Annotated in this window: 40 protein-coding genes (1 of these 40 running past the window's edge); 7 read left to right on the top strand and 33 right to left on the bottom strand. The window is 60.1% G+C overall.

All coding sequences use genetic code 11. The features are described 5' to 3' along the window. Together EAH74_RS28245 and EAH74_RS28250 are read left to right on the top strand one after the other, a co-directional pair. Positions 1-4,299: NEL-type E3 ubiquitin ligase domain-containing protein (locus EAH74_RS28245; RefSeq protein WP_140683069.1), on the top strand; the 4,299-nt coding region annotated here is incomplete at its 5' end. A gap of 87 nt (positions 4,300-4,386) precedes the next feature. Further along, entirely contained in the window at positions 4,387-10,443 is a 6,057-nt protein-coding gene (locus tag EAH74_RS28250) for an NEL-type E3 ubiquitin ligase domain-containing protein (RefSeq protein WP_140683072.1), read from the top strand. A 74-nt stretch (positions 10,444-10,517) separates the two neighbouring features. Here the strand turns inward: EAH74_RS28250 and ureC are convergent, their stop codons facing one another. From ureC to cbiE, 22 genes are all read right to left on the bottom strand, one after another. After that, entirely contained in the window at positions 10,518-12,218 is a 1,701-nt protein-coding gene (gene ureC / locus EAH74_RS28255; protein WP_140683074.1) for an urease subunit alpha, read from the bottom strand. Between the two features lie 154 nt (positions 12,219-12,372). After that, the gene (locus tag EAH74_RS28260) at positions 12,373-12,681 is read right to left on the bottom strand and encodes an urease subunit beta (RefSeq protein WP_140683077.1); all 309 of its coding nucleotides are present in this window, start codon (positions 12,679-12,681) and stop codon (positions 12,373-12,375) included. After that, positions 12,681-13,214 carry a GNAT family N-acetyltransferase gene (locus EAH74_RS28265; protein ID WP_123367602.1) on the bottom strand — a complete coding sequence of 178 codons (534 nt, stop codon included), beginning with the start codon at positions 13,212-13,214 and terminating at the stop codon, positions 12,681-12,683. Before EAH74_RS28265 ends, EAH74_RS28260 begins: the two co-directional genes overlap by 1 nt. A gap of 6 nt (positions 13,215-13,220) precedes the next feature. Next, the gene (locus EAH74_RS28270) at positions 13,221-13,754 is read right to left on the bottom strand and encodes a GNAT family N-acetyltransferase (protein ID WP_140683080.1); all 534 of its coding nucleotides are present in this window, start codon (positions 13,752-13,754) and stop codon (positions 13,221-13,223) included. A 9-nt stretch (positions 13,755-13,763) separates the two neighbouring features. Continuing rightward, positions 13,764-14,066, bottom strand: a complete 303-nt coding sequence (gene ureA, locus EAH74_RS28275; protein ID WP_123367600.1) for an urease subunit gamma — start codon at positions 14,064-14,066, stop codon at positions 13,764-13,766. 246 nt (positions 14,067-14,312) lie between these two features. Next, positions 14,313-15,152: an urease accessory protein UreD gene (locus EAH74_RS28280; RefSeq protein ID WP_140683083.1), complete on the bottom strand. Its 840-nt coding sequence runs from the start codon at positions 15,150-15,152 to the stop codon at positions 14,313-14,315. 30 nt (positions 15,153-15,182) lie between these two features. Beyond that, the gene (urtE, locus tag EAH74_RS28285) at positions 15,183-15,881 is read right to left on the bottom strand and encodes an urea ABC transporter ATP-binding subunit UrtE (RefSeq protein WP_140683085.1); all 699 of its coding nucleotides are present in this window, start codon (positions 15,879-15,881) and stop codon (positions 15,183-15,185) included. A gap of 153 nt (positions 15,882-16,034) precedes the next feature. Next, positions 16,035-16,907, bottom strand: a complete 873-nt coding sequence (gene urtD / locus EAH74_RS28290) for an urea ABC transporter ATP-binding protein UrtD (RefSeq protein ID WP_033055610.1) — start codon at positions 16,905-16,907, stop codon at positions 16,035-16,037. After that, positions 16,904-17,983 (bottom strand): urea ABC transporter permease subunit UrtC, encoded by a 1,080-nt coding sequence (gene urtC / locus EAH74_RS28295; RefSeq protein ID WP_140683088.1) that lies wholly within the window; start codon positions 17,981-17,983, stop codon positions 16,904-16,906. Before urtC ends, urtD begins: the two co-directional genes overlap by 4 nt. Then, a complete protein-coding gene (gene urtB / locus EAH74_RS28300; RefSeq protein WP_140683091.1) occupies positions 17,983-19,485 on the bottom strand; it encodes an urea ABC transporter permease subunit UrtB in 1,503 nt (500 codons plus the stop codon). The genes urtC and urtB overlap by 1 nt, the downstream gene beginning before the upstream one ends. Before the next feature lie 235 nt (positions 19,486-19,720). Next, the gene (gene urtA, locus EAH74_RS28305) at positions 19,721-20,986 is read right to left on the bottom strand and encodes an urea ABC transporter substrate-binding protein (protein WP_033055613.1); all 1,266 of its coding nucleotides are present in this window, start codon (positions 20,984-20,986) and stop codon (positions 19,721-19,723) included. 330 nt (positions 20,987-21,316) lie between these two features. After that, entirely contained in the window at positions 21,317-22,327 is a 1,011-nt protein-coding gene (locus tag EAH74_RS28310) for a FecCD family ABC transporter permease (protein ID WP_140683094.1), read from the bottom strand. Continuing rightward, positions 22,324-23,271, bottom strand: a complete 948-nt coding sequence (locus EAH74_RS28315) for an ABC transporter substrate-binding protein (RefSeq protein ID WP_140683096.1) — start codon at positions 23,269-23,271, stop codon at positions 22,324-22,326. The genes EAH74_RS28310 and EAH74_RS28315 overlap by 4 nt, the downstream gene beginning before the upstream one ends. Further along, positions 23,268-24,056, bottom strand: a complete 789-nt coding sequence (locus EAH74_RS28320) for an ABC transporter ATP-binding protein (protein ID WP_140683289.1) — start codon at positions 24,054-24,056, stop codon at positions 23,268-23,270. The genes EAH74_RS28315 and EAH74_RS28320 overlap by 4 nt, the downstream gene beginning before the upstream one ends. 78 nt (positions 24,057-24,134) lie before the next feature. Continuing rightward, a complete protein-coding gene (locus EAH74_RS28325) occupies positions 24,135-25,514 on the bottom strand; it encodes a PepSY-associated TM helix domain-containing protein (RefSeq protein ID WP_140683099.1) in 1,380 nt (459 codons plus the stop codon). A gap of 129 nt (positions 25,515-25,643) precedes the next feature. Continuing rightward, positions 25,644-27,761 (bottom strand): TonB-dependent copper receptor, encoded by a 2,118-nt coding sequence (locus EAH74_RS28330; RefSeq protein ID WP_140683102.1) that lies wholly within the window; start codon positions 27,759-27,761, stop codon positions 25,644-25,646. An 84-nt stretch (positions 27,762-27,845) separates the two neighbouring features. After that, a complete protein-coding gene (locus EAH74_RS28335; protein ID WP_140683105.1) occupies positions 27,846-28,295 on the bottom strand; it encodes a DUF2946 domain-containing protein in 450 nt (149 codons plus the stop codon). Between the two features lie 20 nt (positions 28,296-28,315). Then, positions 28,316-28,795 carry a copper chaperone PCu(A)C gene (locus EAH74_RS28340; RefSeq protein WP_140683108.1) on the bottom strand — a complete coding sequence of 160 codons (480 nt, stop codon included), beginning with the start codon at positions 28,793-28,795 and terminating at the stop codon, positions 28,316-28,318. 48 nt (positions 28,796-28,843) lie between these two features. Then, positions 28,844-29,242 (bottom strand): DUF2946 domain-containing protein, encoded by a 399-nt coding sequence (locus EAH74_RS28345; RefSeq protein ID WP_140683111.1) that lies wholly within the window; start codon positions 29,240-29,242, stop codon positions 28,844-28,846. Between the two features lie 298 nt (positions 29,243-29,540). Next, complete coding sequence (locus tag EAH74_RS28350) at positions 29,541-30,263, bottom strand: cobalt-precorrin-6A reductase (protein ID WP_140683114.1); 723 nt, start codon at positions 30,261-30,263, stop codon at positions 29,541-29,543. Next, positions 30,260-31,357, bottom strand: coding sequence for a cobalt-precorrin-5B (C(1))-methyltransferase (locus tag EAH74_RS28355; RefSeq protein ID WP_140683117.1), 1,098 nt, complete (start codon positions 31,355-31,357; stop codon positions 30,260-30,262). Before EAH74_RS28355 ends, EAH74_RS28350 begins: the two co-directional genes overlap by 4 nt. After that, complete coding sequence (cbiE, locus tag EAH74_RS28360) at positions 31,350-32,561, bottom strand: precorrin-6y C5,15-methyltransferase (decarboxylating) subunit CbiE (RefSeq protein ID WP_140683120.1); 1,212 nt, start codon at positions 32,559-32,561, stop codon at positions 31,350-31,352. Before cbiE ends, EAH74_RS28355 begins: the two co-directional genes overlap by 8 nt. A 144-nt stretch (positions 32,562-32,705) precedes the next feature. Here cbiE and cobG point away from each other — a divergent pair, with 144 nt between their 5' ends. The 5 genes from cobG (at position 32,706) to EAH74_RS28385 (ending at position 44,649) form a co-directional block, all read left to right on the top strand. Beyond that, positions 32,706-34,013 carry a precorrin-3B synthase gene (gene cobG, locus EAH74_RS28365; protein ID WP_277753142.1) on the top strand — a complete coding sequence of 436 codons (1,308 nt, stop codon included), beginning with the start codon at positions 32,706-32,708 and terminating at the stop codon, positions 34,011-34,013. Then, positions 34,006-34,632 carry a precorrin-8X methylmutase gene (locus tag EAH74_RS28370; protein WP_008038718.1) on the top strand — a complete coding sequence of 209 codons (627 nt, stop codon included), beginning with the start codon at positions 34,006-34,008 and terminating at the stop codon, positions 34,630-34,632. The genes cobG and EAH74_RS28370 overlap by 8 nt, the downstream gene beginning before the upstream one ends. After that, positions 34,632-35,363 (top strand): precorrin-2 C(20)-methyltransferase, encoded by a 732-nt coding sequence (locus tag EAH74_RS28375; RefSeq protein ID WP_033053597.1) that lies wholly within the window; start codon positions 34,632-34,634, stop codon positions 35,361-35,363. Before EAH74_RS28370 ends, EAH74_RS28375 begins: the two co-directional genes overlap by 1 nt. Further along, positions 35,363-37,066 (top strand): precorrin-3B C(17)-methyltransferase, encoded by a 1,704-nt coding sequence (cobJ, locus tag EAH74_RS28380; RefSeq protein WP_140683126.1) that lies wholly within the window; start codon positions 35,363-35,365, stop codon positions 37,064-37,066. Before EAH74_RS28375 ends, cobJ begins: the two co-directional genes overlap by 1 nt. Before the next feature lie 680 nt (positions 37,067-37,746). After that, a complete protein-coding gene (locus EAH74_RS28385; RefSeq protein ID WP_240050581.1) occupies positions 37,747-44,649 on the top strand; it encodes a TcdA/TcdB pore-forming domain-containing protein in 6,903 nt (2,300 codons plus the stop codon). A 110-nt stretch (positions 44,650-44,759) separates the two neighbouring features. Here the strand turns inward: EAH74_RS28385 and EAH74_RS28390 are convergent, their stop codons facing one another. From EAH74_RS28390 to aroQ, 11 genes are all read right to left on the bottom strand, one after another. Beyond that, positions 44,760-45,356, bottom strand: coding sequence for a MarC family protein (locus tag EAH74_RS28390; protein ID WP_007937197.1), 597 nt, complete (start codon positions 45,354-45,356; stop codon positions 44,760-44,762). Between the two features lie 64 nt (positions 45,357-45,420). Further along, on the bottom strand, positions 45,421-48,198 hold the full coding sequence (locus EAH74_RS28395; RefSeq protein WP_140683131.1) for a hybrid sensor histidine kinase/response regulator: 2,778 nt from the start codon (positions 48,196-48,198) through the stop codon (positions 45,421-45,423). Positions 48,199-48,297: 99 nt separating this feature from the next. Next, a complete protein-coding gene (purD, locus tag EAH74_RS28400; RefSeq protein WP_140683134.1) occupies positions 48,298-49,593 on the bottom strand; it encodes a phosphoribosylamine--glycine ligase in 1,296 nt (431 codons plus the stop codon). A gap of 155 nt (positions 49,594-49,748) precedes the next feature. Beyond that, a complete protein-coding gene (purH, locus tag EAH74_RS28405) occupies positions 49,749-51,356 on the bottom strand; it encodes a bifunctional phosphoribosylaminoimidazolecarboxamide formyltransferase/IMP cyclohydrolase (protein ID WP_140683137.1) in 1,608 nt (535 codons plus the stop codon). 81 nt (positions 51,357-51,437) lie between these two features. Next, the gene (gene fis / locus EAH74_RS28410; protein WP_007907419.1) at positions 51,438-51,758 is read right to left on the bottom strand and encodes a DNA-binding transcriptional regulator Fis; all 321 of its coding nucleotides are present in this window, start codon (positions 51,756-51,758) and stop codon (positions 51,438-51,440) included. Continuing rightward, positions 51,755-52,765, bottom strand: coding sequence for a tRNA dihydrouridine synthase DusB (dusB, locus tag EAH74_RS28415; protein WP_140683140.1), 1,011 nt, complete (start codon positions 52,763-52,765; stop codon positions 51,755-51,757). Before dusB ends, fis begins: the two co-directional genes overlap by 4 nt. 185 nt (positions 52,766-52,950) lie before the next feature. Then, positions 52,951-54,159: a DUF3426 domain-containing protein gene (locus EAH74_RS28420; RefSeq protein WP_140683143.1), complete on the bottom strand. Its 1,209-nt coding sequence runs from the start codon at positions 54,157-54,159 to the stop codon at positions 52,951-52,953. A gap of 30 nt (positions 54,160-54,189) precedes the next feature. Continuing rightward, a complete protein-coding gene (gene prmA, locus EAH74_RS28425) occupies positions 54,190-55,068 on the bottom strand; it encodes a 50S ribosomal protein L11 methyltransferase (protein ID WP_140683146.1) in 879 nt (292 codons plus the stop codon). Between the two features lie 346 nt (positions 55,069-55,414). Further along, positions 55,415-56,773, bottom strand: coding sequence for an acetyl-CoA carboxylase biotin carboxylase subunit (gene accC / locus EAH74_RS28430; RefSeq protein WP_140683149.1), 1,359 nt, complete (start codon positions 56,771-56,773; stop codon positions 55,415-55,417). Between the two features lie 17 nt (positions 56,774-56,790). Next, positions 56,791-57,252, bottom strand: a complete 462-nt coding sequence (gene accB / locus EAH74_RS28435) for an acetyl-CoA carboxylase biotin carboxyl carrier protein (RefSeq protein WP_008153753.1) — start codon at positions 57,250-57,252, stop codon at positions 56,791-56,793. 46 nt (positions 57,253-57,298) lie between these two features. Continuing rightward, on the bottom strand, positions 57,299-57,671 hold the 3' portion of the coding sequence (aroQ, locus tag EAH74_RS28440; protein ID WP_129438831.1) for a type II 3-dehydroquinate dehydratase. 80 nt of this gene lie beyond the right edge of the window; only the last 373 of its 453 coding nucleotides appear in the window; the start codon falls outside the window, past its right edge — the gene reads right to left on this strand; its stop codon occupies positions 57,299-57,301.

Consider the following 57,671-nt stretch of genomic DNA (forward strand, 5'->3'; position numbering starts at 1 on the left):
CTGCTGCAGGCGTTTTTCGCCAATGGCCCCAGCGGAGCCAGCGAAGAGATGCTGCGCCAGCAGGACATCTACCAGCAAAGCCGCTTGAGCGGCCCGGTGATTGCCTATGTGCCGGACGATCCGCTGCACCCGTTGAAAGAGTACGCCTCGCTGACGGACTTCATGAAAGCGCTGATCAGCCAACTGCGCGAGCCGGACTATCAGGCGTTCTTCAGCCGCTTCGTGGCACAGAAGGACAAGGGCCGGTTCTTTGCCCGGGTCAGGGAGCGTCTGAGCCGGATCACCTGGCAGCAGCGCGAACCGCTGGACATGGGGCCCTGGTGGCGAGAAACCGCGGTCGAGAACCCCAATGCCGAGCCGATCACCAACCGGCTGTCGGGTGAGCTGTGGCCACAGCTCTATCGCCTCAAGCGCGACAAGGCGATCAGCGACGCGCGGGCGATTGCCGTTCCGACCGATGACGAAGACGCCGCCACCCGCTGGAAGCGCCTGACCAGCTATCTGGACATCGGCTGGAACGTGTTCAACTTTGCCGCGATGCTGGTGCCGGGGCTGGGCGAAGCCATGCTGGCGCTGATGGTGGCGCAGATGGCCGCCGAGCTGCTGGAAGGTATCGAAGACTGGAGCAAGGGCGACCGGGACGAAGCGTCGGCGCACATCAACGGGGTCTTGATCAACTTTGCGCAACTGGCCTTGATGGCTGCCGGGCACGTATTGCCCCAGGGCGCCCGGGTGCCGGTAACACCCAGTCCGCTGATCGACAGCCTCAAACCGGTGGAGCTGCCCACTGGCAAGACCCGCCTGTGGAAACCGGACCTGACCCCTTACGAACACCCGGTAACGCTGCCGGCCGAGGCCAAACCCAATGACCTGGGGCTGTATCGACACAACGATCAACAGTGGCTGCGCCTGGAACAAAAGAATTATCAGGTGCGCCAGGACCCGGTGACGGGTGAGCATCGCCTGCAGCATCCGACCCGGCCAAGCGCCTACCAGCCGAGGGTTGAGCACAACGATGCAGGCGCCTGGAAAGCTGAAACCGAGCAACCACTGACCTGGGACGCGACTCGCCTGATGCATCGCCTGGACAGCTCGTTGGAGCATTACTCGGCATCTACCCTGGCAAAAATCCAGCAGGTGAGCGGCGTTGAGGAAGGGCTGTTGCGCCGGCTGCATGTTGAGCATGAAACTCCGCCGGCGCTGTTGCGCGACACGCTCACGCGCTTCAATACCTACGCCGATGCGCAACGCTATGCCGAGCAAATCCTGTCGAACCAGGTGCCGGAGGAGATGGCCGGTTTTCTGCCGGCGACTCTGGTCGAACTGCCGCGCTGGCCGGAGTCCCGGGCCCTGGAGGTGTTTGAAGGCGATGATCGCACCGGGGCGTCCTTCAAACATGGCAACGCCATGGCCGCTGAGCCACAGACCATCAAAATCAGCCGCTCGGAGTTGGTGGCCGGGAAACTGCCTGAGCGGGTGATTGAATCCCTGAATCCGACCGAGCTGCGTGAAATGCTTGGCGCACAGGTCGCCAATGACACGCCTTCACGGATCGACGCGTTGCGCAGCCGATTGGCCATGCAGGCGCGTAAACAACAAAAGCGTCTGTTCGACTCTCTGTATAAAAGCCGCGATGTGTCCGAAAGCGGTCAGGTGCGGATGCTGGTGAATGATTACCCACAGTTGCCAGGCAAGGTTGCGCAAGAGTTGCTGGACAGCGCCGAGCCCGCAGACCTGCAACACCTGGCAGAGAAACAGCGCCTGCCGCTGAGTTTGCGCCAACAGGCACGTCAGGCGCAGGAGCGTGTGCGCTTGAACCGTGCGTACGAGGGGCTTTACCTCGATGAACTGGAAAATGCCGACACCCGCCGGCTCGAACTGGCCACGCTGGCCAGCCTGCCCGGGTGGTCGACGGACGTGCGGATCGAAATTCGTCATTTGGGATTTTCCGGGGATCTGCTCGGCAGCGTGGGGGCGGCGGATGCGCCGATCCGTAAAGTGCTGGTGCTGGACGAGGACGGTCTTTACCAGGCACGTGACGCCGATGACCAGCACCTGCATGGTACCGACGATCTCTACGCCTCGGTGTTGCATGCCTTGCCCGACACGCAGCGCAACGCTCTGGGCTATGAAGTTCACGAAGGTGTACAGCTCAAGGATGCGGTTCGGCGTTCACCGCTCAGCCACGAGCGAATGGAACCGATCCTGCTTGAGCAGCCGATCCGTAAACCGGTGTACGACCCAAAAACCATGCGTTTGCGCGGCGGGATGCTGGGGTATTTTCGTGAACTCGCTGACAGGCGTTGGGGGAAAAGTTCGCAGGCGCGGGTAAGAAGGCTTTATCCCGCTTTCACCGAGGAAGAGTCCGCTGCGTTGCTGGAGCGTTTCAGCCGGGAAGGGATGCCGGTCGACATGCAACTCCAAGAGCTTGAACTTGAATTCGAACGGTTGAATTCAACGTTGACGCGATGGGTGAACTCGCCGACCCGAGATTTCCGGTTGAGCCCGAGCGGCATTGGGGAGTGGAATGCGAGGAATCAGTTCGCCCGAAAGATCAGGCAGTGCTGGCAACGCACGGGTCCAAAACAGATCAACTCAATCGGCAATGTGCTTGGGGAGAAACTGGACCTGAGCAACTTTCCGCTGAACCTGCATTTTTCAAGAATGCCGGTGCTGGAGGGCAATTTCGACCATGTCACGTACCTGAAAATGCGCAACGCCGGTATGTCCGATGCCGAACACTCCTTTCTTCAGCCGTTTCGCAAGGTGCGTGCCCTGGACCTTGCCGACAATAAACTGACAACTTTGCCGCGACACATCGACGGGATGCCGCATCTCAATTTCCTCGACCTCTCGGGCAACCGGATTGTGCTTGCGCCCGCCGATGTTGGAATACTTAGCCGCCGCACGCAGATGCAAACCCTGGGTCTGGCTGGCAATCCGTTGGGTCTGCTGCCGAACATCAGTCGCATGCCCGATCTGCATACGCTGCTCCTGCACCAGACCGGAGCGACTACCTGGCCACCGGGGTTGTTCGACCTTCCGCGCCCCCGGCATATCTATCTGGACCTGCAGCGCAATCCGCTCACACACATACCCGAAGTCACGCCAGGTTCAGCTGATGCGGAGTTGCTGGCGCGTACATTGCTCAGCCGCCAACCGCCCTGGATGTCACCCGAAAACCTGGAGCTGCTCAAAGACTACATCAGGTCAACGGGGTTGGACCCTGACCGCCCTTATCCCCCTAGAGGTGTGCGCGACACCGTGGAATGGAGCCAAGGTGTGACCTTTGACGAGTGGGTGCAGAAGCAAATGCTCTGGGATGAGCTTGAAGATGAGTTCAACTCGATCGGTTTCTTCGATGAGATCAGGCGCCTGACACAATCGGCGGACTTTACCGCGGGTGGCGCCTATCGAACCGATTTGACGGCCAAGGTGTGGCGAATGGTCGAGATGATGGCCAGGGACGCTGAGCTGCGCACGAAGTTTTTTACCGAAGCCGCGATGCGCACCCACTGCGTGGATGCCGCGACCCAGCTATTCAACGTTCTGGGGGTTGAAGTGCTGGTCCAGGAAGCCCTCGAACTGGGCAACGCCAGTTTGATCGAAGCGCAGCTGATCGAGTTGGCCAGGGGTAAGACTCGCCTGGATGAAATCGAGCGAATCGCCCGTCGTCATATCATCGACCGCGAGGCCGCGGGCGAACGCTTTCGACGCATCGACGCCGAAGGCAACGTCACCGGAAGCATTGACGAGGTCGAGGTTCATCTGGCGTTCATGACGGAACTGGCAGAACGGCTCGACCTGCCCTGGCAGGCGCGCGGCATGTTGTTTCGCCGGATTGCAGGCGTGACCAGCGAAATGATCGAGGGTGCCTACCAGCGGGTTTTAGGGTTGGAGGAGGGCGATCTGCTGCGTGATTCGATTGTCGAACAGCCATTCTGGCGGACCTATGTGCAGCGTTCGAATCGAGCACGCTTCAAAGCGATCGATCGTAAAACGGTCGCGACCACCGAGTTTAAAGTGGCCCTGGATGAACGGGCCTCCCGCACCGATCTGGCACCGGACGAGCGAGAGAAATTGAAGGAGGAAATCAGGGTGCTAGCCGCCGAGCTCGGCAAACCTGAAAGTGCCTATGCTCCGGGTCAAGTCATGACTGATGAAGCGTTTGCCACAGAACTTGAACTGATCAGGAATGAGCGTGAAACCTTGCTCAAGGAACTGACGCAGCAAGCCATGAATCGGGCAAAAGTGCCAAGGGCTGAACCTGTTCCCTTTACGGTAACCACGGATAGTTGACCACTCGTTTTTTGCCTCGATGCGAAGGCATGATCCTTCGCATCGAGGTTGCAGAAATCGTTGAAAAAAACATTAAGGAAAAATGAGATGACCACGTTGCAAGGAAGCAACGACGCCCTTCGATCGGGCTCGTTAAATACTGAAGAACACGGCCCTAATACCGAGTTTATAAAAGATGCCATCCCGGACTGGCTGATCGGGGCCACGCCTGCAAGGCGCGAGGCCTTTCGACAAGCCCCCACGCAGATTCCGGACTGGTACAAAAACGCCACGGTCGAGCAGCGCCAAGAGATAAAGCGCTTGACCGAGGCGAGCATCAAGTCGCAGACCGCTCTCGATAAAGTCATGGCCAGGGTGCAGGACATCAAGGCCTTTGCCCAGCCGTTGTTGGCCAAGGCGTTGTACGAGCGATGCAACGTGACACTGGATGTCAATACAACCTTTTTGCGGTTGATGAAGCCTCTGACCGTCGGGTCATTGCATGTAAAAGTCAGCGCCTTCCCGGTCCTGACGCTGTCGCTGCTGGACGCGGCCCTTCACAACTTTGAAGCGTTTGAAAACGACAGAGGGGCATTCGACGACTCGTCAGGATTCGTGACTGAACCGGATGAGCATGGAAACACCGAAACGATCACAACCACGTTGACCACCCAAAATTTTATTGCGGTGTGCCGCACGCTGGATATCGGTCAAAAATATCAGGACTCTCTCAAGTCTTTCCTGCTGTCTGGCGAACCCGTTACCGAAGCCTATCTATCGCTCAAATTTATCGCGTGTCAGAAGGATGCATTGAAAGCCGCCGCTTACCTGGCATTGGTCAAGAACGATATCGAACCGACTGATTACAACATCATTCTTTCGGCAATTGCCGGCGAAACAAAGGTCATGAATGGCAACACGCCGGTCTGGTTCTGGGAGCCGGTGATTCTGCACAAGACACTCACCGGATGTCTGGCGTTCGTAACGGTCGAAGCACACCGCAGGGACATAAAAGAAGTCATCCTGTACATCCCTCATGACCCCGAACACCCGGTGAAAAAATACAGGGGGATGCAAGCCCCTGATGAGTTGACCCGTCAGCTGCTGGCGACAGGTAAACCGACTGGGGAAGCCACAGCCAGCCCCACCGATTACGCAAGTTTTCTGAGTCAGTTCCTTGACTACAAGGATCGTCCGTATTTTTTCAATCGCCTCACGAAGGAAGTCGCCGATGCACCTTCGGACCCATTGGCCCTCTTTCGTTCGCCGATCACCGGTGGATTCATATCGATAACCGGTGGAGCGCTGGGCGCGAGTCTGACGCCGAACGAGCTACCACCGGCAAAGCCGGCGCCACGTGTGCCCGTCACTGAGCTGAATATACGTCTGGCCTACCGCAACAGAGAGGGGTATTGGGCCGAAAACGCTGACCTGTGGGCGCAACTCTATCAACGTTCGCGGGACAAGATTATCTCGGATGCCCGCAGCCACGCGGTTCCGACCTCTGATGCCGATGCCAAGAGCCGCGCCGACAGGATCGCCCATCTGCTGGAAGGCGCGATGGCTGCCCTCAATCTGGTGTCGATGTTTGTACCGGTGCTGGGGGAAGTCATGCTGGTGGTCATGGCGGGTCAACTGATGTACGAAACGCTTGAGGGCTCCATCGAGTGGAGCGAAGGCGATCGGGAAGCCGCTTGGGCGCATTTGAGTGACGTGGCCGAGAACCTCGCGCTGATGGGTGTGATGGCTGTGGGCGGGCGGGTTCTCAAGGGCGTGAAGGCTTCGCCCTTTGTCGACAGTCTGAAACCGGTTCAATTGCCTTCGGGCGAAACCCGCCTGTGGAAACCGGATCCGACACCCTACGAGGCGAGTGTCTATCTGCCGGAAGATTCGCTGCACAACGAGTCGGGTTTGCACCAGGTCGGCGGTCAGGAGGTTCTGCCCCTGGGCAATCAGCTTTATGTGGTGAAAGAGAACCCGGCCACGGGTGAATACCGTATCCAGCATCCGAGACGGCCTGATGCTTATCATCCCCTTGTCGAGCACAACGGTGACGGTGCCTGGGTTCATGAAGGAGAAGAGCCGTTGAGCTGGGAAGGCCCGACGCTGATGCGCAGGCTGGGCTATCGTTCGGACGCGTTTACCGACGCTCAGCTGGAACAGGTTCGGATCGCCAGTGGCATCGAACAGGACCAGTTGCGCCGGGTGCATGTCGAACAGGAGCCACCCTCAGCGCTGTTGACGGACACGCTCACGCGTTTTCGGATCGATCGGGACATTGAAACCTTCAGCCGGCAGATCGGCAGCGATGATCCGAGTGTTTACGCAAGGGCAGATATACGCCTGCAATTTCAGGTCATGGACAGTCAAGAACTGATACCGGGGCGCCCGCCCGTGCGGGTCATGGACAGTCAGGCGAACATTCTCTGGGAGGACCCGCCAGGCAGCGGCTCGTTCGCACGCAAACTCGTCATGGTGTTGAGTGAGCAAGAAATGGCGCGGGGCCAGATGCTCCCGTCACTGCTGGAAATGCTCGAGGCGCAAGGTGTCGATCTTGCACAGGCTCCGGGGGAGCCGGGAACATCACTGGACCTGCGGGCCACGGCACTGCGCAAGGAAATCGCCCGTGGTGCGCAACGTAGAAAAGCCACGCTGTTCGAATCGCTCTACCGAAAGCAGGACGTCAGGGTGGATGCTTACGGGCGGCGGATAAAGGCTTTTTTCCCGAGGTTGCCGGGGGCGGTCGTCAATCAGATTATCGAGGGCGCGACCACGCAAGAGCTGACTGGACTCGACCAACCCGGGCCTTTGCCCCAGCGGATTTATGAGCAAGCTCGCTGGTGCCGGCAAGAGTTGCGCGTGGCACGGGCCTATGAAGGGTTCTATCTCGATGCTTCTTCCAATCTGGATGGCCAGCGACTGGCCCTGCGTAGCCTGGCAAACCTTCCAGGCTGGCCGAAGGATGTGCGCTTCGAGCTGCGTGAGTACTGGGCGAAGGGGCGATTGATTGACGCGGTCGGTGCGCCGGATGCACCGGTGCGCAAGGTACTGGTATCTGGTGAAAACGGTCTGTATGGAGCGGATGCTTCTGAAGGTCTTTATTCGGCGGTGCTGCAGGCCTTGTCGGAAGATCAACGCCTGGCGCTCGGGTTCACCGAACAGGCGGCCGAAAGCCTGAAGCAGGCCGTGCAACGAACGCCATTGTCGCGAGAGGCGCTCAGGGATGTTCTTCTGGAGCATCGTGAACTGCGACCTGCCGTTGATCCGGACAACAAATTGCTCGGCGGCGCCGGCTATTCCTTGCCAAGCGCGCAGGAGGTCGCAAGTTTTTTTAAAACCAGCCGGGCACGGGCCCGCAAGCTGTTCCCCGGTTTCCAGGACGCCGATGTCGAGACGTTTCTCCAGTCGCTGGGGCCTGATCCTCGCCGTTCATTGACCCGGCTGGAAGCCGAATATGCAACCTTGAAACGCGAATTGAAGGCCTGGGTCTTTGAGCATCGTTCGCCAGGCGTGGGGATCAGGGGAACAGCGGAGTCATACGTGGCCAGCGGGATCAAGCGCTGCTGGCGCCGGGAGACGGGGTCCACGCTGAAAATCAATCCTTGGGTAGAGCTGCCGACGTTGAGTGTGAATTTTGATCATGTCGAGGAACTGACATTCATGTCGACGGGCCTCAAGGCACGGACCGACGGGTTCCTCAAGGGCTTCAAGAATCTCAAGCGATTGACCATCAATCGCGCAGCGGACGGTCTCACTCAGCTGCCCGACAGCATCGGCCAGATGAAGAGGCTGACCCATCTGGATCTGAACAGGCAATCGATCGTGCTGACCGAGCAGAGTGCCAACCTGCTCGGAGGGATGAGCAACCTTGAAGTGCTGAAGCTCAGTGGCAACCCGCTTGGCAGGTTGCCGGATTTCAGCGCCATGCCCCGGTTGCAGGAGGTGCGCCTGGAAAGAACGGGAATCGACCAGTGGCCTGTGGGTTTGCGTGATCAAACCGGTCTGCGCACCATCGATCTGCGTAACAACCGATTACGCGAGGCGCCGGCCGCCTTGCTTAATCCGGCCGCGGAGCAGCTTGAAGCAGTCGCGAGGGCCAATCGGGTGACGCTGCTCGAAGGCAATCCGTTTACCCGACAAAACGCGCTGCAACTCTGGGATTATCGTCAACGTCTGATGCAGACGCGTCCTGATTTACTGGAGGGAGGGCTGGAAGGGGCGTTCGAAGTGAATACGCCGTTGCACCAGCGGTATCGCGCTGTTTATCCGGATGCTACCTATGGGCAGGTCGAAGACTACTTCAACGGGTTGGGCACCGAGGAGCGAATCAAAGCGGAGGTGGATCGGCTGGGGGTGGCGCTTCGCAGGCTGAACAGCCAGTTGTCCGAGTGGGCGTACACGGGGGAAGAGCCCCAGCAATATGTGTATGTGAGAAACCGGGCAAACCTGGGTCTCAGGCAAGATCGCTATTTAGCCGCCGAGCGTATTCGCAGCTGCTGGCAGAGGCGCACTGCGCAACTGCTCGCCTATGACGGCACGCCGATCGGCTTTGAACTTGATCTCAGTAGACTGAGGTTGCCGAACTTGCCGGAGCTCGACGCCGATTTCAGCCATGTCGGATCACTCAAACTGAGCAACATGGGGCTGACCGTCACGCCAGAGGCTTTTTTGCGGCGTAACAGTGGTGTGCGCTGGCTCGATCTGTCGGGTAACCAGCTGACAGAGTTACCCCGGGCACTGAATGAAATGAATGGCTTGACCCGGTTGTTCTTGCAGGGCAACCGGATTCGGCTGACGCCGGAGACCGCTCGGATACTGGCAGAACGAACCACACTCAGAGCCTTGAGTCTGTACGGCAATCCGTTGGGTATGGCGCCTGACTTCAGTCGTCTTACGGATATGCGTAGCGTAACGTTGGGGGCCACCGGTATTGATACCTGGCCAGTCGGGTTGGCCGAGCAGCCTGCGCTCGATGGCATTGATTTGAGCGACAACCGGATTGTGACGATTCCGGACAGTGTCATCGCGCCGTCCTCCGAGCACCTGGAGCAGTCGGCACGCATCAATAATGTCACTTACATTCAGGGTAATCCGCTTTCCGAGGCGACTCAGCGGCAGTTGGTCGAATACTGGAGCCGACTTGAACGCGAGCGCCCCGACCTGTACCTGGAACGCAGGCAAGATACGGGCGCCCGGGCGTTCGAATATCGAGCGCCTGCCCCGAGGGGGGCGGTTGTCCCTTTGGCGGCTGAAGCAGAGGCGGCTCTCGGACGTTGGACCCTGGACATGTCTACCGAGCTGGTGGCGACCAGAAGAACTCAATGGCGTACGTTGTCCGCTCAACAGGAATCAGCGGGGTTCTTCTCGGTACTCGCTGATCTCCAAGAGGCCGGTGCCGGTCACGAGGATCTCCAGCAGCGGGTATGGGAGGTTATCGACAGCATCACGCAGCCCAACCCCGAGTCCGAACAGCTGCGCGAGGCGATGTTCGAATGGGCGGGAAGGCCGGCCTGCTGTGATCGTGCTGCCTTGTCGTTCAGTAATCTGGAAATCATGGCCATGGTCTACAAGGCCCGGACGTTGGCCCAGGACGGGCAGCAAGGCGCGGCCCTGCTGAAGTTGTCCAGAGGCTTGTTTCGTCTGGACAAGGTCGAGAAGATCGCACTTTCCGATATCGAGCGACGCACAGCAGCAATCAATGCCACGCCTGGGTGGTCGTCGGCTCAGAAAGCACGGAACATTGAGCTTCTGGAAGAGGTTGAGATAAAGCTGGCCTACCGCTTCGGCCTGAAGGACCGGCTCGGTCTGCCAGGGCAGCCGCAACGTGTGCGGTTTACCAGCCTGGGCCACGTTACGCCGCAGATGCTTGATCGCGCACAAACTCAAGTACTGGCCCTGGACAACTCACCTGAAGAGCTCCAGGCACTGGTTGAACGCGATTTCTGGAAAAGTTATCTGGCGAACAAGTACAAGTCGCAATTCGAAACGCAGCAAACACCCTACCAGACACAACAGGCCAGCCTGTACGAAGCACTGGAGTCGGGAGAACTTTCGCAGGCTTCATATAGAGAGCAATCCGCCGACCTGGATGCCCAGTTGCAAATCGAGGAGGCAGCACTGGTCGAGACGCTGACCCGTCAAGAGCTGGCTGATAACCCGTTCTGACGAATCGGTGATACATCAATAAACCCTGAATGCGTGTTGGCGCACTCAGGGTTTTTTCCCTTGTGGGTTGAACTTCAGAACAGGAAATAGCGCTGCGCCATCGGCAGCACATCCGCCGGCTCACACCACAGCAACACACCGTCGGCCTTGACCTGATAGGTCTGTGGGTCGACATCGATGTTCGGCAAGTAGTCGTTGTGGATCAGGTCGGTTTTCTGCACCTCGCGGCAGCCTTTGACCACGGCGATTTTCTTCTTCAATCCCAGCGCTTCGGGCAATCCGGCGTCTTGTGCCGCCTGGCTGATGAAGGTCAGGCTGGTGGCGTGCAATGAGCCGCCAAAGCTTGCGAACATCGGGCGGTAGTGCACCGGTTGCGGTGTTGGAATCGAAGCGTTGGCATCACCCATCAGGCTGGCCGCAATGGCACCGCCTTTTAGAATCAACGTCGGTTTGACTCCGAAAAACGCCGGACGCCAGAGCACAAGATCCGCCCATTTACCCACTTCCACCGAGCCCACTTCGTGGCTGATACCGTGGGTGATCGCGGGGTTGATGGTGTACTTGGCGATGTAGCGTTTGGCGCGGAAATTGTCGTTGCCTTCGCCGTCACCGGGTAGCGGGCCGCGCTGTTTTTTCATCTTGTCGGCGGTCTGCCAGGTACGGGTGATCACTTCGCCAACGCGGCCCATGGCCTGGCTGTCGGAGCTGATCATCGAGAATGCGCCGAGGTCGTGGAGGATGTCTTCGGCGGCGATGGTTTCACGACGGATGCGGCTTTCGGCGAAGGCCACGTCTTCGGCAATGCTTGGGTCCAGGTGATGGCAGACCATCAGCATGTCGAGGTGTTCGTCGATGGTGTTGCGGGTGAACGGCCGGGTCGGGTTGGTCGAGCTCGGCAGCACGTTGGCAAAGCCGCAGGCCTTGATGATGTCCGGGGCATGACCGCCGCCCGCACCTTCGGTGTGGTAGGTGTGGATAGTGCGGCCCTTGAAGGCGGCGAGGGTGGTTTCGACGAAGCCCGATTCGTTGAGCGTGTCGGTGTGGATCGCCACTTGTACATCGTACTGGTCGGCGACGTTCAGGCAGTTGTCGATGCTCGCCGGGGTAGTGCCCCAGTCTTCGTGCAACTTCAGGCCGATGGCCCCGGCCTTGACCTGCTCGATCAACGGCTCCGGCAGGCTGGCGTTGCCCTTGCCGGTGAAGCCAATGTTCATTGGGAACGCATCGGCGGCCTGGAGCATGCGCGCCAGGTGCCACGGGCCGGACGTGCATGTGGTCGCGTTGGTGCCCGTGGCCGGGCCGGTGCCGCCGCCGATCATGGTGGTGACGCCGCTCATCAATGCTTCTTCGATCTGCTGCGGGCAGATGAAATGGATGTGCGTGTCGATGCCGCCCGCGGTGAGGATCATGCCTTCACCGGCGATGACTTCGGTGCTGGCGCCGACTGCGATGGTGACGTTCGGCTGGATGTCCGGGTTGCCAGCCTTGCCGATGGCGGCGATGCGCCCGTCCTTGAGGCCGACGTCGGCTTTGACGATGCCCCAGTGGTCGATGATCAGCGCGTTGGTGATCAGCGTATCGACGACCTCGGCGGCGAGCAATTGGCTTTGACCCTGGCCGTCGCGGATGACTTTGCCGCCGCCGAATTTCACTTCTTCGCCGTAGGTGGTGAAGTCTTTCTCGACCTCGATCCACAGCTCGGTGTCGGCCAGACGGACCTTGTCACCGACGGTGGGGCCGAACATGTCGGCGTAGGCTTGTCTTGAGATTTTCATGCGCTTGCCTTGAGATTCAATTGGATTTGAGACCGCTCGCATAGCTCGCTATCGCAGCCTCGCTCCGCTCGACAGCTCCTACAGGGGATCGCGTTTTTCCTGTAGGAGCTGTCGAGCGGAGCGAGGCTGCGATCTTTTGGGAGCGCCGCATCTTTCAGTCGAGGTCACCCATGATCCGCCCGGCAAACCCGAACACCCGGCGATTCCCGGCCAGGTCTACCAACTCGACCTCGCGGCTCTGTCCCGGCTCGAAGCGCACGGCGGTCCCGGCGGGGATGTTCAGGCGCATGCCGCGGCTGGCGGCGCGGTCGAACGTCAGCGCATCGTTGGTTTCGAAGAAGTGGTAGTGCGAGCCGACCTGGATTGGGCGGTCGCCGCTGTTGGCCACCTTCAGGCTGAGGGTGCGGCGGCCAACGTTGAGTTCGATGTCACCGGGCTGGATCTGGTATTCGCCAGGAATCATCAATGGGCTCCTTGGAGAATCTTGTAGTAGAGGGCGGTCGGTTTGTACTGGCCGCTCGGGTCGCAGGCGTAGTCGGGAATTTGACCAGCCTTGGTGTAACCCAGGGCTTTGTAGAAGTCTTCGGCGGGGGACCCGGCCTCGGTGTCGAGGTAGAGCATGCCGCGCTTGTGCTGAAGGGCGGCTTGTTCCAAAGCACTCATCAACTGTTGGCCCAGACCGCGGCGACGCGCGTGTTCACGTACCAACAGTTTTTGCACTTCAGCGCGGTTCAGGCCATTAGCTTTCTGGCACAGGGTCAACTGCACGCTGGCCTGTACCTGTTCGTCCTTGACCACCACCCACAGCAGCACGTTGCCCTTGTTCAGGTTGTCCTGAACATCATCGAAATAGGCACGAGCCTGGGTCGCGTCCAGATTGGCCATGAATCCGACGCTGGCGCCATAGCCGACGGCGTCGAGCAGCAGATCAATCAAACCCTGACGATAGTGCGCAAAGCTTTCAACATTGACGCGGCGCAGTTGGGCTGCGTTCATGGCAAATTACTCCTTGTTGGCGGTCGGCGGTTCCGCGCCAGGATTGAGGGTCAGTTGCATGAAGGTCAGGTCCAGCCAGCGACCGAACTTGGTGCCCACCTGGGGCATCTGGCCGGTTGTCACGAAACCGGCTCGTTCATGCAGGCGAATAGAAGAGGCGTTACCGCTCTCGATGGCGGCGACCATCACATGTTTGTCGCAGCCTTTGGCGCGCTCGATCAACGCGGTCATCAATTGCGGGCCGAGACCATTGCCACGCTGGTCGCTGCGCACATAAACCGAGTGCTCGACGGTGTGGCGGAACCCGTCGAACGGCCGCCAGTCACCGAATGAAGCGTAGCCCAGTACCGTGTTGTCGCCGTCGACGATCACCAGAATCGGGTAGCCCTGGGATTGCCGGGCGCTGAACCAGGCCTGGCGGTTACCCAAATCCACGGCCTGTTCGTTCCAGATGGCCGTGGTGTTGAGCACGGCGTCGTTGTAGATGTCGCGGATCGCCGGCAAGTCGGCATGCGCTGCATCGCGGATGTGGTAAGTCATGGCGCGGCCTCAGGCGATCGGTTGGTGGACGGTGACCAGTTTGGTGCCGTCGGGAAAGGTCGCTTCAACCTGGATCTCCGGAATCATTTCCGGGATGCCTTCCATCACTTGTTCGCGGCTGAGCAGGGTGGTGCCGAAGTGCATCAGCTCGGCCACAGTCTGGCCGTCGCGCGCGCCTTCGAGCAGCGCTGCGCAAATGTAGGCCATGGCTTCCGGGTAGTTGAGTTTCACGCCGCGCGCCAAACGCCGCTCGGCCACGAGGCCGGCGGTGAAGATCAGCAGCTTGTCTTTTTCGCGTGGGGTCAGGTCCATCGTTTGGAATCCATCTGGGCAGTTTTGTGAGGTTCTTGCGGTGTGTGGGTGTCAATGAAAACCACCCCTCACCCTAGCCCTCTCCCCAGAGGGGAGAGGGGACTGATCTCGAGTGTTTTTAATGGCCAAGATCAGTCAGCAATATTCTTTGAGCCTGTTCAATTTTTTAAGCACAACTCGGTCAGGCGCCCTCTCCCCTCTGGGGCGGTCCGACGTTTCGGGAGGGCGGCGGGTGAGGGGTGGCTCTCAAGTACTCCAAATCCTCGGCGGCAAAGCCTCGCGCCCCAATAGCGCCGGGCGCAGCAGTTGCCACAAATCAATCAACCAACCCCGCGCCAACAGCGCTTCACTGGCCAGGCAGCGTGCGACTAAAAGCCCCGGCAACTGGGTCAGATCCCCCCGTACGTCATTGGGCAGCGAACGGCATTTCTCCAGTAAGTCGCTATCGATGTCGCCGGTCACCAACAGCGTCGCAAACACCGGTTGCCCATCCAGCCCAATAGGTGAATCAAGCAAACCATCGCCTCCGACAATGCGCTGGCGTTCATGCCAGAGCAACTGGCCGTCGCGACGGATGTCCAGCTGCGCCTGAAAATGCCCGAGGTCGAAACGCTCGCCACTGGCTGGCCGGCCCAGCGCCACCACGTCCCAGTAAAACAACCGGGCATCGCCTTCCAGATCAATCGAAGTGCCGAGCTCCGCCTGGGCGTCGCTGAAGATAATGGTTTCCTGGGGCAGCCATTCCAGTGTCGCGCCGGCGGCTACTTTCAAGTCGAGCTTCTGATAAGCGGGCCCCGCCGCGCGATACCACTTGGCCGCGCCGGGGCTGGTGATTTGCGCCCAGGCATCAGGGCCGACACTGGCCGAGATATCCAGCCGGTCACCACCGGCAATCCCGCCCGGCGGGTGCACGATGATGTGCTGGCAAACCTCCGGCCCTTCGGCATACAGATGCTTCTGCACCCGCAGCGGGCCTTTGTGCCGGCGCTGAACCGGGCGCGTACTGTCGCCGAATCGGGCGTAGCCGAGTTCCAGCTCGGCGTGCCAGCTCGGGGTAAACAGGGCAGTGGGAATAGGTAAGTTCATGGTTTCTAATTATCGTCAGGACGCTGCAGATTAGATCGTAACCAGACCGCGTACACCCTCGGCTTCCATATTTTCTCCGCGACCCTGTTGCACGATTTCGCCCCGGGACATCACCAGATACTGATCGGCCAGTTCGGCGGCGAAATCGTAGAACTGCTCCACCAGCAAAATCGCCATATCACCACGGGCCGCAAGCTTCTTGATCACTGCGCCGATTTCCTTGATCACCGATGGCTGGATGCCTTCGGTGGGCTCGTCGAGAATCAGCAGGCGTGGACGGCTGGCCAACGCTCGGCCGATCGCCAATTGCTGCTGTTGGCCACCGGACAAGTCGCCGCCGCGGCGTTGCTTCATCTGCAGCAGCACCGGAAACAGCTCGTAGATGAACGCCGGGACCTCCTTGGCTTCAGCACCGGGAAATCGCGACAGGCCCATCAACAGGTTTTCTTCCACGGTCAGCCGGCCGAAAATCTCCCGCCCCTGAGGCACGTAAGCGATCCCGGCGTGAACCCGCTGGTGTGGCTTGAACGCGGTGATCGTTTTGCCTTCCCAGTTCACCGCACCTTCTTTGGCCGGCAACAAACCCATCAGGCACTTGAGCAGGGTGGTCTTGCCGACGCCGTTACGGCCGAGCAGGCAGGTGACTTCGCCGACCTTCACGTCAAACGTCAGGCCGCGCAGGATGTGGCTACCGCCGTAATACTGGTGCAGCTTGTCGACTTGCAGCATCTTAAATTCCTTCTGTTTCACACAGGCCCGCTCCTGACTTTCTCTTGTAGGAGCTGTCGAGTGAAACGAGGCTGCGATCTTTTTCGATGCCGCTGAAGAAAGATCAAAAGATCGCAGCCTCGTTTCACTCGACAGCTCCTACAGGGAGGGCGGCTAACGACCGAGGTACACCTCGATCACGCGCTCGTTGTCCTGCACCTGTTCCAGCGACCCTTCGGCCAGCACGCTGCCCTGGTGCAACACGGTGACGTGGTCGGCGATGGAGCCGACGAAGCCCATGTCGTGTTCCACCACCATCAGCGAATGCTTGCCAGCCAGGCTCTTGAACAGTTCGGCGGTGAATTCGGTTTCGGCGTCGGTCATGCCCGCCACCGGCTCGTCGAGCAACAAGAGTTGCGGGTCCTGCATCAGCAACATGCCGATTTCCAGAAACTGCTTCTGACCGTGGGACAACAAACCCGCCGGGCGATTGACCGACGTGGTCAGGCGAATGGTGTCCAGCACTTCGCTGATGCGATCTTTCTGTTCGCCACTCAGGCGAGCCCGCAGGCTGGCCCACACCGACTTGTCGGTTTTCTGCGCCAGCTCCAGGTTTTCAAAAACGCTCAAGGCTTCGAACACTGTCGGCTTCTGGAACTTGCGACCGATGCCGGCCTGGGCGATTTGCACTTCGCTCATCTGCGTCAGGTCGAGGGTTTCACCGAACCAGGCCTTGCCGTGACTGGGCCGGGTCTTGCCGGTGATCACGTCCATCAGCGTGGTCTTGCCCGCGCCATTGGGGCCGATGATGCAGCGCAGTTCGCCGACGCCGATGTACAGGTTCAGATCGTTCAGCGCCTTGAAACCATCGAAGCTGACGCTGATGTCTTCCAGGGTCAGGATCGTGCCGTGGCGGGTGTTCAGGCCTTTTCCGGCGGCTTGGCCGAGGCCGATGGCGTCACGGCTGCTGCCGGCGTCCCTGTTGGGTTCCAGTGGCGGAAAAAACGCCGGTTCGAGCATGAATTCAGCCGTCGCGGTTACTCTCATTGTTCACCCCTTTTTTTCAGCAGACCGATCACGCCTTTGGGCAGGTACAGGGTCACGACGATGAACAGCGCGCCGAGGAAGAACAGCCAGTATTCCGGGAAGGCTACGGTAAACCAGCTCTTCATCCCGTTGACCACACCGGCACCGAGCAGCGGGCCGATCAGCGTGCCGCGACCACCCAGCGCTACCCAGACGGCGGCCTCGATGGAGTTGGTCGGCGACATTTCACTCGGGTTAATGATCCCGACTTGCGGCACATACAGCGCGCCGGCCAGGCCGCACAACACTGCGCTCAACACCCAGACGAACAGCTTGAAACCGCGTGGGTCGTAACCGCAGAACATCAGGCGGTTTTCCGCATCCCGCAGGGCGGTCAACACCCGGCCGAACTTGCTTTGCGCCAGCCGCCAGCCGATGAACAGACTTGCCACCAGCAACACCACGGTGGCGAAAAACAGCACGGCACGAGTCCCCGGTTCGGTGATGCCGAAGCCGAGAATGGTGCGGAAATTGGTGAAGCCGTTGTTGCCGCCAAACCCGGTTTCGTTGCGGAAGAACAGGAGCATCCCGGCGAAGGTCAGGGCCTGGGTCATGATCGAGAAATACACGCCCTTGATCCGCGAGCGGAAGGCGAAGAAGCCGAACACCAGCGCCAGCAACCCTGGCGCCAACACCACCAGACACATCGACCAGAGGAAGCTGCTGGTGCCGGTCCAGTACCACGGTAATTCGGTCCACGACAGGAACGTCATGAATGCCGGCAAACCATCACCGGAAGCCTGGCGCATCAGGTACATGCCCATCGCGTAACCGCCGAGGGCGAAGAACAATCCGTGGCCGAGGGATAACAGACCGGCGTATCCCCAGACCAGATCCAGCGCGAGGGCAACGATGGCGTAGCAAAGAATCTTGCCCACCAGCGTCAGCGTGTAAGCCGAGACGTGAAACGCGCTGTCCGGCGACAACAACGACAGCAGCGGCAACGCCAGCAACAGAACGAGGATCACCGCGCCGACAGCGATCGTGATTTTGGGGCCGGCCTTTTGCGTGGCCGTGAGCATCAGTGGCTGGTTCATCAGTCGATCACCCGTCCTTTCAGTGCGAAGAGGCCTTGCGGACGTTTCTGGATGAACAGAATGATCAGCGCGAGGATCAGGATCTTGCCGAGCACGGCACCGATCTGCGGTTCGAGAATTTTGTTGGCGATGCCGAGGCCGAACGCGGCGAGCACACTACCGGCCAATTGGCCGACGCCACCGAGCACCACCACCAGGAACGAGTCGATGATGTAGCTCTGGCCGAGGTCTGGGCCGACGTTACCGATCTGGCTGAGCGCTACGCCACCAAGGCCAGCGATGCCCGAGCCGAGGCCGAAGGCGAGCATGTCGACACGCCCGGTGGGTACGCCGCAGCAAGCGGCCATGTTGCGGTTCTGGGTGACGGCGCGAACGTTCAAACCCAGGCGCGTCTTGTTCAGCAGCAACCAGGTCAGCACCACCACAAACAATGCAAACGCGATGATCACGATGCGGTTGTACGGCAGCACCAGGTTGGGCAGCACTTGAATCCCGCCCGACAACCACGCCGGATTGGCCACTTCGACGTTCTGCGCGCCGAACACCAACCGAACAAGCTGAATCAGCATCAGGCTGATGCCCCACGTGGCGAGCAGGGTTTCCAATGGACGGCCATAGAGGTGGCGAATCACCGTACGTTCCAGCGCCATGCCGATCGCGGCGGTGACAAAAAACGCCACCGGCAAGGCGATCAGCGGGTAGAACTCGATGGCTTGCGGGGCGAAGCGCTGGAACATCAACTGCACGACATACGTCGAGTAAGCGCCGAGCATCAGCATCTCGCCGTGAGCCATGTTGATCACGCCGAGCAGTCCGAAGGTGATCGCCAGACCGAGGGCCGCGAGCAGCAGGATCGAACCCAGCGACATGCCACTGAAGGCTTGGCCGAGGATCTCGCCAATCAGCAGTTTGCGTTTGACCTGAGCGAGGCTGGTTTCGGCAGCGGTGCGTACGCCGGCGTCGGCTTCGACACCGGGTTGCAGCAGGCTTTCGAGGCGGGTGCGAGCCAGTGGGTCGCCGGTTTCACCGAGCAGGCGAACAGCGGCGAGGCGTACGGCCGGGTCGGTGTCCACCAGTTGCAGATTGGCCAGGGTAAGGCTCAAAGCGGCATGGACACTTTCATCTTTTTCGCCAGCCAGTTGCTGGTCGAGAAATTTCAACTGAGCCGGTTTGGCGCTTTTCTGTAATTGTTGCGCAGCGGCCAGACGGGTGTTGGCGTCGGTGGCGAGCAATTGGTGGCTGGCCAGTGCGGTGTCGATCAGACCCCGCAGGCGGTTGTTCAGACGCAGGGTTTTCGGTTGGCCGTCGATGGTCAACTCGCCTTGCTGCAGGGCGTTGATCAGCTCGATACGGGCCGGATCGGGCTGCGCAGCCCAGGCTTCCAGAAGCTTGGCTTGCTGCACGGGATTGGCCACGACGAAGTCTTCGGCGTCGCTGGCGTGGGAGGCCATCGGCAATAGCAGCGCGAGGGCGAGGATGAAGCGGTAAAGGGCAGTGGGCATATGTGGTGATCCTGTTAAATCGACCCCTCACCCCAGCCCTCCCGAAACGTCGGACCGCCCCAGAGGGGAGAGGGGGAAAGGGAGCTGATCTTCATGCTCTTCAAAACCTGAGTTCGACTTGAGATTGCAGGTCGCAGTATTTCGACCAGACGACTCGGTCAGTCCCCTCGCCCCTCTGGGGAGAGGGTTAGGGTGAGGGGGAGGTTTCAAGCCCGCCCCAAACTCCAGATCCGCCTCAGTTGCTCTTCACCGCATAATCCGGCTTCTTGTCGTTACCCGAGATGAACGGGCTCCACGGCTCGGCACGGATCGGCCCTTCGGTCTGCCACACCACGTTGAACTGACCATCTGCCTGAATCTCGCCGATCATCACCGGTTTGTGCAGGTGGTGGTTGGTCTTGTCCATGGTCAGCGTGTAACCCGACGGCGCGGCAAAGGTCTGGCCGGCGAGGGCTTCGCGGACTTTGTCGACGTCGGTGGATTTGGCTTTCTCAGCCGCTTGCGCCCACATGTGGATGCCCACGTAGGTGGCTTCCATCGGGTCGTTGGTCACCGCTTTGTCGGCGCCCGGCAGGTTGTGTTTCTTGGCGTAGGCTTTCCAGTCGGCGACGAATTTCTTGTTCGCCGGGTTCTCGACCGATTCGAAGTAGTTCCATGCCGCGAGGTTGCCCACCAGCGGCTTGGTGTCGATGCCGCGCAATTCTTCTTCGCCGACCGAGAACGCCACGACCGGAACGTCGGTGGCTTTCAGGCCCTGGTTGGCCAGCTCTTTGTAGAACGGCACGTTGGAGTCGCCGTTGACGGTGGAGATGACCGCAGTCTTGCCACCGGCCGAGAATTTTTTGATGTTGGCCACGATGGTTTGGTAATCGCTATGACCGAACGGGGTGTAGACCTCTTCGATGTCCTTGTCCGCCACACCTTTGGAGTGCAGGAACGAGCGCAGGATTTTGTTGGTGGTGCGCGGGTAGACGTAGTCGGTGCCCAACAGGAAATAACGCTTGGCGCTGCCGCCTTCTTCGCTCATCAGGTATTCCACCGCCGGGATCGCTTGCTGGTTCGGCGCGGCGCCGGTGTAGAACACGTTCGGCGACATCTCTTCACCTTCGTATTGCACCGGGTAGAACAGCAGGCCGTTGAGCTCTTCGAACACTGGCAACACCGATTTACGCGACACCGACGTCCAGCAACCGAACACCACGGCGACCTTGTCCTGAGTCAGCAGTTGACGGCCCTTTTCAGCGAACAGCGGCCAGTTCGACGCCGGGTCGACCACCACCGGCTCCAGCATCTTGCCGTTGACGCCACCCTTGGCGTTGATCTCATCGATGGTCATCAGCGCCATGTCTTTGAGCGACGTTTCGGAGATCGCCATGGTGCCGGACAACGAATGCAGAATACCGACCTTGATGGTCTCGGCGGCCTGGAGGCTCCAGGTCATGCCCATCGCGGCAATGCTTGCCGAAAGTGTGAAAGCCTTGATCAAGCTGCGACGCTTCATTGTGCGATCTCCATGAACTTATGAATTTTCTTGATTGGCAGATGCGGACTACTGAAGGGTCTTTAGCAAGGGCTGTGCCTGGTCGGGTTTTGGCAAGGAAATGTCGTGTTAGAGCGGTCGCGCGGGGATGACGGTGCACCAGGAATGAACGCGGAAGATGCGCTGGTGCGCCGGGTTGCGCCACATTGGGGCGAAGACTGTTGCAGGAACTGTGTAGGAGCTGCCGAGTGAAACGAGGCTGCGATCTTTTGACTTTAGTTTTTTAAGATCAAAAGATCGCAGCCTCGTTTCACTCGGCAGCCCCTACAGGGGAATGGGAAGTTCTGGGGATTAGCGGCGGCGCATGAGTCCGATGAAAAACAAGCCACCGATGGCCGCGGTGGCGACGCCGATGGGCAAGTCTTCGGGGGCGATCAGGGTGCGGGCGGCGACGTCGACCCAGACGAGAAAGAGGCTGCCCAACAACACGCACACCGGCAGCAATCGCCGATGCTCCGCCCCGACCAAACGCCGCGCAATGTGCGGCACCATCAGCCCGACAAACCCGATAGACCCGCTGATCGACACCAGCACCCCGGTCATCAGCGAAGCAATCAAAAACACCCGTAACCGCACGGTGCGAGCATTGAGTCCGAGGGTCACGGCCGTCTGCTCACCTGCCATCAACGCATTCAACGGCCGCGCCATGCCCAGTAACAACACCAACCCGAGCAACACGCTGGCCGCCGGCACCGCCAGCAACTCCCAACGCGCCAACCCGAGCCCGCCGAGCATCCAGAACATCACCGCCGAACTCGCGCGGTGATCGCCAAGAAACAGCAGCAGATTGGCGATCGCCATCATCACGAAGGACACCGCCACGCCGCACAACAGCAGCCGATCACTGTCCAGCCGCCCGTTGCGGTTGGCGATCATCAGCACAATCAGCATGCTCAGCAACGCGCCGATAAACGCCGCGATCGGCAAGGTCAGCAGGCCAACGATTTCACCGACATGCAGCACCACGATCACGGCACCGAGGGTCGCGCCGGAGGTGACCCCGAGCAAATGCGGATCGGCCAGTGGATTGCGCGTCACCGCTTGCAGCACCGCACCGATCAGCGCGAGCCCGGCGCCCACCAACGCACCCAATAGCATGCGCGGCACGCGAATCAGCCAGACGATGTGTTCCTGCCCGGCGGCCCAGTCCGGCACGCCGAAACCGAAAATCTTGTGCAACAGAATCCGCCACACCACGTCCACCGGCACCCGCGCCGGACCGAAGCCCAGCGACACCACGCACGACACCAGCAACAACGCGCCGAGGGCCACCAGCAACAAGGCGTAGCGACGATTGATCATTCGCCGTGGAAACCCTTGGCCAGGGTTTCAACCGCCAGCACGTTGTCGATCCCCGGCGTGGCCTGCACATACGGAATCACGATGAAGCGCTGATGCTTGATCGCGTCCACCGATTGCAGCGCCTGGTTGTTGAGCAGGAATTGTTCTTTCTGCTCGGCGGTGACTTCGCCGTAATCGACGATCACGATCACCTGCGGATTGCGCTCGACCACGTTCTCCCAGTTGACCCGGGTCCAGCTCGCGTCGACGTCGTCGAGAATATTGCGCCCGCCAGCGGCATCGATCAGCGCTTGCGGCATACCGAGGCGACCGGACGTCATGGCGCGGTCTTCACCGCTGTCATAAAGGAACACGCGAGGTTTGTCCGCCGGCAGATCCTTGCGCACTTCGGCGACTTGCGCCTGCATCCGGGCGATCACGGCGTTGGCGCGGTCCTGCGCGTCGAAGATTTTGCCGAGGTTGCGCAGGTCGTTGTAGGTGTCTTCCAGGCTGGCCGGCGGACGCTTCATCACGAACGCGCAGGACTCGGTCAGCTCGTAGACATTGATGCCCAGCGGCTGCAACGTTTGCGGCGTGAGATCACCGCCCACGCGCATGCCGTAATCCCAACCGGCAAAGAAGAAATCGACGTTGGCGTTGAGCAGGGTTTCCACCGACGGGTACTTGGCCGCCAACTCCGGCACGCCATCGAGGATGGTCTGCATCTGGGGCGTGACCGACTTCCAGCCGGTCACACCGCTATACCCGGCCATACTGGGTTTCAGGCCGAGGGCGAGCATCATCTGGGTCATGTTGATGTCATGGCTGACCGCGTGTTTCGGCGCTTGCTTGAAGGTCACTTCGCGGTTGCAGCTCTGCACGGTCAACGGGTAGTGAGTGGCCTCGGCAAATGCTTGGGCATTGCCCAGCAACAGAGCGGCGCAAAGCAGGGAACGCAAAGTCATGGTTGGGTGATCCAGGTGATTCGTGGGTAGCCGTGCAAGGGATGTTCATCGATCAGCGCTTCGACGCCGAACACGTCGCGCAGCAGTGGGGCGGTCAGGACTTCTTTGGGCGTGCCGCTGGCGACGATGCGGCCGTGGTTGATCACGTACAGCCGATCGCAGAAAGCGGCTGCGAGGTTGAGGTCGTGAATGCTCGCCAGGGTGCCGATCTTCAGGTGTTTGACCCGTCGCAACAGTTCGAGCTGATAGCGCGGGTCGAGGTGATTGGTCGGCTCGTCGAGGATCAGCACTTGCGGTTGCTGAGCCAGGGCGCGGGCGAGGATCACGCGCTGTTTTTCACCGCCGGAGAGGGTGGCGAAGGCATGATCCTCGAAGCCTTTGAGGCCGACTGATTCCAGGGCCTGGGTGGCGAGTTTTCTGTCCTCCAGGGTGTCGCCGTCGAACAGACCTTTGTGCGGTGTGCGGCCCATGGCGACGACTTCGTCGACGGTGAGGCCGAAGGCGTCAGGGAACTCCTGCAGGACCACGGCGATGCGTTGCGCGCACCAGCGTGAGGATTGTTTCCAGACGTTGTGGTGGTCGAGCCTGACCTCGCCGCGCTCGGGTTTGCTGAATCGCCAGGCACAGCGCAGCAGGCTGGTTTTGCCGCTGCCGTTGGGGCCGATCAGACCGACGAACTCACCGGGGAGCACGTGCAAGGTTGCATCACGCAGTTGGAACTGGTGATGGCAATGGCCGTGGCCCTGGGGTGTCCAGGCGAGGTTTGTGAGGTTCAGCGAGGTCATTGCGTGCTCGAAGTGCGGGTAGTTGCAGCGGGCCGACATTGTAAGGTCAACCGCACTGCAACAGGCATCTCGCTGTATTCAGGATGAAGATGAGGCGGATTCAGACTGGCCGCTCAAGCGCGACAGCAGCACCCGATCCAGCAGCCAAACCACCACCAGCGAAGCGCCCACCAACGGGAACGCCACCGCCAATGCAAACATGATGACCATCGCGGTTTTCCATTTCGGCAAGTCGTGGCGCAGCGGCGGAACACCGAATTTTCCTTGTGGACGGCGCTTCCACCAGATCACCACACCGCTGACGGCGCTGAGCAGAATCATCAGGCAGATCAGCAGGATGATGATCTGATTGAGCGGGCCGAACATTTTGCCTTCGTGCAACATCACGCCGATTTCCGTCGCGCGGGCGACGGCGCCGTATTGCGCGTAGCGCACGTCGGCGAGGACGTCGCCGGTGTACTGATCCACATGCAGCGTGGCGTCATTGCGCGGGTCGTCGGCGAACACCGCGATGGTGAACACGCCAGTCGCCGTGGTCGGCAAGGTGATGCTGTAGCCCGGTTCGACCTTGCGTTGCACAGCGATGTTCTGCACGTCCTGCAAGCTGATGGTCGGCGCGGCGGGGCCCGCTTGCGCGCTACCGTGGGCCATGTGTTCGGCGTGGTCGCCGGACATTGGCATCGGCGTGTTTTCCATTGCCCAAGGCACGGTCTGGCGGGTGGCGGTGTTAAGGCTACGAGCCTCGACATCGGACTTGGGCACGTCGTCCCACATCGCTGCCGGAAAGACATTCCACACTTGGGCGTATTGCTTGCCCCAGAACCCGGTCCAGGTCATGCCGCTGAGCAGCATCACCAGTAGCAACGACGCGCCCCAGAACCCGGTCACCGCGTGCAGGTCACGCCAGAGCACTCGACCGCGACTGCTCAAACGTGGCCACAAAATGCCGGCCGCCTGACCGCGCGGCCACCACAGAAAGACGCCGGAGACCACCAACACCACGCCCCAACCGGCGGCCAGTTCGATCAGTCGATCACCGACGGTGCCGATCATCAATTCGCCATGAATCGCTCGCGCAACGGCTTGCAGATTCTTTTTCGCGTCTTGCTCGCCGAGGACATCGCCGTGGTAGGGGTCGACGAAAATGTTGAGCTCGTTACCGCCATCGAGCACGACAAATTGCGCGCTGCGTTCGGCGTTGACCGGTGGCAAATACTGCTTGATCGTGGCGTGTGGATAAGCCTCTTTCACCCGCTTGAGCAAGTCATCGGCCGGGACGCTGTGGTGCCCGGCCGGGACGTTCAGCAGGCTGCCGTACATCAGCGGGTCAAGTTGCGGCTTGAACAGGTAAATGATGCCGGTCAGGGCCAGCATCACCATAAAAGGCGCGACGAACAGACCGGCATAGAAATGCCAACGCCAGGCCAGGTTGTAGAAATTCGGTTTGGGCTGTTTCATCACGTGTGCTCCGCTTTGGCATGGATCTTTTAGTTGTTTGTTTGCGGTTGCTGCGCAACCGATCGCGAGCAGGCTCGCTCCCACAGGTTCAACACTGTTCATGTGGGAGCGAGCCTGCTCGCGATGCTTTTAGAAGCTCATGTCCACCTTGGTCCAGAGCGTGCGCCCCGGTTCTTTAATGGCTTGCGGGTCGTTGGCCGGGTAGCCGAAACCGGCGTTGCCGGCCAGGTTCAAGTGCTCGGCGTACGCCTTGCCGAACAGGTTGTCGACGCCGGTGCTGACCTTCCAGTTTTTGTTGATCCGGTACGCGCCATTGAGCGAGAACACGCCAAAGCCCGGGGTCTTGTCGAAGTCCTTGCCGACCACGTTGCCCTTGTTCTGGTCGATGCGGTTTTGCGCCGCGACCACTCGCCACAAGGCCCCGGCGCTCCAGTTGTCTTCGCTGTAGGTCAGGCCGAAACGTGCGTCCAGCGGCGGCATTTGCGGCAGTGCGTTGCCGTCGCTACTGTTTTTGCCCCAGGCGTAGGCCAGGGTCGCATCGGCTTTCCAGTTGCTGGTCAGCTTGTAGGCCGCACCCAATTCGCCGCCCATGATCCGCGCATCGATGTTCTCGGCTTGCGAGGTCATGCCCATCATTGTTGGCGTGTAGTTGAACAGGATGTAGTCGCGCACCTGCCCGATGTAGCCCGAGGCCCAGGCTTCGAGGCCTTCGGTCCTGTATTGCAGGCCGAAGTCGAGCTGGGTGGTTTTTTCAGGCTTGATCGAATCGAAGGCATTCACCGAACCGGCAGGCCCCGAGTTGGGTGAAAAAAGCTCCCAGTAATCCGGGAAACGCTGGGTGTGACCGAGGCCGGCATACAGCGTGGTCGGGCTGTCGGCCAGGTCATGCTCGTAACGGATGAAGCCGCTTGGCAGTGTGTCGGCACGGGTGTCGTCGGCGGTCGGGTTGGGGCGCGCCATCATCCCGGAGCCAGTGGTCTGCCGGAAATCCTTGGCCGAAGCACGGTCCAGGCGCGCGCCGGTAATCAGCCGGTCACGGTCGGCGGCGTACCAGGTCAGTTCGCTGAACACGCCGTAGTTATGGAAGTCGGCATCCTTGTTGCGCGGCAATTCCTTGTAGACGTCGATGCCCATGGCGCTGCGCTGGCGGTGTTCGCTGGTCTGCGCATCGATGCCGCTGATCAACTGCACATCGGCCCAGCGCCAGGTGGCTTTGATCCGTGCGCCGAGGGTTCGACGGTCGACGTTGGAGGCCATGGGACCTGCCATCATCCCGGTGCCGGACGGCGTGCGCAGGGTGTAGTTGTCCATCACGTGGTCGGCGTAGTTGTAGTAGATCTGCGCCTCGACCTTATCCAGCACATCGCCGATGTTCGACTTCTCGAAACGCAGGCCCAGGCTTTCGCGCTTGAACTGCGAACCGTCCATGCCGCGCCCGGCGTAACGCGCTTCGCCATCGCCCTTGCCGGCGGTGAGTTCCAGCAGGGTGTCGGCGTCCGGGGTCCAGCCCACCGCGACGTCGCCATTCCACTTGTCGTAGCGCGACGGCACGGTGTCGTTGTTACCGTCCTGGTAGTCGTCGGCATGCGCGGTGTTGCCGATCACTCGCACGTAACCCAATGGCCCGCCGGCAGCAGCGTCCACCACTTTGTCGAAACGCCCGTTGGAGCCAGCCAGCACGCTGGCGTTCACCCGCGTGCCGAGTTCGCCGAAGCTTTCCGGCTCACGGTCGAAGAGGATGGTCCCGGCCGACGCGCCCGGTCCCCAGAGCACGGTTTGCGGGCCTTTGATGACGGTGAGTTTGTCGTAGGTTTCCGGCGAGATGTACGAGGTCGGTGCGTCCATTCGGCCGGGGCAGGCGCCGAGCAACTGGCCGCCGTTGGTGAGGATGTTCAACCTTGAGCCGAACATGCCACGAAGCACCGGGTCACCGTTGGTGCCGCCATTGCGCACCAGGGCGAAGCCGGGGATGGTTTTCAGGTAGTCGCCACCGTCGCTGGCCGGCACCGGTTGGCGCGGGTCCTTGGGGTTGGTGACGATGGTCAGTGGCGAACTCGGCGCGATGGCGGTGATCACCGTCGGGCTCAGTTCTTCACGGTGACCGGCGTGTTCATCGGCCAGCACCATGGGTGTCAGCATTGCACCGCAAAGGAAGGCGGTGGCGTGCCTGAAACGAATACTGGATTCGTTCGGGGCAAAAGACGCTTGGGCAGCGCTCAAGCGTGTGTCAGCAGAAAACCTGGACATGACAATTTCCATCGAACAGTCGTAAACGACACGGCCGGCAGCCTGTTGCTGTCTTCTAAACCGTGTGAGATCGGAGGTGTGTGTTTACGCGTCGATGGGCGGGGCGCGTGTGCGGGCGCCGGGGAAGAAGGTTTGCCGGGCGTGGCCCAGGCGAGGGGAGGGTGTGGTGAAGGTGGTGGCTTTTGGCGTGTCGAATGCGACGAAGGACTGGCCGCCGGTCAGCGCCGGGCAATTGAACAGCAGGCTGCAATAGCCGCATTTTTCCCAGAGCGCGTGATGTGAGGCTTTTGGCGGGCAGTGTTCGGCGGTGGTTTGCGCGCTGTGGTCGGCGTGCTCCATCGCCGACATGTCCATGCTCATGTCCATCGACATGTTCATGGTCATCGAGGAGGCGCGTTGATCCATCGGCATCGACTGAGAAATCAGTGGGCCGATAAAGATCATCAACATGGCGAACAGGCTGATCCAGCTACCGCGCGTCAGGCTTAACGGCTGACGACGGTGTGCGGATGACCTGGCGCTAAGCGGGCGCATGGGTGTTTTGGGTCAGCCGTTTACTGGGCGTGGGCGTGCGTCTGCATGTCTTCCGGCGGCTTCTTCTGCACTGAGATTTCGACCGTCACGTCGCCGGATTTCTCGAAATGCATTGTCAGCGGGAAGCGTTTGCCGTCGCTCAGCAGGCTGCGGTCTTTCAGGTTTACCAGCATCACGTGATAGGCCATCGGCGCAAAGGTGACGTTGCCGCCGGCAGGAATGTCGACGCTCGGCACCTGCTGCATTTTCATCAGATCGTTTTGCATTACGTGCTCGTGCAACTGGGCTTCGCCTGCAATCGGCGAGTCGACACTGAGCAAGCGGTCAGCGGTTTTGCCACCGTTGTGAATCACGAAATACGCCGCGACCGTTGGCGCGTTGGGCGGCAACTCCTGCGACCACGGATGAGCAATTTCCAGTTCCCCGGCCTTGTACTCGTGGGCATTGGCAAAACAGGCAGGCAGCAGCAACGCAGCCAGAACGATGAGTTTGTTCAACATGGCAGTTCTCCAGAACGATTCAAAACGCAGGTCAATTGCGAGAAGGAATCACACCAGAGGGGAGGCGCGGGGGTTGAGGCTCGGCCATTGCTGGCGCGGTGTCGGTGTATCGAGAGAGGCGTGAGGCAGGCTTCGATTGGCCTCGAACTGCGCGAAGTACAGTTGCGGCACGTGCCCGGGCAACGCCACCAGTGGCGAGGAACCTGAACAGCACCAGCAATGCTGCATGTTGGAATGATCGTCGTTCTGCGGGGCTTTCTGTTCGATATCGCCCAGGGAAATCGCCACCATTTTCGTGCCGCTGGCGGAACAGAAACTGCCCCACAACAACTGCTCGGCGGGTGATTTCGCCGTCTGTGCCATCGCTCCTGACATCGGCATGGCGAGCATGTTGAACAGCACTGCGAAGCAGGCGATCCAGGCAAATGCGAGCCGTTGTCGGGACATGGGACAAATCCGGTTGGGTGGGGGATCAGGCGCGGCTATTTAGCCTGATCAGGGCCGATAAGTAAAAAAGCGGCGTGCGGTGTGGTGTCGCAGTGCCAAGCTCCATAGCCTTCATCATAGTCGTGAATTACGGATTGCCATTGCGGTGCAGATCAGCCTTCACACAATTTTGTAGCAGCTGCCGAAGGCTGCGTTCGGCTGCGTAGCAGTCGTGATCCCATGCGGCACGGTTAACCTGACGGACCGTGGTGTTTGATTTCACGACCGCTACGCAGCCGAACGCAGGCTTCGCCAGCTGCTACAGGTTTTGTGTAAGGGCCGCTAATATCTCATCCACCGACCCAAACTCCCGATCAACCCCTGGCAACACTGGCCGCTGCAAAACAATCACCGGCACCCCACGCTCCCGAGCCACTTCCAGCTTCGGCTCGGTCGCCGTGCTGCCGCTGTTCTTGCTGATCAGCACATCAATCTGCCGCCGTTCAAACAGTGCACGTTCATCTTCAATCAGAAACGGCCCACGCGCGCCGATGACTTCGCAGCGTTCGTTGCCGGGGTAAACGTCCAGTGCGCGCAAGGCCCAGAATTGCTCTTGCGGGATCTCATGCAGATGCTGCAAGGGTTCGCGGCCGAGGGTGAACAGCGGTCGCCGGAACGGTTTCAGCGCTTCGATCAACTCGGCCCAGCCGCTGACTTCGCGCCAGTCATCCCCAGGCTGTGGTTGCCAGGCCGGGCGCCGCAAGGCCCAACAAGCAATGCCACTCAACCGCGCAGCGGCGGCGGCGTTCTGGCTGATTTGTGCGGCGTAGGGATGGGTGGCGTCCAGCAACAGGTCGATCCCTTCATTCCGAATGAACTGCGCTAGCCCTTCGACACCGCCGTAACCGCCCACGCGAATCCGACAGCTCAGATCTGTCGGCACACGCCCGACACCGGCCAGGCTATAGATGTGTTCCGGCCCGAGGGTCCGGGCGATGGCCAAGGCTTCCGTCACGCCACCGAGCAACAACACGCGCTTCATTGAAAAGCTCCCGCATGGCCGACAATCCCGCCTTGGCGATCAATGGCGAACACTTCGACCTGAACCTGCGCCGGCACCACGCTGCGAGCAAAGTCCAATGCGTGCTGACACACCGCATCACCCAGGGCGATCCCGGCAGCGCTGGCCATCGCCAAGGCTTGCTGGCTGGTGTTGGCTTCGCGAATCCGATGCTGCAACGCCTCATCGGCGCCAATCGCCGCCGCCCACTCGGCCAGTTGTGGCAGGTCGATGCTCGAATGTCGACTGTGCAAATCCATGTGCCCGGCCGCCAGTTTGCTGATCTTGCCGAAACCACCGCAGAGGCTGAGTTTATCCACAGGCACTTTGCGCAGATGTTTGAGCACTGCGCCGACGAAGTCGCCCATTTCGATCAGGGCGATTTCCGGCAAGTCGTAGACCCGGCGCATGGTGTCTTCGCTGGCATTGCCGGTGCATGCGGCGATGTGCAGATAACCGTTGGTTTTTGCCACGTCGATGCCCTGATGGATCGAGGCGATGTAGGCCGCACAGGAAAACGGCCGGACGATGCCGCTGGTGCCGAGGATCGACAAACCGCCGAGAATCCCCAGGCGCGGGTTCATGGTTTTCAGCGCCAGGGCTTCGCCGTCCTCGACGTTCACCGTGACCTCGAAGCCGCCCGGGTAATCAAGCTCCTCGGCCAGCAGCGTCAGGTGCTCGCTGATCATTTTGCGCGGCACCGGGTTGATTGCCGGTTCGCCGACGTTCAGCACCAGCCCGGGCCGGGTGACGGTGCCAACGCCACGGCCAGCATTGAACCGAATGCCCGGCTCGCGGCGCAGGCGCACTTGGGAAAAGAGCAGGGCGCCGTGGGTCACGTCCGGATCATCGCCGGCGTCCTTGATTGTTCCGGCTTCGGCGCCGTCGTCCGTCAGTCGACAGAATTCCAGGCGCATTTGCACCTGTTTGCCTTTGGGCAGAATGATTTCAACGGCGTCCGCTTCCACGCCACTGAGCAGCAGGCGCGCCGCCGCAAGGCTGGTGGCGGTGGCGCAACTGCCGGTGGTCAGGCCGCTGCGCAGCGGTGCGGGTTGTTCGGCGGTTTCGTCACGCATCGAAAGGCTTCGTCACTTCCAGCAAGGTAATCGGCAACGCTTGACGCCAGGTATCGAAGTCCCCCAGCGGTTGCGCTTGGGCGATATGGATCCGCGTCAGCTCGCCGCCGTGCTGCTCGCGCCAGGCCATCAAGGTCATTTCACTTTGCAACGTGACGGCGTTGGCGATCAGTCGGCCGCCGGGTTTGAGTGCGGCCCAGCACGTGTCGAGCACGCCGTCGCGGGTGACGCCGCCGCCGATAAAAATCGCGTCCGGGCGTTCGAGTCCGTCCAGGGCTTGCGGTGCACTGCCGCGAATCAGTTGCAGACCGGGCACGCCGAGCGCATCGCGGTTGTGTTCGATTAGTAACTGTCGGCTTTCATCGGCTTCGATGGCTAATGCACGGCAACCAGGGTGGGCGCGCATCCATTCGATGCCGATCGAGCCGCTGCCGGCGCCGACGTCCCACAGTAGTTCGCCGGGGATCGGAGCGAGGCGCGCAAGGGTGATCGCGCGCACATCGCGCTTGGTCAGTTGACCGTCGTGCTTGAAGGCTGAGTCTGGCAGGCCGGCCAATCGGGAGAGGCGCGGCATATTGGGTTCGGCGATGCACTCGATGGCGATCAGGTTCAGATCGGCGATCACAGGATTGTTCCAGTCATTGGCGACACCCTCGATGCGTCGTTCGGCGGCACCGCCCAGATGTTCCAGCACGGTGAGGCGACTCGCACCGAAACCGCGCTCACGCAATAACGTCGCGATGGCGGCCGGGCTCTTGCCGTCGTTGCTCAACACCAGCAAGCGAACACCGCTGAACAACTGCGCATTGAGTGCGGCGATGGGACGAGCAACCACCGAAAGCGTGACCACATCCTGCAACGGCCAGCCCATTCGCGCCGCTGCCAGCGAGCAAGAGGAGGGCGCCGGCAGAATCAGCATTTCATCACCGGACAGCTGCCGGGCCAGGCTGGCGCCCACGCCAAAGAACATCGGGTCGCCGCTGGCCAGCACGCAGACCGGCTCGCCGCGTAGCGCCAAAACCGGATCAAGGGAAAACGGGCTGGGCCACAACTGCCGCTCGCCACGGATGCACACCGGCAACAAATCCAGTTGCCGCTGGCCGCCGAAGATCCGCGAGGCGCCCAGCAGAGCGCGACGGGCGTTTTTGCCCAGGCCCTTGAAGCCGTCTTCGCCGATTCCCACTACTGTCAGCCACGGTGACATCTACAGCCCTCAAATATTGTCCTCAAACGGACTGTTCCGACGGGCAGGCTTTTCATGCCGTCGAACAAAGCAGGCATAATACCGCGCCTTCGCCCGCGAAGCGCCTTTCCCACACAGCCGGTCGCCCCCTTGAACAAACGCCCGATGTCCTTAGCCTTACGCCCCTCGGCCTGCCCGGGGTTGTTGCGTATCGTCCAGGCGCTGGATGGCGGTATCTGCCGGATCAAGTTGAATGGCGGTTCGATCAGTGCGGACCAGGCCGACGCGGTGGCCAGTGCGGCCGAACGCTTTGCCGGAGGCGTAATAGATGCGACCAACCGCGCCAATCTGCAAATTCGCGGGATCGGCAGTGATCATGGCGCCTTGATCGATGGCCTGATGGCTGCCGGGTTGGGGCCAAGCACCGCCGCTGGCGACGATGTGCGCAATTTGATGCTCAGCCCCAGCGCCGGGATTGATCGGCAGAGGCTGTTCGACACGCGACCGCTGGCCGAAAAAATCCTCGCCACGCTGCAAAGCCATGAACACTTTCACGACCTTAGTGCCAAGTTTGCCGTGCAACTGGATGGCGGCGAAGGTCTGGCGATGCTCGAGCATCCTCATGATCTGTGGTTGTCCGCCACTGAGCGAGACGGCGAACTGGTTTTTGCATTCGGTCTGGCGGGTTGCCCTGTGGACCCGCCTGCGGGCGCGGTGTCATTGGCGCAGGGCCATGCGCTGGTGGTCGCGGTGCTGGAGTTGTTTCTTGAACTGGCACGTCCCGACCAGACGCGAATGCGGCATTTGCTCACCGAATGCTCGCTCGACGTTTTTCTCGCTCGTCTGGCCGAACGTGTGCCGTTGATGCCCATCACGGGTTGGCAGCGCAAGGTAAGTCCGGGTGTCTTGCACATCGGCGCTCATCCACAGCGTGAGGCGGAGCGTGTGTATATCGGCGCGGTGCCGCCGCTGGGTCGCCTCAATCCCGCGATGCTCAGAGGCGTCGCACAACTGGCACGTGATCAGGGTGACGGCAGCGTGCGTTTCACACCCTGGCAAAGCCTGTTATTGCCCGGTGTTCATGTCGACACTGCGGCTCAAGTTATCCACAGTCTCGAACAGCTCGGTCTGCGTTGCTCCGTCGACGATGCCTTGGCGCACCTGATCGCCTGCACCGGCTCGACGGGTTGCGGCAAAGGCCTGGCCGACACCAAGGGCGATGCCCGACAACTGGCGGCGCTGCTGCAACGTCACGGCCAGGCACTCAGCGTGCACCTGTCCGGTTGCCAGCGTTCCTGCGCGGCCGCGCACAGTGCGCCGGTCACGTTGCTTGCGGTTTCTCCCGGTCATTACGACCTCTATTTTCGCGATGCAGCGCAGCCGGGTTTCGGCGCGCTGCACGCACGCAACCTTACTATTGAAGCGGTCGCAGCCTTGCTCGACGCCCGCTCACGGAGCCCCCTTGATGCTTGATTACATCCGCGACGGTCAGGAGATCTATCGCAACTCCTTCGCGATCATTCGTGCCGAGGCCAACCTCGAGCGTATTCCGGCCGACCTGGAAAAACTCGCGGTCCGTGTGATCCACGCCTGCGGCATGGTCGACGCTATCGACGGGCTGCAATTTTCCGAAGGCGCGGGCAAGGCTGGCCGTGATGCGCTGGCCGCCGGTGCACCGATCCTGTGCGATGCGCGGATGGTCAGCGAAGGCGTAACCCGCACGCGATTGCCTGCGAACAACGAAGTCATCTGCACCCTGCGCGATGAAAGCGTTCCTGAGCTGGCCCGAGAGTTGGGCAACACCCGTTCCGCCGCTGCGCTGGAGCTGTGGCGCCCGCACCTGGAAGGCAGCGTGGTGGTGATCGGCAACGCGCCGACCGCACTGTTCTATCTGTTGGAAATGCTCGACGCCGGCGCGCCGAAACCGGCACTGATCCTGGGCTTCCCGGTGGGCTTCGTCGGTGCCGCCGAATCCAAGGCAGCGCTCGCGGCAGACAGCCGTGGCGTGCCTTTCGTCATCATGCAAGGCCGGCTGGGCGGTAGCGCCATGGCCGCCGCCGCCGTCAATGCCCTCGCCACGGAGATCGAATGATGCAGCAACCTGGACGTTTGATCGGCCTGGGCGTCGGCCCCGGTGATCCGGAACTGATTACCGTCAAAGCCCTGCGCCTGCTGCGCGAGTCGCCGGTGGTGGCGTACTTCGTTGCCAAGGGCAAAAAGGGCAATGCCTTCGGCATCATCGAGGCGCATTTGCAAGACGCGCAAACGCTGCTGCCGCTGGTGTATCCGGTGACCACCGAAGCATTGCCGGCGCCGCTGTCGTATGAGCAAGTGATCAGCGACTTCTACGATGCGGCCGGCGAAGAACTGGCCGCGCACCTGGACGCTGGCCGTGACGTGGCGGTGATCTGCGAAGGCGATCCGTTCTTCTACGGCTCCTACATGTACCTGCATGATCGTCTGGCTGAGCGTTATGAAGCCGAAGTTGTGCCGGGTGTCTGCTCGATGCTCGGCGGTGCCTCGGTACTGGGTGCGCCGCTGGTGTATCGCAATCAGAGTTTGTCAGTGCTGTCGGGTGTGTTGCCCGCCGACGATCTCAAGCGTCGTCTGGCCGATGCCGATGCCGCCGTGATCATGAAGCTGGGGCGCAACTTTCCCAAGGTCCGTCAGGTGCTCGAAGAACTCGGGCTGGCTGAGCGTGCGCTGTATGTTGAACGCGCGACCATGGCCAACCAGAAAATCGTCCCGCTGGATCAGGTCGAGCCGATGTCCTCGCCGTACTTCTCGCTGATCATTGTGCCCGGTGAAAGGTGGCAAGGCTGATGGCCCGTCCAGTTCCGGCGATTGTCATTCTGGGCAATGGCAGCCTCGCGACTGCGCGCAAGATTGCGCAGCTATACCCTGGCGCATTGATCCATGGTCTAGCCGAACGGGTGGAAGGCGCGGACCGCGTCTATCACGAATTCGGCGCTACCTTGCGTGAGCTCTATCAGCAGGACACGCCGATCATCGCCTTGTGTGCGGCCGGCATTGTGATCCGCACCCTGGCGCCGTTACTGCTGGAAAAAGGCGCCGAGCCGCCAGTGCTGGCCGTGGCTGAAGACGGCAGCGCCGTGGTGCCGCTGCTCGGCGGCCTCGGTGGCGTGAACGTCATGGCGCGAGAGATTGCTGCCGGTCTCGAGGTTGCTGCGGCGATCACCACCAGCGGTGAATTGCGCTTCGGCACCTGCCTGCTCAATCCACCCAGCGGTTACGCCCTCGGCGATCTGGAACTGGGCAAGCGCTTCGTCTCGGATTTGCTCGCCGGCCAAAGCGTACGCGTCGAAGGGGCTGCGCCGTGGCTGGCGCAGGCGCAGTTGCCGCAAGATCCTCAAGCGCATCTGTCGATCCATGTCGGCCATGCCGAGCGTGTGCCTGCGGCCAATGAATTGATGATCTACCCGCGCAATGTGCTGGTGGCGGTGAGCGCAGAGGTCGCGGATCTGCCAGGCGCCGTTCGCTCAGCCCTGCATCAAGCGAAAATCGCCGTGCAATCGGTGGCGTGCCTGTTGGCCAGCGATCTGGACATGGCCAGCACGGCATTGCGCGAAGCGGCACTTGAACTGGGTGTACCTCTGCGGTTTGCGTCGGTCAGCGGCGGCGTTAGCGAGCTGTCCCGCCACACCGTGGCGAACGCTACCGTCGTGTCAGCGGATACCGGCATTGCCATCGCAGTGGCCACTCAGCCGCTGGATGCTGCACAAATCGGCCGTGCACGCGGTCGTTTGGCGGTCATCGGTCTGGGTCCTGGCGCCGCCGAACTGATGGTGCCAGCGGTCAAGGCCGAACTGGCCGGGGCCACCGACGTACTCGGTTACGAAACTTACGTGCGCATGGCCGGGCCGTTCCGCGAAGACCAAGTGCTGCATTGCACTGACAACCGCGAAGAGATGCAGCGTGCCCGCCACGCCTTCGAGCTGGCGGCGCAAGGCCGTTCGGTGATTGTGGTTTCATCCGGTGACCCCGGCGTGTTCGCCATGGCCTCGGCGGTGCTTGAAGCGTTGCATGAGTCGAGTGAGCCGAGCTGGCACAGCGTTGATCTGGAGATTCTTCCGGGTGTCTCCGCTTCGCTGGCGACCGCTGCGCAGGCCGGTGCGCCGTTGGGGCATGACTTCTGCGTGCTGTCGCTGTCGGACAACCTCAAGCCTTGGGCGATCATCGAGAAGCGCCTGGACCTGGCCGCCGAAGCCGATCTGGCGCTGGCCTTCTACAACCCGATCTCCCGTGCGCGGCCGTGGCAACTGGGCCAGGCGCTGGAAATCGTCAGCCGGCATCGCACACCGGAAACGGTCGTGGTACTGGGTCGCGACATTGGCCGTCCAGGTCAGACGCTACGGGTTACCACGCTCGGCGAACTGACCCCCGACCAGGTCGACATGCGCACCATGGTGCTGATCGGTTCCTCCACCACCTGCGTGTTCCCTCGTGCCGAGGGCGGCGAGTGGGTGTATACGCCGCGTTGGTATGGCATCAAGCCTGCCTCCTGAACCTTAGCGGCCCCACGTGGGCCGTTTGTCACTGAATATATTCCCGCCTGCTGGTCGGCACTTTCGCTTTGGCGTTGATGTGTCATCTATTTCACCAATAGTTGTGGGATTTACGACACTCGCCAAGAAGAATTGATACTGTTTTCGGTCTCTGTTTTCTTCCTTTGTGTAGTACTTTTTTGTAGTTGAAAACTTTGGTGTTGCGCACGAATCACTGCGTCGCCTGTTTGCTGGCGGGTTCAAGATTTTTGTTTGTCTGTGCGCACTTGGTTAAGTCGGCAATATAAAGTTTTATTTTTTTGAAGTTTGATTGTATTGAAATTAATTGAATTTCTTCGGATTTGAAGTGCCCGTTCTTACCCTTTAGTTTTGTCTCGTGTGAAGTGGCTACTTTGCATATTGGTCTGGTCTCGTTCAAAAAATACGAAATGGTTGACGTAATCGTCGGTCAGTATTTGCGTGGCCGGCTTACAGAATTTATTTAAGTGTATTGAAGGTAGGGAATCGTTTTGTCTAATAGTCATCTGGATGTGCCGCCTGTAGGTGAGTACGTGAAATTCGTAAACCTTTTTAAAGTTAAAGAACTTGAACAGGCGTTGCTTTCGTACAAAGGAACCGCCGAGTATGATGCCGCCTTCAGGTATTACTCAGGCTGCATCGACTTGCTCGATTCGCCCAGGATGCTGGAGCCGCTGGGCCTGTTGAAACAGGCTTTGGCATCTTTTGTCGCGCCTGTGGGTCGAGCACGACGAACGACTGAATCGCTTCCACCCCAGAGCGCTGCCCCCGGCGTGGCAGACATCTACGAACGGCTCGAAGGTTTCGAGGCTCGTTTGTCGAACGATGCGCAGCAGTTACAAACTCCCAAAACCAACGTTCCTGACAATCTGCATTTTGTCTGGCTCGGCGGTGGTATGGGCGATATCCAGCGCGACTACATCAATATCTGGAAACAGACATTGGCTGGGCAGGGTTACACCCTCAAACTCTGGTACGACAGCGATGCATTGCTGGCTTACGAAACCAACCGGATTATTGTCGAGGCGGCCAAGGCTGACGCCATGCTTAATGGCGGGCAGGCCAGTCGTAACGCTATTGAACTAGGCGACAAGTATGAAGAGCGGGTCATCGCTCTCAAGCAGCAGATGTTTGCGCACATTAATAAAGCGGTAGAGCGCGGTGAGAGCGCCGACAATGCCAGGATCGATCTGTTGGTTCGAGCCTATAGCCAAGATGAAGGACGGTTGAAAGTACTCAGGGAAAAAAACCGCCAGAGTCTTTTGTCGTTGAAAGAGGGCGCTATTGTTCTTCGTGATCTCGCCACCGAGCCGACACCGTTGTACTTGCAGGACATCTACGAGCGAGAAATCAGTTTGCGTGGCAACTTTGCTGCCGCCTCCGATATTGTCCGCGCCGAGGCACTGGTCGCCGACGGTGGTAGTTATGCAGACGTGGATTATCTGCCTGCGCTGTTAGAAAACCTGGGCGGGGTGGATATCAGCCGGTTTGGCTCGGATGCACGCCTGGGTGTTTTGCAGTTGATACTTGACCACAGTCCTGAGTGGATGCCGGGGCGGCAGGTTATACGCAGCAAGTACACAAACTATTTCGAGCAAATTCCCCTGGAACACCGTGAGGCGTTGGAGAATTTTGCCAAGAGCCGTCCTGATATCAGCAGTGTTTTCCGGCGGCCGGTAGAGCGCCAGGTGCGACCGGACGGGCTGCGTGCCGTCGCCGTACAAAGCACGTTGAGTAACGCGTTCCTGATGGCTCATCCCGGGTCAGCGATGCTCAAGGCCGTTCTTGACCGTTTCAGGTTCAACTATGAGGTGGTGGATGCCACTGCCCGGTTAGCCATTGAAAGAAAGGTTGCGCTTACCGACGCTCAGGCAGTCAGTAACATTGCCGAGGAGGTGCTCGAGAAAACATTTGGGCCCTTGCATGAACTGGGGGATGAAGAAATAGCGGTCAGGTTTTTGGCTGAAGCTGCCGCTGCTTACTACAGCGACGGTATCCGTCCACAGAGCGAAGTGACGATTTATTTGACCGGACCTGCTGCGATGCGCGATGGGCTGGCGGATTACGAGAAGAGGCATTTCACCCCACGGGGCGCTGAAGCTTCGAGAGCTGAAGTTGCCATACCTCCCATCGCCACCGTCAACCTGGCGACCGAGGAGGAGCTGGATCACTCCTGGAAGGAGAATGAGAGCGACACGGCTCAATGGCTGGATAGAGAAAAGCAGCGTTGGGAGGCCGGGAAGTTCAAAACCCGCTATGCCGGCGATGTCACACAGCTGCTCAAGTACCAGAGTATTGATTTCGAAGAAGGCTGGCCGGTGATCGAAGGCCATCATGTGTTGATCACCGATCTATTGCAGCAACTGGCCGATGATCTCGGTGAGCCATTTCGCCAGGCGATGAGTCAGCGCCACAACGGCAGCGTGACGTTTGAAAAGCCATTGTCCCTGAGCTTCGATGACCGGCAAGCGATCATCGCTCAGGATGCCAGCATCCGCCCCCCGGCTTCCCTACTGGACGCGGCGACACAAAATCTGTCAGTGGATGAACTGCTGAGCCAAGTCGCCAAAGACCCACTTCTCACCGTAAAGCTGAACCCACTGCAGCGTCTGTTGCTCGGTGGGCTATTGGGCGTCAATGCATTGGATAACCAGCATTTTGACGCGGCCAGTGCAACGCTTGAAAACCTGGCCAATACGATGTCGGAGTTGGGGGTCATCCACCGTTACGGGGCCATTGAACGGGAGATCTTCAAGCAAAGTCGTCCGGCTTTCCTTGCCGGGTTGACGGGCGCTTCCAACCCGTCCGTGGCCTTGTCCGAAACCAGTGTCGAACTCAAGAAACAGGCACTCGAACGCCCACTGACCCTGCTGGAGTGGGGACGTTCGGTCGCCAGAATTCAGCACGTGGCGAAACTCGAGTACCGCGACCGGATCAGCGAACGAATCGGTGAAGTGCTGGAGAGCTTCGAGCACGGCAGCTTCAAAATGGTGCCACAGGACTTGTTGCTCGAAGGCGCGGGCGACCGGGTTGCCGGACGCTGTTACCCATTGGCGCTGGCCATGGCCGCAGCGCTCCATAAAGGCAACAAAGCGGCAAACACTTTGAGAGAACGCTTTTACCTGGCCGTCACCGAGCCTGAGGCCGCGGACTCAAAGGCGTTTGTGAGCATGATTGAGGAATTGCGTGACGCGCCTGTCAATGGCATAGGCACGCCACTGATGCGCTCTGATCTGGCTCAGGTCGTAGCGATACTGGAAGAAAAAACGGCCAGCACGACCGTAATGCTCAATTCGGACAACCACTCGATGCTGGTGGCGAAAATCTTTGAAGGCGAGCGCAGCAATTACCTGCTCTACGACCCGAATTTAGGGATCTTCGAGATTGTTACGTCGTTGGCGTTCAGTGACGCATTGACGCACTATTTCCTGCGCAAAAAAATGGCCATGCATTACGCAGCCTTTGGCGATGCGCAACGGCCGACCTTTGATCTGATCGAGCTCGATGGTGCAAAACTGAACAAGATAGTGCTTGCCTCCGGTATTGAGGTATCAAGCCTGTCCGAGCCAGGCGCTTTGCCTGAACAAATGCTGCCAAAGCTTCGGCAACGTGTGGCCAGTGCACGTGGACAGTCGCTGGTCAACAATGCGGCGCTGGGCAGTTCATTGCTGGAACTGGACGCGCACTGGTGGGGTGGGCAGATCGCGCAGGCGACACGGCAGTTGCAGGAGCAACACGGGCTGGCGTCGGATTCTGTTGCGTTGTTCGAGACACTGGAGATAACCCCGACAGGGGAATACAAAATCAGTCTGGTCAACACCGATGCCGGACAGACCATTGAGCGTGTCACCACCAGCGATCAGCGGTTCCTGAGAATTAAAAACTTCCTCTCCGAAACCTTCCATTCATTGGCCGCTCGCCCGCGTGCGCCGGTCAATCCGCTTGATCCGACGGACGCCGGCAGCGTTCATACGCTCAATGCCGGGTTCACCGTACAAGCCTTGATGAACGTACTGCGTCGTCACGAGAGTGCAGCGAGCGGTGGCGACAAGGCCCTGACCACCGCCATTCGCCTGCATGCCTACGTCAACTATGCCCAACTGGCCCATGGCAACGTAGTGGACGTTATTGGTGTGATCAAACTGGTCCGCCAGGCACTGGACGATGAAAAGCTGATCGCCCGCACCAGCGCACCGTTGGTGCAAAAGGCCTTGGGGCATATCGCCAATGAAGGCGTCGGTACTGTGCTGGGGCTGGTGAATGTCGGGTTTGATATTTATCAGTTAAGCCACGCCACCAATGACGTTGAGAGGGCGCAGTTCGGGACGCAGTTGGCCTTTGATTCCGCGAGTGCGGTGGTAGGCGCAGCCGGTCTGGGTGCGGCCCTGGCTGGCGCGGGTACGGTGGCCGCGGTGCTGGGGGGCGCCGGGGTGATTCTTGGCGGGTTGGCGGTGGGCGTTACGGCGCTGGCCGAAGGTTTTGCGACGATTGCGGAGGAAGCCAAGGAGGTCGCGCTGTTTTTTGATGGGCTTGAAAAGGCGTATTTACAAGGCGGCTATCACCTGGACAAGGCGGCGAATGCCTGGTTTGCGCATCCCTCGCTGGTATTCACTGGCGTGGATTTGCACGCATCCACCGTCCATTTCGACAGCCCGAAACTGTTCCCGCTTCGGGACCATTTCGGGGTCCCGGATTACGATGTGGATTACGACCGCGCCGTCGATATTCGCCAGGGCCTTGGGTTGCCGGACTCGGCGCGTTTCTCTCCACAGGCCGGGCAGACGATCGTGCTGCCTTGCACACCCAGGACCTTTTACGGCTACCAATACAAGTTGCTGCCCTTTGTCACGTTTCGTCATGCCGGCGGGTACGACACGGCACGTCGACTGGAGAAAAAGAACGAACAGGGGCAATGGCAGTTTCTGTTTTCGTTCTATTCGTTTCCCGGTGAGTACGTGGTCAACCGGCTGTACCCGGTCTACCAGCCAACGGTATTCAATGTACGTCTTGATAACGTCCAGCGTTCACTGGCGGTACCTGCGCTGCCGAAGGCGTGGCATGGCCTGGTGTCCTACCGGGTAGAAGGCGCAGGAGCTCAATGTTCCGTGCTGCTCAATCCCGGGGTGAGCCTTGAACTCGCCGCACCCGGTCACATTGCCATGCAATGGGTGTTGCTGACGCCATGGCTGGTGGAGGCAGACATCCGGATTGAGGCCGGGGGGCGCCTTGTCTCGGGGACAGTGGATGTAACGTTCAGTGGCAGTGGTGTTCACCATGTGTTGCTCAAGCTGTCGAATAACAAAATCGTGCGCGTTGATCTTGTTGCCCGCCAGCTTGAAGTGGTCGAAGAAGAGGCCAATCCGGCCCTCGGGGAGCAAGCGTTGCTGGATCACTTCAAGTCATTGGCCCGTGAACATCGCCTGGCCATGCCTTATACCCCGGTTCACAACTTTGTGGTGCCGTTTGAAAAGCCGGACGAACCCAGGACGGTAGCCGCGTATTACGACTCGGCACAGGATCGTTTTCTGTACATCCGCGACCCAAAGGTGCTGATGTCCGATGAAGTGATGTTGGGCGCGGTGGTGGAGGGTTCGGCTTACTTCTATCACCCCGATGATTTCTATGTCTGGCAGGTCGATGCGATCACCGGGACGCTGGTTCAGCGCTATCGGTTGAATGCTAAAGAAGGCCAGGCGATTGTCCGCTGTGAGGCCGTGACCAACGGCGGCATTCAGATTGTGCAACAGCTCACTGGAAAGGACGGCCTGCGCGATGAGCTGACCTATGTGATCCATGACCGGGCCGTGTTGCTCAGCTCGATTACCCGTGGTCAGGATCCTGCACTGCAGGCTGTTTTGGAGGCTGACACGCTGACGGACTGGAAGCAGGTACTGGGCGACTATCACTTGCCGGCAGAGTCCGCCCATAAAGTGAACTGGCGTCCCGGTGCACTGGTTTCGATTTGTTGGCAGATCGATGCCGAGTCGCGGGATATGGTCTGGGTGCGCAGCAGTGATGGGTTGATTATTCGTGCACCTGCCAGGCGTCACCATGCGCGGGGATGGGCAGACTCGATCAAGGCCTTGAATGATCTTGTGCTCATTGCTCCCGCCGGTGTCGAGGGCGAAGTGTTCGTTACTTACGACAAACTTCACCAACGCCTCATGTGTCAGCAAAGGTCGATGGTGGAGGGTCGCGCACAATGGTCGTCCAGCAACATCTCCCCCCCGGGGCTGAAAAATGTTGTCGCCGTTGAGCGGGACTATCTCGTCCTGAGCGACTCTGGTCTGTTCTTTAACATTATGCCGGACGGGAATCTGAGACTCGGCGGGCTGACCGAGCACTGGTTCAAGGATCAAACTCAATGGTGGTCGGCGCTGGCAACGGTTGCGTTGCAATACCCGGTGTCGAGTTTTGCCATCCTGGGTTTGACCGGTTTCAAGGCCGGTTTGTGCGCCTGGTACCTGGGTGGTCGGCTGCTGCTCGCTGAAATGGGGCACGGCAAAGAAGTACGGTTGCTGAGTATTACTCCAGACAATCAGGCCACCTGGCTGTTTGATCTTTCAACCGGCAAGATTGTCCGTCAGGGTTTTATCGATCCAGCCCACTTGAGCACGGCATTTGCCCAGGGAACGAAACTGTTACAGGCGGAGGCATTGCCAGCCCCGACGCAGGAATGGGCGAGCTGGACCTTTAGCGACGTAACGGTGGAAGGCTCTGGCCTGAGGGCAACGACGCTTGAAGGTGTGGAGGTGGATTTACAGTACAACGAACCGGTACGGATTACGGGCGTTGACAGCCATTGGGTCGCTGCACTGGAAGGTGAATTGAGTGAGGGCCTGGCGGCGCTGGTGAACGAACATCGATGCGCCGATTTTCTGTCCTTCAAAGACCCTGACTACCAACAGTGGTACGTAGTCCGGACCGGGCGGTTGATCCGCATTCCGAAGGGCACTATTGCTGCGCAATTCACGCTCGTCGGCACCCAGCATCAAACCAATGTGATGCTGCATGACCGCAGGGATGGTTTTTTGCACACCTATCCGCAAAACAACAGGGTCGGGCCGCTCGACTATGTCCAGCGAAACGCCGAAGTACTGGTGGTCGAGGGAGCGAAAACGCGTACGGACCTGCTCCCGTTGATTGCCGATGATGTCAGCATCCTGGTGCTCAAACTGGGTCAAGGTTCAACGACCTTTCGGCTTACCAGAGCCGCGTGGTTGAAACTTGAATCGGTCATTGTCGATTGCCGCCATTCGCTCGACCACTCGCCCTCGGTTCCGGGAAAACTGATCTGGGATATCGTGGTTGCGGATCAGTTGTGGGCGAGCCGGGTCGATGAGCACTTGGTGATTGTGGATTCGGACAGCGGACACAGCTTGATCTTTCGCGACGTGTTCTCGACCGATGTTGTTTTGCAACGAAACGTATTTCTGGCGATGAGCGGCTATCAGTCCTTTGCGGTGTCAACACTGGTGAGTGCCCTGGCCGGGAGGGGCAGCGCGAGCAGTGTGTTACTCAAAGATATTTTGCCCATCGCAATAGTTGAAAAAACAGAAGGTTGAGTTCTGACAGCCACTGACACATTGAGTCTGTTCGATGTGTCAGTGGCTGTCGGCTCTTTTTCATAAGGACGAGGACAGGCAGCTCGCCACGCTAATGACGAAGGTGGGCGTCACGGAACCAGATAGCCCTTCACCCCGGTAAAGATGATCTGCGCCGCCAATGCGCACACAAACAACCCCATCAACCGACTGACAATTTGCAACCCCTGATCGCCGAGAATGCGTTCAATGCGATTGGACAGATAAAGCACCACGCCGACGGTGAAACTGGCCAGGGCAATACTGAGAATGGCCGTGAGTTTGTCGTCCCAATGAGGCTGACTCACGCCCATCACCAGCAAGGCGCCGATGGTGCCCGGGCCGACCGTCAGGGGAATGGTCAGGGGGACGATGGTCACGTCCTGCTGCACGTTGTCGGTTTGCACCGCCGACTTGCCTTGAGCCATGCCCAGCGCCGAGATGAACAACACACTGCCGGCGCCGATGCGGAACGCGTCCACGGTGATGCCGAAGACACTGAAAATCACTCGCCCGAACAGGTACAGCAAGACGCTGGAGACCAGGGTGGCTGTCGCCACTTTCCAGGCCAGTCGACGTTGTTCCTTGCGCGAATAACCACGGGTCAGACTGATGAAGCAGGACAATACGAAGAACGGGCTGTAGAGCACCAGCATCTTCAGGTAAACGCTGAACAACACGTGGAGCATGGTGCAAGCTCACTGGCGAGGGAAGTCGAGGGGGAGTCTATCAGGCGCTGCGGGGTCTGTCGGCTCAGGACGTTTGAGTCGCTGCCCGGATCTGCTGATCACGCTGGGCCACCCAATGCTCGATCAGGTCGCGCAGCTGCGACAACTCGACCGGTTTGGCCATATGCCCGTCCATGCCGGCCTGGCGCGCGCGCTCTTTGTGTTCGGCGAGAATGTGCGCAGTCAACGCCACCACCGGCGTGCGAATCCGCTGATTACCGACTTCCCAGGCACGCAATTGCTGAGTCGCGGAGAAGCCGTCGAGAATCGGCATTTCGCAGTCCATCAGGACCAGGTCATAACGCTGGGCTTTCATCGCCTGCAAGGCTTCTTCGCCATTGCTGGCGGTGTCCGGTTGCAGGTTGAGCTTGCCTAGCATGCCGCGAATCACCTTGGTCGAGATGCTGTTGTCTTCGGCCACCAGGATGCGGAAATCGCTTGGCACCTTCACCGGTAAGGTCGGGCCGGTGGGCAGGTGCTGCGAGATGGAGAGGCCCTTGTTTCGCTGGTTCAGCTCGTCGGCCAGCGTCGTCTTGAGGGTATAGCCGGCCACCGGTTTGGCGAGGATGCGTTTGATCCCCGAGTTGCGCGCGATGATCTTGCTGGGCGCATTGCTGATGCCGGTGAGCATGATCAGCAGGATGTCGTGGTTCAGGCTCGGGTCTTCCTTGATCTTGGCGGCCAGTTGCATGCCGGTCATGCCGGGCATGTTCTGGTCCAGCAGGACCACGTCGAAGTAATCGCGCAAGTGAGCCTTGGTCCGCAGCAGCGCCAGCGCTTCCTTGCCGGACGCTACGGCACTGACATTCAGGCCCCAGGCGGTGCACTGTTGCACCAGCACTTTGCGACACGTGTCGTTATCGTCCACCACCAATACCCGTGCACCCTGCAGGGGGCCATCAAGGTCAGAAGTCGGGTGTTCGAGGCGGTCAGGGTCCAGCGGCAGGGTCAGCCACAAGGTGCTGCCCTGATTGGCGCCGCTCTTGATCCCGAACTCCCCTTGCATCAAGCGAATCAGCTGACGGGCGATAACCAACCCCAGATTGCCTCCCAAACGGGTGGCCGAGAGGAAGTGCTTGCTGTGCAGTTCGGCGTGCATCAATGCATCGCGTTCTTCGGCGTCCATCGGCTCACCGCTGTCCTGCACGGCAATGCGCAAGCGCGGTTTGACACTGCGCTCATCGAGCGCGACGACGATCAGGATTTCGCCTTCGTCGGTTTTCTTCAGGGCGTTTTCCAGCAGGCTCAGCAGGGTCTGGCGCAGGCGAGTCGGGTCACCGCTGATGACGCGCGGCACTTGCGGCTGGATAAAGCTGATCAGCTCGACGTTCTGCTGTTCGGCCTTGGCGCGGAAGATGCTCAGACAATCTTCGATCAGTGCGTTGAGGTCGAACTGCACATCGTCCAGTTCGATCTGCCCGGATTCGAGCTTGGAGATGTCGAGAATCTCGTTGATCAGTGTCAGCAGTTCGTTGCCGGCACTGTGGATGGTCTGCACATAGTCGCGCTGCTTGACCGAGAGCGGCGTGCCCAGCAGCAGCTCGGTCATGCCCAGCACGCCATTCATCGGGGTGCGGATTTCGTGGCTGATTTTTGCCAGGAATTCGGCCTTGGCGTTGATCTCGGCATTGCTGGCGGCCAGGTCGCGGCTGACGCTGAAACGGTCTTCGGTGATGCTGCGCTGACGTTCGCTCAGCGCAATGCTCATCAACACGCCGCTGATGCAGATCAACCCCAGCAGGGTCATGATCAAGCCCTGCGGTGCGACCAGGGTCAATCCCAGCAGTGCCGGCAACATGATCAGAGTGCCAATGTTGAACACCACCATCGCCGCGACGAACAGGCGCGCCGGGCGATAACCTTTTTGCCAGTGATAGGCGCTGACGAACAACATGCTCAGGCCTGCCAGCGCGACCAGGGCATAGGTCATGATGTTCAGCGGCAGCGTGTTGACGAACAACAGCAGCAAGCTGCAGACCACGATGAACAGAATGTCCCCCATCAGTAGCTTGTTCAGTGGGTGCGGGCCGAGTGGGGCGAAGAAGCGATAGGCGAACATCAGGCCGCACGGCGCCGTCAGCAGCAAGGCGAAGTAGGCGCCGGGTGTTTGCACCGCATGCCAGTTCGGCAGCCAGGGCCCTGCCAGATTCAGCAACAGCAACAGGCTGAGCATCAACAATGCTTCACATCCGGCCAGCCAGAAACTGCTGCGTGAGCGGGTATAGGCGTAGCGGACGAGGCTGTAAAGGATCAACATCCCGAGGCAACCGAACAACAGTCCGTAGATCAGCGTCTGATTCTGATTGGCCGCGGTCATGACCGCTGACTGCAGGGTGATGTAAGGCCTCAGCTGATGGTCGGAGACCAGTCGCAGGTAAACATCGAGAGGTTTTTCGTTTTGCGGCAGCGGCAACATGAAGTCGCTGTTGGGCAGCGGCCGTTCAGCCTGGGGCTGGCCGGTGCCGGTGTTCTGTTGCTCGATCAGCGTGTCGCCGTCCAGCACATACAGATTGAGGTGCGACAGATCGGGCGCGAATACCCGCAGCAACTGTTCATGCTTGCCGGGAGCGAGTCTGAAGCGCAGCCATAACGCACCATCGGGTTCGGCGGCGGTGAGGCGGTCGAGTTCAATGGGGCTGAATTGATTGGTGTAGCGAGCGGAACGGATGTCGCTGAGCTGCAGGTCACCCTGTTCGTCGAGCAATACCGCCCAGCCACTGCCTTGCGCGGCCTGGGCCGGGAGCATGCAGAGCAAGGTCAGCAGAGTGACGGTGAAACCTATGGCAATCCTGAGCCAGCGCACGGCGAAATCCCTTCGTAGGTTGATGCCAGAATATAACTATGCGCGGCGCCGGAATAGTCCGGCAAGGGCCCGAAGCCCTTGCCTGGCCGAATGGCGTTCTTATTCCTGATTTTCGCCACGCTCGCGGGCAATGGCACGGTAGCCAATGTCCTTGCGATAGAAACAGCCTTCCCAGTCAATTTTGGCCGCTAGCTTGTAAGCCTGCTGCTGAGCGGCATCGACGCTGGCACCCATTGCCGTGGCGCAGAGTACCCGACCGCCGGCCGTCACCACTTGACCGTCCTTGAGTGCAGTGCCAGCGTGGAAGACTTTGCCTTCCAGTGCTGCAGCTGCATCGAGACCGTTGATGGCAACGCCTTTGGCGTAGTCACCTGGATAGCCGCCAGCCGCCAGCACGATGCCGACGCTCGGACGCGGATCCCATTGTGCTTCGACCTTGTCCAGGGCTTGCGCCAGGGCCGCTTCGACCAGCAACACCAGGCTCGACTGCAAACGCAGCATCACCGGTTGGGTCTCAGGGTCGCCGAAACGGCAGTTGAATTCGATGACTTTTGGGTTACCAGCTTTGTCGATCATCAGGCCGGCATATAGGAAACCCGTGTAAACGTTGCCTTCATCGGCCATGCCGCGCACGGTCGGCCAGATCACCAGGTCCATGACGCGCTTGTGCACGTCAGCGGTCACGACCGGGGCAGGGGAGTAGGCACCCATGCCGCCAGTGTTCGGACCGGTGTCGCCGTCGCCGACGCGTTTGTGATCCTGGCTGGTGGCCATCGGCAATACGTTCTTGCCGTCGACCATGACGATGAAGCTGGCTTCTTCGCCGTCCAGGAACTCTTCGATCACTACGCGCGAGCCTGCGTCGCCGAATGCGTTGCCCGCGAGCATGTCGCGTACGGCGTCTTCGGCTTCGGTCAGCGTCATGGCAACGATCACGCCTTTACCGGCGGCCAGGCCATCGGCCTTGATCACGATCGGTGCGCCTTTTTCACGCAGATAAGCCAGGGCAGGCTCGATCTCGGTGAAGTTCTGGTAGTCGGCGGTCGGGATCTTGTGGCGCGCTAGGAAATCCTTGGTGAAGGCTTTCGAACCTTCCAGCTGAGCAGCGCCAGCGGTCGGACCGAAGCAGTCCAGGCCACGGGAGCGGAACAGATCGACGACACCAGCGACCAGCGGCACTTCCGGGCCGACGATGGTCAGGGAAACATTCTTCTCGGCGAAGTCTGCCAGCTGTTCGAGTGCCAGCACGTCGATAGCGACGTTCTCGCACTTGGCTTCAATGGCGGTGCCGGCGTTGCCCGGAGCCACGAAAACTTTCTGCACACGCGGATCCTGAGCCACTTTCCAGGCCAGGGCGTGTTCACGGCCACCGCTGCCAATGATCAAAACATTCATTTCAAAAACCTCGGATGACGCTAATTCTGTGGAGCACCGCAGAGATGCTTTTCTGTGGGAGCGAGCCTGCTCGCGAAAGCGGTGTGTCAGTCAACATCTACGTCACTGGCAAATTGCATTCGCGAGCAGGCTCGCTCCCACAGTTAATCGTCGTATCAGTGACGGAAGTGGCGCATGCCAGTAAAGACCATCGCGATGCCAGCCTCGTCGGCTGCAGCAATCACTTCGTTATCACGCATCGAGCCGCCTGGCTGGATCACCGCAGTGATACCGACCTTGGCCGCGTTGTCGATGCCGTCGCGGAACGGGAAGAACGCATCGGATGCCATGACCGCACCCTGCACTTGCAAACCAGCGTGTTCAGCCTTGATCGCAGCAATACGGGCAGAGTTCACGCGGCTCATCTGGCCAGCGCCGACACCGATGGTCTGACGGTTCTTGGCGTAGACGATAGCGTTGGACTTAACGTATTTGGCGACTTTCCAGGCGAAGATCAGGTCGTGGATCTCTTGCTCGGTCGGGGCACGTTTGGTCACGACTTTCAGGTCGTCGGCACCGATCATGCCGATGTCGCGGCTCTGCACCAGCAGGCCACCGTTGACGCGTTTGTAGTCCCACGCAGCGGCGCGATCAGCCGACCACTCGCCGCAGGCCAGCAGGCGCACGTTGGCTTTGGCCGCCACGATGGCGCGAGCTTCTTCGCTGACGGACGGGGCGATGATCACTTCGACGAACTGACGCTCGACGATGGCCTTGGCGGTTTCAGCATCCAGCTCGCGGTTGAAGGCGATGATGCCGCCGAACGCCGACTCGGTGTCGGTGGCGTAGGCCAGTTCGTAAGCCTGGCGGATACCGCCTTCGGCATCCGGGCTCACGGCTACGCCGCACGGGTTGGCGTGCTTGACGATCACGCAGGCCGGTTTGACGAAGCTCTTCACACATTCCAGCGCGGCGTCGGTGTCGGCCACGTTGTTGTACGACAGCTCTTTGCCTTGCAGTTGGGTGGCGGTGGCGATACCGACTTCGGCCGGTTTGGCTTCAACGTAGAACGCCGCGCTCTGGTGCGGGTTCTCGCCGTAGCGCATTTCCTGAGCCTTGACGAACTGGCTGTTGAAAGTGCGCGGGAACTCGCTGCGACCGGAGGTCGAGAGGGTGTCAGCCGCCTGGTTCACGGTGCCCATGTAGTTGGCGATCATGCCGTCATAGGCGGCAGTGTGTTCGAAGGCCTTGAGCATCAGGTCGAAACGCTGAGCGTAAGTCAGGCCGCCGGCCTTGAGGCTTTCAAGGACGCTGGCGTAGTCGCTGGCATTCACCACGATGGCCACGTCTTTGTGGTTTTTTGCCGCCGAGCGGACCATGGTCGGGCCGCCGATATCGATGTTCTCGATCGCGGTCGGCAGGTCGCAGCCTGGTTTGTTGATGGTAGCTTCGAACGGGTACAGGTTGACCGCTACCAGGTCGATCGGCTTGATGCCGTGCTCGTTCATGATGGCGTCGTCGATACCGCGACGACCGAGGATCCCGCCGTGGATTTTCGGATGCAGGGTTTTTACCCGGCCGTCCATCATTTCTGCGAAACCGGTGTAATCCGCGACTTCCACTGCGGCAACACCGTTGTCGCGCAGCAGCTTGAACGTTCCGCCGGTGGAGAGGATCTCGACGCCCAGGGCTTCGAGCTCTTTGGCGAATTCGAGGATCCCGGTCTTGTCGGAAACGCTGATCAAGGCGCGGCGGATCGGCAGGCGGGTAGTCTGGTCGGTCATTTCAATTTCCATCAAAAGCAAAGGAGTCAGCAAAAAAGGCGACCGTTTTTACGCGGGCGCCTTTCTGGTTTGATTGAATGCTTACAGCAAATCGTACTGCTTGAGTTTCTTGCGCAGCGTGCCTCGGTTCAGTCCGAGCAGCTCACTGGCCTTGGTCTGGTTGCCCTTGACGTAGTTCATCACGCACTCGAGCAGGGGAGCCTCGACTTCGGAGAGCACCAGGTTGTACACATCCGTGACGGCAGCGCCTTCAAGGTGGGCGAAATAATTGTGCAGCGCCTTCTCGACACTCCCGCGAAGGGTCTGACCTTCTTCGCTCGGCGTATTGAGGTGCTGTTTCAAATTTACGTTGTCGCTCACGGGTGTTGTTCCACTCACTAAAGTCTCGGTCATCATCGTCATGCGGCCACCTCGTCTCCGTCCCCTGTCAGGCTCTTGTAACGTTCGGCGAAGAAGCCCTGAACGTTGGCGCATTGTGCTTCCGTATCTTCCAAACGATTGAAGTGGGCGCGAAACTCCCTGGCGCCCGGCAAGGTTGCGAGATACCAGCCCACATGCTTTCGAGCAATGCGTACGCCCATGACGTCTCCATAGAAGACGTGCAGCGCAGCCAGATGCTCTAGCAGAATGCGTTCCACCTCGATCAGCTCCAGTGCCGGGAGTTTCTCGCCGGTACGCAGAAAATGATCGATCTCGCGAAAAATCCATGGCCGCCCCTGGGCGGCCCGGCCTACCAGCAGGCCATCGGCACCGGTCGCATCGAGCACGTACCGGGCCTTCTCTGGCGAAACGATATCGCCATTGGCGAAGACCGGAATCGACACGGCCTGCTTGATCGCGGCGATGGTGTCGTACTCGGCTTCGCCGGTGTACAGATCGGCACGGGTGCGGCCATGGACCGCCAACGCCGTAATGCCTGCCTGCTCGGCGATCTTCGCCACGGTCAGGCCGTTCTTGTTGTCCCGGTCCCAGCCGGTGCGGATCTTCAGGGTGACCGGCACATCAACCGCAGCCACTACGGCCTGCAGGATCTCGGTCACCAGTGCTTCGTCCTTCAACAACGCGGACCCGGCGGCCTTGTTGCAGACCTTTTTCGCCGGACAGCCCATGTTGATATCAATAATCTGTGCGCCCAGTTCTACGTTGGCCCGGGCCGCATCCGCCAGCATCTGTGCATCACCACCGGCGATCTGTACCGAGCGGGGCTCGGGATCACCTTCGTGGATCATGCGCATCCGCGATTTGCGGGTGTTCCACAAGCTCATGTCGCTGGTGACCATTTCCGAGACTACAAGTCCTGCGCCCAGTCGCTTGCACAGCTGACGAAAGGGTTGGTCTGTAACCCCCGCCATCGGGGCGAGAATCAAGCCGTTGTGCAATGCGTAAGGACCGATGCGTACCGCCGACATAGGACTTCCCTGTTGTGGGGTCGGATCATGAGAGTTCGAAAAAGGGTTGGCATGATACCCGCTCTCGATGACTGGATAAAGGCTGAATTGAACAAAATCTGAACAGTTATTCTGTTATCGCCAGCGGTTCGGTATGAGCGGTCAAAGTCAGAAATATGCCGTCAAAGCCGTAACACTGAACCGTTTCACTCGGGCGAATGGAAGCTCAGGCTGTAATTCACCGCTTTGGAACCTGGATCGAGGATATCCAGTGCGATGTGGATCGGCGTTTGCGGAGGCATTTCCGCCATCCCTTCGAGATCGCCGTTGAGGTACTCGCCGGGCTTGAAGCGACGGCTGGCGATCAGGTGGCCGTTGAGGTCGGCAAAACGCAACTCCAGCAGCGGGAACGGCTGGGAGAAGGGCGCGCGGTTGTAGATGATCGCGTCGACCACCAGTGCACCGCTGAAGTCCGGGTGGCTGCGGACCACCAGGTTGCTGCTTTTGATTTTGGCGATGTCGACTTTGGATGGCACGGTGCAGCCGATTTGCGGGCACAGTTGCTGGAACCACGGACGGTACTGGTCCTGGCGCGCCAGTTCATCGAAATGGTAGGCGATGTACTGGCCGGCGAGTGCGGCAGCGCCGAGCAGGATCAACAGCAGCCAGAAAAATCGGCGACCCCAGGGTGAGCGGCGTTTTTGCCAGTCCAGTTGCAGCGGGTCATCGGTCAGGTCTTGCAGGGCATCAGCGCGGACAGCCGGCTCGCGCTTTTTGCGCACAGGCTCGATCGAGGGCAGATCGTCGTCGATGTCATCGGTCGCCGACAGGCGTTTGTGATGCATCGGTATGTCGAGTGGGTCGTGCAGACGCAGCTGTGGCGGCTGATGTTCGTCGTCCAGTTCCACTGGCTCCAGGGACAGCGAAGGTTCGGTGCGCGAGTATTTGCTCGGATCGAGTTCCAGCTCCGGCAAATCGGCTTCAGCGGTCTGCGCACGATCGGCGGCTGATTCGCTGAACAGGCTGTCGGGCCACGTCGCTTCTTCGTGCCCGACGGTATCCCGGCTGGCACTGAGGTTGTCTTCGCGCTGTCTGCCGAATTCCGTGGTCGGCTGGATCTCCCGTTGTTCGAGGCGGGCGAGCTCTTCGTCCAGGTCCAGGCTGTCCAGATCCAGCTCGGCCGCGGTCCATTGCTTTTGGCTGATGGCTCGCGGCTCCGGCGGTTCGACGATGGCCGGGGTAACCGGCGTGATCGCGTCTTTGCCGGTCCGTTGTTCAAGCAGCTGCTTGGCGGCGTTGAACACCTGCAAGCACGAGCCGCAACGAACCACTCCGCGGGCCACGCTCAATTGAGCATGGCTGACGCGGAAGCTGGTTTGGCAATGCGGGCACTGGGTGACGAAGCTGTCGGTCATGCGGCGATCCGGTTTATGCAGGTGCTCATTCTAGCGCCGACGGCCAGTGATGCGCACCCAGCCATCGCGATTGGCGATCGGGTCCAGATCGAAGTCCTGGGCGTAAGCCTTGGCGACTTCTTCACCTTGCTCGGCAAGGATGCCCGACAGCGCCAGACGACCACCGGATTTGACCAGGCTGGACAATTGCGGCGCCAGGGAAACCAGCGGGCCGGCAAGAATGTTGGCCACCAGCACGTCGGCCTGAACTTGCGGCAGATCTTCTGGCAGGTACAGCGGGAACAGCGCTTCGGCAATGTTGTTGCGCCCGGCGTTGTCGCGGGAGGCTTCCAGAGCTTGCACGTCGATATCGGTACCGACGGCTTCCTTGGCGCCCAGCAGCAGGGCGGCAATCGCCAGAATCCCCGAGCCGCAGCCGAAATCCAGCACGTTGCAGTCTTTCAGGTCCTGGCCGTCGAGCCATTCCAGGCACAGTGCGGTGGTCGGGTGTGTGCCGGTGCCGAACGCCAGGCCCGGATCCAGCAGCAAATTCACGGCGTCAGGCTCTGGCGCGGCGTGCCAGCTTGGGACGATCCACAGGCGCTGGCCGAAACGCATCGGCTGGAAACCGTCCATCCAGCTACGTTCCCAGTCCTGGTCTTCGATGACTTCGCTGTGATGCTCGGGCAGCGGGCTGCCGGTCAGCAACTCGAGGTGGGCCAGCACGGTGGCGGCTTCGGTGCCACCTTCGAACAGGGCCAGCAGGTGCGTGTGCGACCACAGCGGCGTGGTGTTGAGTTCCGGCTCGAAGATCGGCTGATCTTCGGCGTCCATGAAGGTCACCGATACGGCGCCCACTTCAAGGAAAGCGTCTTCGTAGGTTTCGGCTTGTTCTGGGCTGATGGCGAGACGGACTTGCAGCCAAGGCATGGCGGGCACCTTTGAAAAATATTGATTGCAGCCTAGCGGGCTGCGAGAAGCGCGCAAGTTTACGCGAGCGCGAAGGTTTTGTGGGAGTGGGCAGCTCTGAATGCCGGTCAGTTAAGTCGCGACACCCCTGTAGCAGCTGGCGAAGCCGGCGTTCGGCTGCGCAGCAGTCGTGAATCCAGGCAATGCGGTGCTTCAGGAAGACCGCGTTCTCAGGTTTTACGACTGCTTCGCAGCCGAACGCAGGCTTCGCCAGCTGCTACAAGGGTGTGTTGCGTTGGCTTGCTTTATGAAACCTTCAGAAACAACAAAGCCGCTCGAAAGCGGCCTTGTTGGTATGGGTCACAGCTTAATGCTTTTCGGCAGCCAGCTTGTGTTCCAGGTAGTGGATGTTGATTCCACCTTTGCAGAAGCCTTCATCGCGGACCAGGTCGCGGTGCAGCGGGATGTTGGTCTTGATCCCGTCGACAACGATTTCGTCCAGCGCATTGCGCATGCGCGCCATGGCTTCGTCACGGGTTGCGCCGTAGGTGATCAGCTTGCCGATCAACGAATCGTAGTTCGGCGGAACGGCATAACCACTGTACAGGTGCGAATCGACGCGAACGCCGTTGCCGCCTGGTGCGTGGAAATGCTTGACCGTGCCTGGGCTCGGCATGAACGTTTTCGGGTCTTCGGCGTTGATTCGGCATTCCAGTGCATGACCGCGGATAACCACGTCTTCCTGGGTGTACGACAGCTTGTTGCCAGCGGCGATGCTGAGCATCTCCTTGACGATGTCGATGCCGGTGACCATTTCCGAAACCGGGTGCTCAACCTGAACGCGGGTGTTCATTTCGATGAAATAGAACGCGCCGTTCTCGTACAGGAACTCGAAAGTACCCGCGCCACGGTAGTTGATGTCGATGCAAGCCTTGACGCAGCGTGCGAGGACTTCAGCCCGTGCCTTCTCATCGATGCCCGGTGCCGGCGCTTCTTCGAGAACCTTCTGGTGACGACGTTGCAGCGAGCAATCGCGGTCGCCCAGATGGATGGCGTGGCCCTGGCCGTCGGAAAGTACCTGAACTTCCACGTGACGTGGGTTGGTCAGGAATTTTTCCAGATAGACCATCGGGTTGCCGAACGCCGCGCCTGCTTCGGAGCGGGTCAGTTTCGCCGAGGAGATCAGGTCTTCTTCTTTATGCACAACGCGCATGCCGCGACCACCGCCGCCGCCAGCGGCTTTGATGATCACCGGGTAACCGACTTCGCGACCGATGCGCAGAGCGGTTTCTTCGTCTTCAGGCAACGGGCCGTCGGAACCCGGAACGGTTGGAACACCGGCTGCGATCATGGCGTGCTTGGCCGATACCTTGTCGCCCATCAGGCGAATGGTGTCGGCTTTCGGGCCAATGAACGCGAAGCCGGAGTTTTCGACCTGTTCGGCGAAGTCAGCGTTTTCCGCAAGGAAACCGTAGCCTGGGTGAATGGCGGTAGCGCCAGTCACTTCAGCCGCGGCGATGATTGCCGGGATGTGCAGATAAGAATGCGCGGCCGAGGCCGGGCCGATGCAAACGGATTCGTCTGCCAGACCCAGGTGCATCAGCTCTTTGTCGGCCTTGGAGTAAACGGCGACAGTCTTGATGCCCATCTCTTTGCAGGCACGCAGAATCCGCAGGGCGATCTCACCGCGGTTGGCGATCAGAACTTTTTCCAACTTCGCAGTCATCAAAGTCTCTCCGCGGTTCAAACGATGGTGAACAGCGGTTGGTCGTACTCAACCGGCTGGCCGTCTTCGACGAGGATGGATTCGATCACACCGCTGCTTTCAGCTTCGATGTGGTTCATCATCTTCATGGCTTCGACGATGCACAGGGTGTCGCCTTTCTTCACGGTCTGGCCGACTTCAACGAAGGACGGCGAGGATGGCGAAGATTTGCGATAGAAGGTGCCGACCATAGGCGAACGGGCAACGTTACCGTTCAGAACTGGCGCGGCCGGAGCAGCAGGTGCGGCGGCAGCAACCGGGGCAGCAGCAACAGGCGCAGGCGCCGGAGCATGCATTGGAGCCGGTGCGTAGTACTGCTGAGCCGGGGTCTTGCTGTGACGGCTGATGCGTACGGACTCTTCGCCTTCCTTGATCTCGAGCTCGTCGATGCCGGACTCTTCCAGCAGTTCGATCAGTTTCTTAACTTTACGGATATCCATGAATCATCAACTCCCAAGGGTCGGTCAGGGGCGTTACGCTTGTTGTTCAAGCCGTTGCCTGTCTTTCAAGCAGCTCTAGTGCAGCCTCCAGGGCCAGTCGATAACCGCTGGCGCCAAGGCCGCAGATCACTCCCACCGCTACGTCGGAGAAGTAAGAGTGATGGCGGAAAGGTTCGCGTTTGTGCACGTTAGACAAATGCACTTCGATGAATGGGATGCTCACCGCCAGCAGCGCGTCACGTAATGCGACACTTGTGTGCGTAAAAGCTGCTGGGTTGATCAGAATGAAGTCCACACCTTCGCTGCGGGCAGCGTGGATGCGGTCGATCAATTCGTACTCGGCGTTGCTTTGCAGGTGCAGCAAATGGTGGCCGGCTTCACGGGCACGGCGTTCCAGGTCCTGGTTGATCTGCGCCAGT

It is taken from the genome of Pseudomonas mandelii (genome assembly GCF_006438925.1).
Lineage (GTDB): Bacteria > Pseudomonadota > Gammaproteobacteria > Pseudomonadales > Pseudomonadaceae > Aquipseudomonas > Aquipseudomonas mandelii_C.

Bases quoted from the DNA above. Each gene is read 5' to 3' on its own strand.
- ureA (WP_123367600.1), bottom strand. From the start codon at position 14,066: ATGGACCTGACCCCACGCGAAAAAGACAAGCTGCTGATCTTCACCGCC.
- EAH74_RS28355 (WP_140683117.1), bottom strand. From the start codon at position 31,357: ATGCGTGACGAAACCGCCGAACAACCCGCACCGCTGCGCAGCGGCCTG.
- urtA (WP_033055613.1), bottom strand. From the start codon at position 20,986: ATGAAGCGTCGCAGCTTGATCAAGGCTTTCACACTTTCGGCAAGCATT.
- dusB (WP_140683140.1), bottom strand. From the start codon at position 52,765: ATGTCGGCGGTACGCATCGGTCCTTACGCATTGCACAACGGCTTGATT.
- EAH74_RS28320 (WP_140683289.1), bottom strand. From the start codon at position 24,056: ATGACCTCGCTGAACCTCACAAACCTCGCCTGGACACCCCAGGGCCAC.
- urtD (WP_033055610.1), bottom strand. From the start codon at position 16,907: ATGAGAGTAACCGCGACGGCTGAATTCATGCTCGAACCGGCGTTTTTT.
- cobG (WP_277753142.1), top strand. From the start codon at position 32,706: ATGTCCTTAGCCTTACGCCCCTCGGCCTGCCCGGGGTTGTTGCGTATC.
- urtC (WP_140683088.1), bottom strand. From the start codon at position 17,983: ATGAACCAGCCACTGATGCTCACGGCCACGCAAAAGGCCGGCCCCAAA.
- EAH74_RS28375 (WP_033053597.1), top strand. From the start codon at position 34,632: ATGCAGCAACCTGGACGTTTGATCGGCCTGGGCGTCGGCCCCGGTGAT.
- EAH74_RS28340 (WP_140683108.1), bottom strand. From the start codon at position 28,795: ATGTTGAACAAACTCATCGTTCTGGCTGCGTTGCTGCTGCCTGCCTGT.
- EAH74_RS28370 (WP_008038718.1), top strand. From the start codon at position 34,006: ATGCTTGATTACATCCGCGACGGTCAGGAGATCTATCGCAACTCCTTC.
- cobJ (WP_140683126.1), top strand. From the start codon at position 35,363: ATGGCCCGTCCAGTTCCGGCGATTGTCATTCTGGGCAATGGCAGCCTC.
- EAH74_RS28315 (WP_140683096.1), bottom strand. From the start codon at position 23,271: ATGACTTTGCGTTCCCTGCTTTGCGCCGCTCTGTTGCTGGGCAATGCC.
- EAH74_RS28385 (WP_240050581.1), top strand. From the start codon at position 37,747: ATGCTGGAGCCGCTGGGCCTGTTGAAACAGGCTTTGGCATCTTTTGTC.
- fis (WP_007907419.1), bottom strand. From the start codon at position 51,758: ATGACGATGATGACCGAGACTTTAGTGAGTGGAACAACACCCGTGAGC.
- prmA (WP_140683146.1), bottom strand. From the start codon at position 55,068: ATGCCTTGGCTGCAAGTCCGTCTCGCCATCAGCCCAGAACAAGCCGAA.
- EAH74_RS28260 (WP_140683077.1), bottom strand. From the start codon at position 12,681: ATGATTCCTGGCGAATACCAGATCCAGCCCGGTGACATCGAACTCAAC.
- purD (WP_140683134.1), bottom strand. From the start codon at position 49,593: ATGAATGTTTTGATCATTGGCAGCGGTGGCCGTGAACACGCCCTGGCC.
- EAH74_RS28270 (WP_140683080.1), bottom strand. From the start codon at position 13,754: ATGACTTACCACATCCGCGATGCAGCGCATGCCGACTTGCCGGCGATC.
- ureC (WP_140683074.1), bottom strand. From the start codon at position 12,218: ATGAAAATCTCAAGACAAGCCTACGCCGACATGTTCGGCCCCACCGTC.
- EAH74_RS28250 (WP_140683072.1), top strand. From the start codon at position 4,387: ATGACCACGTTGCAAGGAAGCAACGACGCCCTTCGATCGGGCTCGTTA.
- accC (WP_140683149.1), bottom strand. From the start codon at position 56,773: ATGACTGCGAAGTTGGAAAAAGTTCTGATCGCCAACCGCGGTGAGATC.
- EAH74_RS28280 (WP_140683083.1), bottom strand. From the start codon at position 15,152: ATGAACTTACCTATTCCCACTGCCCTGTTTACCCCGAGCTGGCACGCC.
- urtB (WP_140683091.1), bottom strand. From the start codon at position 19,485: ATGCCCACTGCCCTTTACCGCTTCATCCTCGCCCTCGCGCTGCTATTG.
- EAH74_RS28265 (WP_123367602.1), bottom strand. From the start codon at position 13,214: ATGAACGCAGCCCAACTGCGCCGCGTCAATGTTGAAAGCTTTGCGCAC.
- EAH74_RS28310 (WP_140683094.1), bottom strand. From the start codon at position 22,327: ATGATCAATCGTCGCTACGCCTTGTTGCTGGTGGCCCTCGGCGCGTTG.
- accB (WP_008153753.1), bottom strand. From the start codon at position 57,252: ATGGATATCCGTAAAGTTAAGAAACTGATCGAACTGCTGGAAGAGTCC.
- EAH74_RS28325 (WP_140683099.1), bottom strand. From the start codon at position 25,514: ATGAAACAGCCCAAACCGAATTTCTACAACCTGGCCTGGCGTTGGCAT.
- EAH74_RS28390 (WP_007937197.1), bottom strand. From the start codon at position 45,356: ATGCTCCACGTGTTGTTCAGCGTTTACCTGAAGATGCTGGTGCTCTAC.
- cbiE (WP_140683120.1), bottom strand. From the start codon at position 32,561: ATGTCACCGTGGCTGACAGTAGTGGGAATCGGCGAAGACGGCTTCAAG.
- EAH74_RS28330 (WP_140683102.1), bottom strand. From the start codon at position 27,761: ATGTCCAGGTTTTCTGCTGACACACGCTTGAGCGCTGCCCAAGCGTCT.
- purH (WP_140683137.1), bottom strand. From the start codon at position 51,356: ATGACCGACCAGACTACCCGCCTGCCGATCCGCCGCGCCTTGATCAGC.
- EAH74_RS28335 (WP_140683105.1), bottom strand. From the start codon at position 28,295: ATGCGCCCGCTTAGCGCCAGGTCATCCGCACACCGTCGTCAGCCGTTA.
- EAH74_RS28345 (WP_140683111.1), bottom strand. From the start codon at position 29,242: ATGTCCCGACAACGGCTCGCATTTGCCTGGATCGCCTGCTTCGCAGTG.
- EAH74_RS28420 (WP_140683143.1), bottom strand. From the start codon at position 54,159: ATGACCGACAGCTTCGTCACCCAGTGCCCGCATTGCCAAACCAGCTTC.
- urtE (WP_140683085.1), bottom strand. From the start codon at position 15,881: ATGCTGCAAGTCGACAAGCTGCACCAGTATTACGGCGGTAGCCACATC.
- EAH74_RS28350 (WP_140683114.1), bottom strand. From the start codon at position 30,263: ATGAAGCGCGTGTTGTTGCTCGGTGGCGTGACGGAAGCCTTGGCCATC.